Source organism: Aliiroseovarius sp. M344 (assembly GCF_025140835.1).
Lineage (GTDB): Bacteria > Pseudomonadota > Alphaproteobacteria > Rhodobacterales > Rhodobacteraceae > Aliiroseovarius.
The window spans coordinates 112439-169636 of the sequence record NZ_CP081153.1; the positions used below are offsets into that span (position 1 = coordinate 112439).

At 57.0% G+C, this 57198-nt stretch carries 55 protein-coding genes and 1 tRNA gene (2 of these 56 only partly in view); 27 read left to right on the top strand and 29 right to left on the bottom strand.

The window, feature by feature from the left end; translation table 11 throughout:
• Positions 1–883: the 3' portion of a beta-1,6-N-acetylglucosaminyltransferase gene (locus tag K3556_RS00555; RefSeq protein ID WP_260517796.1), read on the top strand. It extends 815 nt beyond the left edge of the window; only the last 883 of its 1698 coding nucleotides appear in the window; its start codon lies off the left edge, out of view; its stop codon occupies positions 881–883.
• 130 nt (positions 884–1013) lie between these two features.
• Positions 1014–2306: a sulfotransferase family 2 domain-containing protein gene (locus K3556_RS00560; protein WP_260517797.1), complete on the top strand. Its 1293-nt coding sequence runs from the start codon at positions 1014–1016 to the stop codon at positions 2304–2306.
• Between the two features lie 7 nt (positions 2307–2313).
• Here K3556_RS00560 and K3556_RS00565 read toward each other — a convergent pair whose 3' ends face one another.
• The 9 genes from K3556_RS00565 to K3556_RS00605 all read right to left on the bottom strand — a co-directional run bounded on the left by K3556_RS00565 (position 2314) and on the right by K3556_RS00605 (position 10729).
• Positions 2314–2778: a PTS sugar transporter subunit IIA gene (locus tag K3556_RS00565; RefSeq protein WP_260517798.1), complete on the bottom strand. Its 465-nt coding sequence runs from the start codon at positions 2776–2778 to the stop codon at positions 2314–2316.
• Between the two features lie 38 nt (positions 2779–2816).
• Positions 2817–3392, bottom strand: a complete 576-nt coding sequence (gene hpf / locus K3556_RS00570) for a ribosome hibernation-promoting factor, HPF/YfiA family (protein ID WP_260517799.1) — start codon at positions 3390–3392, stop codon at positions 2817–2819.
• Between the two features lie 247 nt (positions 3393–3639).
• Positions 3640–4401: an LPS export ABC transporter ATP-binding protein gene (gene lptB, locus K3556_RS00575; RefSeq protein ID WP_260517800.1), complete on the bottom strand. Its 762-nt coding sequence runs from the start codon at positions 4399–4401 to the stop codon at positions 3640–3642.
• Positions 4401–4895: an LptA/OstA family protein gene (locus K3556_RS00580; RefSeq protein WP_260517801.1), complete on the bottom strand. Its 495-nt coding sequence runs from the start codon at positions 4893–4895 to the stop codon at positions 4401–4403. Before K3556_RS00580 ends, lptB begins: the two co-directional genes overlap by 1 nt.
• Entirely contained in the window at positions 4895–5518 is a 624-nt protein-coding gene (gene lptC, locus K3556_RS00585; protein ID WP_260517802.1) for an LPS export ABC transporter periplasmic protein LptC, read from the bottom strand. Before lptC ends, K3556_RS00580 begins: the two co-directional genes overlap by 1 nt.
• 93 nt (positions 5519–5611) lie before the next feature.
• On the bottom strand, positions 5612–6223 hold the full coding sequence (locus tag K3556_RS00590; RefSeq protein ID WP_260517803.1) for a ribonuclease D: 612 nt from the start codon (positions 6221–6223) through the stop codon (positions 5612–5614).
• Between the two features lie 67 nt (positions 6224–6290).
• Positions 6291–7160 carry a dimethyl sulfoxide reductase anchor subunit family protein gene (locus K3556_RS00595; protein ID WP_260517804.1) on the bottom strand — a complete coding sequence of 290 codons (870 nt, stop codon included), beginning with the start codon at positions 7158–7160 and terminating at the stop codon, positions 6291–6293.
• A 12-nt stretch (positions 7161–7172) separates the two neighbouring features.
• A complete protein-coding gene (locus K3556_RS00600) occupies positions 7173–7904 on the bottom strand; it encodes a 4Fe-4S dicluster domain-containing protein (protein WP_260517805.1) in 732 nt (243 codons plus the stop codon).
• Positions 7904–10729 carry a molybdopterin oxidoreductase family protein gene (locus K3556_RS00605; RefSeq protein WP_260517806.1) on the bottom strand — a complete coding sequence of 942 codons (2826 nt, stop codon included), beginning with the start codon at positions 10727–10729 and terminating at the stop codon, positions 7904–7906. The genes K3556_RS00600 and K3556_RS00605 overlap by 1 nt, the downstream gene beginning before the upstream one ends.
• Before the next feature lie 215 nt (positions 10730–10944).
• Between K3556_RS00605 and K3556_RS00610 the strand changes: the two genes are divergently transcribed.
• From K3556_RS00610 to lpxK, 3 genes are all read left to right on the top strand, one after another.
• Positions 10945–11862, top strand: a complete 918-nt coding sequence (locus tag K3556_RS00610; RefSeq protein ID WP_260517807.1) for an alpha/beta hydrolase — start codon at positions 10945–10947, stop codon at positions 11860–11862.
• Positions 11863–11950: 88 nt separating this feature from the next.
• Positions 11951–13225, top strand: coding sequence for a 3-deoxy-D-manno-octulosonic acid transferase (locus K3556_RS00615; protein WP_260517808.1), 1275 nt, complete (start codon positions 11951–11953; stop codon positions 13223–13225).
• Positions 13226–13233: 8 nt separating this feature from the next.
• On the top strand, positions 13234–14229 hold the full coding sequence (lpxK, locus tag K3556_RS00620) for a tetraacyldisaccharide 4'-kinase (protein WP_260517809.1): 996 nt from the start codon (positions 13234–13236) through the stop codon (positions 14227–14229).
• 30 nt (positions 14230–14259) lie between these two features.
• On the opposite strand, the gene K3556_RS00625 is transcribed toward lpxK, so the two are convergent.
• Together K3556_RS00625 and K3556_RS00630 are read right to left on the bottom strand one after the other, a co-directional pair.
• Positions 14260–14919 (bottom strand): DsbA family protein, encoded by a 660-nt coding sequence (locus tag K3556_RS00625; protein ID WP_260517810.1) that lies wholly within the window; start codon positions 14917–14919, stop codon positions 14260–14262.
• Between the two features lie 15 nt (positions 14920–14934).
• Positions 14935–15450, bottom strand: a complete 516-nt coding sequence (locus K3556_RS00630) for a DUF721 domain-containing protein (protein ID WP_260517811.1) — start codon at positions 15448–15450, stop codon at positions 14935–14937.
• 81 nt (positions 15451–15531) lie between these two features.
• On the opposite strand from K3556_RS00630, the gene K3556_RS00635 reads away from it, so the two are divergent.
• Both K3556_RS00635 and K3556_RS00640 read left to right on the top strand, forming a co-directional pair.
• Entirely contained in the window at positions 15532–16572 is a 1041-nt protein-coding gene (locus K3556_RS00635) for an A/G-specific adenine glycosylase (protein WP_260517812.1), read from the top strand.
• A gap of 52 nt (positions 16573–16624) precedes the next feature.
• Positions 16625–17764 carry an alkane 1-monooxygenase gene (locus K3556_RS00640; RefSeq protein ID WP_260517813.1) on the top strand — a complete coding sequence of 380 codons (1140 nt, stop codon included), beginning with the start codon at positions 16625–16627 and terminating at the stop codon, positions 17762–17764.
• On the opposite strand, the gene K3556_RS00645 is transcribed toward K3556_RS00640, so the two are convergent.
• The 4 genes from K3556_RS00645 to K3556_RS00660 all read right to left on the bottom strand — a co-directional run bounded on the left by K3556_RS00645 (position 17745) and on the right by K3556_RS00660 (position 21011).
• Positions 17745–18383, bottom strand: coding sequence for a glutathione S-transferase (locus K3556_RS00645; protein ID WP_260517814.1), 639 nt, complete (start codon positions 18381–18383; stop codon positions 17745–17747). The genes K3556_RS00640 and K3556_RS00645 overlap by 20 nt on opposite strands.
• Before the next feature lie 174 nt (positions 18384–18557).
• Positions 18558–19658: a site-specific DNA-methyltransferase gene (locus K3556_RS00650; protein WP_260517815.1), complete on the bottom strand. Its 1101-nt coding sequence runs from the start codon at positions 19656–19658 to the stop codon at positions 18558–18560.
• Positions 19659–19770: 112 nt separating this feature from the next.
• The gene (locus K3556_RS00655) at positions 19771–20409 is read right to left on the bottom strand and encodes a ribonuclease HII (protein WP_260517816.1); all 639 of its coding nucleotides are present in this window, start codon (positions 20407–20409) and stop codon (positions 19771–19773) included.
• A gap of 116 nt (positions 20410–20525) precedes the next feature.
• The gene (locus tag K3556_RS00660; RefSeq protein WP_260517817.1) at positions 20526–21011 is read right to left on the bottom strand and encodes a hypothetical protein; all 486 of its coding nucleotides are present in this window, start codon (positions 21009–21011) and stop codon (positions 20526–20528) included.
• A gap of 153 nt (positions 21012–21164) precedes the next feature.
• Here K3556_RS00660 and K3556_RS00665 point away from each other — a divergent pair, with 153 nt between their 5' ends.
• From K3556_RS00665 to K3556_RS00675, 3 genes are all read left to right on the top strand, one after another.
• The gene (locus K3556_RS00665; protein ID WP_312847273.1) at positions 21165–21452 is read left to right on the top strand and encodes a hypothetical protein; all 288 of its coding nucleotides are present in this window, start codon (positions 21165–21167) and stop codon (positions 21450–21452) included.
• Positions 21424–22128, top strand: coding sequence for a helix-turn-helix domain-containing protein (locus tag K3556_RS00670; RefSeq protein ID WP_260517818.1), 705 nt, complete (start codon positions 21424–21426; stop codon positions 22126–22128). The genes K3556_RS00665 and K3556_RS00670 overlap by 29 nt, the downstream gene beginning before the upstream one ends.
• Positions 22129–22270: 142 nt before the next feature.
• On the top strand, positions 22271–23104 hold the full coding sequence (locus K3556_RS00675; protein ID WP_260517819.1) for a bifunctional allantoicase/(S)-ureidoglycine aminohydrolase: 834 nt from the start codon (positions 22271–22273) through the stop codon (positions 23102–23104).
• Here the strand turns inward: K3556_RS00675 and bhcR are convergent.
• Positions 23101–23910 (bottom strand): HTH-type transcriptional regulator BhcR, encoded by an 810-nt coding sequence (bhcR, locus tag K3556_RS00680; protein ID WP_260517820.1) that lies wholly within the window; start codon positions 23908–23910, stop codon positions 23101–23103. The genes K3556_RS00675 and bhcR overlap by 4 nt on opposite strands.
• Positions 23911–24110: 200 nt before the next feature.
• Here bhcR and bhcA point away from each other — a divergent pair, with 200 nt between their 5' ends.
• The 5 genes from bhcA to K3556_RS00705 all read left to right on the top strand — a co-directional run bounded on the left by bhcA (position 24111) and on the right by K3556_RS00705 (position 30886).
• Positions 24111–25280: an L-aspartate--glyoxylate aminotransferase BhcA gene (gene bhcA / locus K3556_RS00685; protein ID WP_260517821.1), complete on the top strand. Its 1170-nt coding sequence runs from the start codon at positions 24111–24113 to the stop codon at positions 25278–25280.
• A gap of 20 nt (positions 25281–25300) precedes the next feature.
• On the top strand, positions 25301–26254 hold the full coding sequence (gene bhcB / locus K3556_RS00690; protein WP_260517822.1) for a beta-hydroxyaspartate dehydratase BhcB: 954 nt from the start codon (positions 25301–25303) through the stop codon (positions 26252–26254).
• Positions 26255–26269: 15 nt separating this feature from the next.
• Positions 26270–27433, top strand: a complete 1164-nt coding sequence (gene bhcC / locus K3556_RS00695; RefSeq protein WP_260517823.1) for a 3-hydroxy-D-aspartate aldolase BhcC — start codon at positions 26270–26272, stop codon at positions 27431–27433.
• A 63-nt stretch (positions 27434–27496) separates the two neighbouring features.
• Positions 27497–28462 (top strand): iminosuccinate reductase BhcD, encoded by a 966-nt coding sequence (gene bhcD / locus K3556_RS00700; protein ID WP_260517824.1) that lies wholly within the window; start codon positions 27497–27499, stop codon positions 28460–28462.
• 147 nt (positions 28463–28609) lie between these two features.
• Positions 28610–30886, top strand: coding sequence for an NADP-dependent malic enzyme (locus K3556_RS00705; RefSeq protein ID WP_260517825.1), 2277 nt, complete (start codon positions 28610–28612; stop codon positions 30884–30886).
• 293 nt (positions 30887–31179) lie between these two features.
• Here K3556_RS00705 and K3556_RS00710 read toward each other — a convergent pair whose 3' ends face one another.
• From K3556_RS00710 to puuE, 3 genes are read right to left on the bottom strand one after another with little or no spacing between them, the layout of a single operon-like run.
• Positions 31180–32610 carry a uracil-xanthine permease family protein gene (locus K3556_RS00710; RefSeq protein ID WP_260517826.1) on the bottom strand — a complete coding sequence of 477 codons (1431 nt, stop codon included), beginning with the start codon at positions 32608–32610 and terminating at the stop codon, positions 31180–31182.
• Between the two features lie 48 nt (positions 32611–32658).
• Positions 32659–33159: an ureidoglycolate lyase gene (locus K3556_RS00715; RefSeq protein ID WP_260517827.1), complete on the bottom strand. Its 501-nt coding sequence runs from the start codon at positions 33157–33159 to the stop codon at positions 32659–32661.
• The gene (gene puuE, locus K3556_RS00720; protein WP_260517828.1) at positions 33156–34571 is read right to left on the bottom strand and encodes an allantoinase PuuE; all 1416 of its coding nucleotides are present in this window, start codon (positions 34569–34571) and stop codon (positions 33156–33158) included. The genes K3556_RS00715 and puuE overlap by 4 nt, the downstream gene beginning before the upstream one ends.
• Positions 34572–34716: 145 nt before the next feature.
• Between puuE and uraH the strand changes: the two genes are divergently transcribed.
• Positions 34717–35070 (top strand): hydroxyisourate hydrolase, encoded by a 354-nt coding sequence (uraH, locus tag K3556_RS00725; RefSeq protein WP_260517829.1) that lies wholly within the window; start codon positions 34717–34719, stop codon positions 35068–35070.
• A gap of 10 nt (positions 35071–35080) precedes the next feature.
• On the opposite strand, the gene K3556_RS00730 is transcribed toward uraH, so the two are convergent.
• On the bottom strand, positions 35081–35986 hold the full coding sequence (locus K3556_RS00730) for a LysR family transcriptional regulator (protein WP_260517830.1): 906 nt from the start codon (positions 35984–35986) through the stop codon (positions 35081–35083).
• 102 nt (positions 35987–36088) lie between these two features.
• Between K3556_RS00730 and K3556_RS00735 the strand changes: the two genes are divergently transcribed.
• Complete coding sequence (locus tag K3556_RS00735; RefSeq protein ID WP_260517831.1) at positions 36089–37348, top strand: urate hydroxylase PuuD; 1260 nt, start codon at positions 36089–36091, stop codon at positions 37346–37348.
• 90 nt (positions 37349–37438) lie between these two features.
• On the top strand, positions 37439–38110 hold the full coding sequence (locus tag K3556_RS00740) for an SDR family NAD(P)-dependent oxidoreductase (RefSeq protein ID WP_260517832.1): 672 nt from the start codon (positions 37439–37441) through the stop codon (positions 38108–38110).
• A gap of 25 nt (positions 38111–38135) precedes the next feature.
• Here the strand turns inward: K3556_RS00740 and K3556_RS00745 are convergent, their stop codons facing one another.
• Entirely contained in the window at positions 38136–39071 is a 936-nt protein-coding gene (locus K3556_RS00745) for a LysR family transcriptional regulator (RefSeq protein ID WP_260517833.1), read from the bottom strand.
• Between the two features lie 167 nt (positions 39072–39238).
• On the opposite strand from K3556_RS00745, the gene xdhA reads away from it, so the two are divergent.
• From xdhA to guaD, 5 genes are all read left to right on the top strand, one after another.
• On the top strand, positions 39239–40702 hold the full coding sequence (gene xdhA / locus K3556_RS00750; RefSeq protein ID WP_260517834.1) for a xanthine dehydrogenase small subunit: 1464 nt from the start codon (positions 39239–39241) through the stop codon (positions 40700–40702).
• A 12-nt stretch (positions 40703–40714) separates the two neighbouring features.
• Entirely contained in the window at positions 40715–43033 is a 2319-nt protein-coding gene (xdhB, locus tag K3556_RS00755; RefSeq protein ID WP_260517835.1) for a xanthine dehydrogenase molybdopterin binding subunit, read from the top strand.
• Positions 43034–43036: 3 nt separating this feature from the next.
• Entirely contained in the window at positions 43037–43933 is an 897-nt protein-coding gene (gene xdhC, locus K3556_RS00760; RefSeq protein ID WP_260517836.1) for a xanthine dehydrogenase accessory protein XdhC, read from the top strand.
• A 30-nt stretch (positions 43934–43963) separates the two neighbouring features.
• On the top strand, positions 43964–45547 hold the full coding sequence (locus tag K3556_RS00765) for a xanthine/uracil/vitamin C permease (protein ID WP_260517837.1): 1584 nt from the start codon (positions 43964–43966) through the stop codon (positions 45545–45547).
• Positions 45548–45620: 73 nt separating this feature from the next.
• Entirely contained in the window at positions 45621–46922 is a 1302-nt protein-coding gene (gene guaD / locus K3556_RS00770) for a guanine deaminase (protein WP_260517838.1), read from the top strand.
• 107 nt (positions 46923–47029) lie between these two features.
• Here guaD and K3556_RS00775 read toward each other — a convergent pair.
• From K3556_RS00775 to K3556_RS00790, 4 genes are all read right to left on the bottom strand, one after another.
• A tRNA-Arg gene (locus K3556_RS00775) sits at positions 47030–47106 on the bottom strand.
• A gap of 44 nt (positions 47107–47150) precedes the next feature.
• On the bottom strand, positions 47151–48191 hold the full coding sequence (locus tag K3556_RS00780) for a LacI family DNA-binding transcriptional regulator (RefSeq protein WP_260517839.1): 1041 nt from the start codon (positions 48189–48191) through the stop codon (positions 47151–47153).
• A 95-nt stretch (positions 48192–48286) separates the two neighbouring features.
• Positions 48287–49066 carry an inositol monophosphatase family protein gene (locus K3556_RS00785; protein WP_260517840.1) on the bottom strand — a complete coding sequence of 260 codons (780 nt, stop codon included), beginning with the start codon at positions 49064–49066 and terminating at the stop codon, positions 48287–48289.
• On the bottom strand, positions 49053–50399 hold the full coding sequence (locus tag K3556_RS00790) for a TldD/PmbA family protein (protein ID WP_260517841.1): 1347 nt from the start codon (positions 50397–50399) through the stop codon (positions 49053–49055). The genes K3556_RS00785 and K3556_RS00790 overlap by 14 nt, the downstream gene beginning before the upstream one ends.
• A 116-nt stretch (positions 50400–50515) precedes the next feature.
• Between K3556_RS00790 and K3556_RS00795 the strand changes: the two genes are divergently transcribed.
• From K3556_RS00795 to K3556_RS00810, 4 genes are all read left to right on the top strand, one after another.
• Positions 50516–51271: an SDR family oxidoreductase gene (locus K3556_RS00795; protein WP_260517842.1), complete on the top strand. Its 756-nt coding sequence runs from the start codon at positions 50516–50518 to the stop codon at positions 51269–51271.
• On the top strand, positions 51268–51900 hold the full coding sequence (locus K3556_RS00800) for an enoyl-CoA hydratase/isomerase family protein (RefSeq protein WP_260517843.1): 633 nt from the start codon (positions 51268–51270) through the stop codon (positions 51898–51900). The genes K3556_RS00795 and K3556_RS00800 overlap by 4 nt, the downstream gene beginning before the upstream one ends.
• A 208-nt stretch (positions 51901–52108) precedes the next feature.
• Positions 52109–53440 carry a mechanosensitive ion channel family protein gene (locus K3556_RS00805; protein ID WP_260517844.1) on the top strand — a complete coding sequence of 444 codons (1332 nt, stop codon included), beginning with the start codon at positions 52109–52111 and terminating at the stop codon, positions 53438–53440.
• Positions 53441–53478: 38 nt separating this feature from the next.
• Positions 53479–54633, top strand: coding sequence for a TIGR03862 family flavoprotein (locus K3556_RS00810; protein ID WP_260519278.1), 1155 nt, complete (start codon positions 53479–53481; stop codon positions 54631–54633).
• Here the strand turns inward: K3556_RS00810 and K3556_RS00815 are convergent.
• The 4 genes in view from K3556_RS00815 to leuS are tightly spaced (each overlapping or abutting the next) and all read right to left on the bottom strand, a layout consistent with a single transcriptional unit that may run on beyond the window.
• Positions 54609–55199, bottom strand: a complete 591-nt coding sequence (locus K3556_RS00815; protein ID WP_260517845.1) for a glutathione S-transferase family protein — start codon at positions 55197–55199, stop codon at positions 54609–54611. The two genes, K3556_RS00810 and K3556_RS00815, sit on opposite strands and share 25 nt — an antisense overlap.
• The gene (holA, locus tag K3556_RS00820; RefSeq protein ID WP_260517846.1) at positions 55196–56221 is read right to left on the bottom strand and encodes a DNA polymerase III subunit delta; all 1026 of its coding nucleotides are present in this window, start codon (positions 56219–56221) and stop codon (positions 55196–55198) included. The genes K3556_RS00815 and holA overlap by 4 nt, the downstream gene beginning before the upstream one ends.
• Complete coding sequence (locus K3556_RS00825) at positions 56218–56715, bottom strand: hypothetical protein (RefSeq protein WP_260517847.1); 498 nt, start codon at positions 56713–56715, stop codon at positions 56218–56220. Before K3556_RS00825 ends, holA begins: the two co-directional genes overlap by 4 nt.
• Positions 56702–57198, bottom strand: the end of a protein-coding gene (leuS, locus tag K3556_RS00830) for a leucine--tRNA ligase (protein WP_260517848.1). Its footprint extends 2047 nt past the window's final position; 497 of the gene's 2544 nt are visible here — the last part of the coding sequence; the start codon falls outside the window, past its right edge — the gene reads right to left on this strand; the stop codon is at positions 56702–56704. Before leuS ends, K3556_RS00825 begins: the two co-directional genes overlap by 14 nt.

Sequence of the window (57198 nt, forward strand, 5' to 3'; positions counted from 1 at the left end):
CGACAAGTTGTATGAGAGCTTTCTGTCGGACAAACATGAAGTCTTGACCGGAGCAGAGCCAAACCCCGGCAAAATCGACCGCATTTTCACAAAAGCGATCGAGCGGCGGACCAAGGGCAGATCCGGCCTGTATATGCCAAGCCGGTTCCCGCGGGAAGGTTATGAAGGCAACGTGACAGCGGCTCGTTACACCGTTCTAGAAGGGTTTTCAGAGCTGTTTGATGACTTTGAAAGCTGGCTGTCGGACACGGTCAGCGCCCGCGTTCATGGACATATTTTCGCAGAGGATAAGGTCCATTTTGCAGGCAGCGCGACAAATTTTTTTGGGGCCTTGAGCGATTCAGCTACATTGCGGGATTATAATGCCAAATCTTTTCTGACCAATCTGATCTGGAGCACTCGCGGCGAGCGCCAGTGCTTTCAATTTGGGCCACGTGACAATCAGGACGTGTCTTGGGTTATGGCCAAAGACCCGAACGCGCGCATTTATGTTGTGTCTGGTGCGTGGGCTGTGAAGCTGTTTCACTCCAATGAAGATTTTTCCGATATCCGACGTGAGGCTGCGCGCCTGCAAAAGATCGAGAGCGACCACCTTACCGCGTTGCGATCCAGCTTCGCGCGCGCGCGTACGCATGTCTGGTCACTGGCGGATTTTGTGCTGAACCCGGCCGAACCTTTGCAGGCCGTCGTGGATGATATTGGTCCCCGCACCGCCACCCGCCTGACCAGCCTTCCCAAAATGAAACCCCTTCAAGGCTTTGGGCAGTTTCTGCAGGATCTGAAGAACCAAGGTATGCATCCTTATCTTATGGGTGATTTCCCGGCAGGGCATGACCTTGTCCCCACAACCCGCATTCAGCGCAAACCGTATCTGGTGAAATGAGCACATGACTGGCCCGTTCGATTGTTTCATAATATTTGCTGAGATGCGGACGGGGTCCAATTTTTTGGAAAGCAATCTGGACCTCTTCCCGGGCCTCAAGTGTTATGGCGAGGCGTTTAACCCATATTTCATGGTGACCCCAAAGACGGAAGAGCTGTTTGGCGTCACCGTACCGATGCGCGATGCCGATCCTATGGCACTGCTCGAATGCATGAAGTTAGAAACAGATACTCTGCCCGGCTTTCGGTTTTTCCACGATCACGATCCTCGGGTTTTTGAAGCGCTGATTGATGACCCGCGCTGCGCAAAGATTGTTCTGACACGCAACATGGTAGAAGCTTATGTATCGCGCAGAATTGCGATGGCGACCGATCAATGGCAGCTGAGCGATGTGACCGACGCGCGCAAACGACAAGCGCGTTTTATACCCGATGAGTTCGAGAAACTGTTCTATCGGATCAAGAGCTTTCAGCTGAAAATCAAAGACCGTTTGCAGCGGTCTGGTCAGACGGCGTTCTATATCGACTATGAAGATGCGCAGAAGTTGGGCGTCGTTAATGGGCTGGCAAAGTACCTGGGCGAAACAACCGAAATTACCGAATTTGCCGGCACCTATAAGAAACAGAATCCTGAACCTTTGTCCGACAAGGTCAAGAAGTTCGAGCTTCTGACCTCGACGGTTGGACGCATTGACGTTTTCGATCTGCACAAGCTGCCCAACTTTGAGCCAAGCCGCCCCCCTGCCCTGAAAACCTATCTGGCGTCAGACGCTTTGCAGTTGGTGTTTCTGCCGATTGCAGGCGGCCCGACCCAACAACTGACCGATTGGATGAGCGCCGCGGGTCCGTTGGTTCGGGACTTTTCGCAACGGACACTTCGGCAGTGGAAGCGGCAACACAAAACGCACCGCAGCTTCACGGTGCTTCGCCATCCCGTCGCGAGGTTGCACGCTGCTTTCTGCGATCTTCTGGTTGTTCGAGAGGATGACCCCAATTGGGATCTGAAACACGCGCTCCGCGAAAATTACGGTGTCGCTTTACCAGACGATGCAGAAGCGCCTTGGTCGCTGCTGGCGCACCAGACTGCCTTTCAAAGCTTCACTGGCTTCATTGCCAAGACCCTAAGTGGCCAGACAGGGATTGCTGTCGATCCCAGCTGGGCCTCGCAGGCCGAAACAATAAATGGCTTTGCCGGTTTCGCACTGCCCGACCACATCTTGCGGGAGGATCAATTGCCTGCCGAACTGGATCACCTACTTTCCCAACTCGGCGTCAGTGCGGCACCACAGCTGCCTGACGCGCCGTTAGACGCGCCATTCCCGCTGTCAGAGGTCTATACCGACGACATCGAGGCCACTGTGCGCAAAATCTATCAGCGCGACTATTTAATGTTTGGATTTCGGCCGTGGGGTAAAGAGCAATAGCGAGCGATCAGGCCGCTTTGTTCGACAGGCTATCCGTCAGAAGTGCGTGAAGCGTCGTTGAATCCGTGTTGGCCCGAAGTTTCGTGCAAATTGACGCGTCACGCATCGTACGCGACACCAGCGCCAGCGCCTTCAGGTGGTCCACACCCGATCCCTCGGGTGCGAACAGGGCAAAAACCAAATCAACAGGTTGTTTGTCCACGGCGCTAAAATCAAACGGCTGTTCAACACGGATGAAACAGCCGACAACTTTGTCTAGGCCGGGCAAGCGAGCATGTGGCAAAGCCACCCCGCGGCCCACACCAGTGGGCCCCAGGGTTTCGCGTTGTTGGAGGGCGGCGAACGCGTCGCCGCCGTTGATGCCGTAGCATTCCATCACAATATCCCCAAGGTCCTGAAACAGGCGTTTCTTGGAGGTCACTGTCGATACGACCTTAACGGCCGACGGCAGGAGAATGCTCGAAAGATCCATCGCCAAAAACTTTCCCCACCCACCAGTGGGTGGGAGGTTTACACTGCGTTTTGGGGGTCGATCCAGCCCACATTGCCGTCATCACGGCGGTAGACCACATTCATCCCCTCGGTTTTCTCGTTGCGAAAAACCAAGACGGGCGCATGCGCAAGTTCCATCTGCATTACAGCTTCACCAACCGAGAGCGACGGGATCCGTGTCTCCATTTCGGCGATGATCATGGGCTGCAGTGTTGCGTCGTCCGCTTCGTCCTGACCTTCTTCTGAGGCGAGGATATACGAGGCTCCGCCGAAAACTTCAACAGGGTCGACACGATCCTTATGGTGATCTTTCAGTCGGCGCTTATAGCGACGCAGCTGCTTCTCCATTTTATCAGCGCAATTATCGAATGCCGCATAAATCTCGGTCGCAGTGCCTTTTGCTTGTGCGGTCAACCCAGTGGACAGGTGCACTATTGTTTCACACACATATTCATGTGCGCTTTTTGAAAAAATCACCTGCGCGCTGGTCGGCCGTTCAGCATATTTTTGAACCACCCCACTAAGTTCATCTTTCACATGAACCTGAAGTGCCTCACCAATGTCGATTTGCTTGCCACTGATTTGATATTGCATCCATACCTCCTATGGTATTTGCAGGCCCCAAGACACCTTTCCCAAGCGGGTAAGGTTTGAAATCCCATTATTTTTATCTAGTGTTGTAAGTGACTTACACAACCTTTCCCGCCCAATCTCGCTTGGGCAATCCATCGCATATGCCCCTTGTCTGAGGCGGTCGGAACGAAAGATCAAGTGTTGATGCATTGCCTTCATTTGGCGACGAGTCGCAGGGGATTGTCAACCATATGACAGCGCGATTTCTCTATTTGATCGAGAAATTCTGCCCCAGATAGACCCGGCGGACGTTTTCATCGCGCACAACTTCGTCGGTTGTGCCGCTCATCAAAACATGCCCGTCATGCAGGATATAGGCGCGGTCCACAATCTCGAGCGTTTCGCGCACGTTGTGATCCGTGATCAGCACACCGATGCCACGATCTTTCAAGTCATGCACCAGAGTTCTGATTTCACCAACAGCAATTGGATCCACCCCGGCGAAGGGCTCGTCAAGCAGCAAGTATTTTGGGTCTGACGCCAAAAGACGGGCGATTTCGACTCGGCGACGTTCACCACCCGACAGCGCCAGCGCTGGCGCGCGTCGCAAGTGGCTGATCGAAAACTCGTTCAGCAGCTCTTCCAGCCGTTCGCGACGTTTGTGGCGGTCGGGGGTGGAAATTTCCAGAATGGCCAGAATGTTATCTTCGACTGACATGCCACGGAAAATCGACATTTCCTGCGGCAGATAGCCGATACCGTATTTCGCTCGGCGATACATCGGCAGCAGCGTTACATCGCGCCCATCTATCAAAACCTGCCCAGCTTCCGGGGTGATCAATCCAGCGATGGCGTAGAATGTCGTGGTCTTCCCGCAGCCGTTTGGACCCAGCAGAGCAACAACTTCGCCACGGTGCAGTTCAAGGTTCACTTCGCGGATCACCGGTTTCTTGCGATAGCTTTTGCGCAATCCAATTATGCGTAAGCCGGCATCGCCGTTCTCGACCGTTAGATCAGGTGCATCTGTCATCAGTCTGCGCCCGTCTGGATAATCGACTTCACACGCCCATCCATCGTTCCAGTGCCCGACTGAAGGTTGACGGTCAATTTTTCAGATGACAGCGCGTTCTGTCCCTGTGTCAGGATCACGCCTCCTGTCATCACAATCACACCGCTTGAGATAGTGTAGACCGCTTCGCGCGATTCCGCTGCTTCAGCGCCATTGACCAGCGTTACACCCTCGGATGCCAGCAGGCGCGAAATCTCGCCCGTCGCGCCCGACCCGGTCGAGTATTCGACCCTAACCTTGCCCGCCGACAAGCGCATGCTGCCCTGACCGATCTGAACATTGCCGATAAACGTGGCCGACCCGTCAGCCTGATCAACATTCAGCTGATCGGCTGCGATTTCCACTGGAAGGGTGCTGTCATGTTTCAGACCGCCAAAGGCAACCTGGGCCTGAGCATGTGCCACGATCGGCAGGCTTAGCGCCAGCAAGCAGGCTGCGATACGCGCGCAGTTCATCACTTCTCTTCCCCCTCTGTCTGGGGCTCATATATCAGTTTTACACCTTCTTTGAAAACAAGAAGATAGGTGGTGTTGTCATTCCCCTGCCGCGTCAGTTCTGCCCGCCCCGCGAAGATGTGGCCCATTGGGCCTCTCGCTTCGACGGGGCCGCTGCTTTTGGCAAAGGTTGTGTCCATCGCGGTGGTCAAACCCTTTGTTGCGATCTCATAGTTGGTCGAGGTGACCAGCGTGACCCCGCCGGACAGATCAACAATATTCGACGTCCCGTCTATCAATGCTTTGGCTGCATCAATGTCGACGGCGCCCCCGTCTGGTGTTTCGATCCGGGCGGACAGCACTTCCGCCGTGAAGACATTTGTTTGGTTTGGATCCGGCACAGCACTTTTTGCTGAAAAAGTAATGGCCGCGCCATCTTCGGTCACGCTGGAAAACCGCGGACTGTCGATGCGCTGGTCGCCGGTCAGCTCCTCCAAATTGACACGGGCATAGGTCAATGAGGTGGTTGGATCTACGGACTTCGAAACCAGAAACATCGTGGACAAAAGCGCAAGCGCACTGACAGGCAGAAGAACCTTCAACCATGAGATAAAGCGCGAATAACTGTTGTCTGAGCGGTCCATGCGACCCCTGAAATCACTTCGTTACGTTCGTTACTTAGGCACTGATCCTGCTGATCCAAGCGAAAGAAGCGCGAATTACAGGAGTTGCCTCACTTAGTGGCTGAAAATGTCAATCTCGGGCCAGCCCGCCAGATCAAGCTGGGCGCGCATCGGCAGAAAGTCAAAACAGGCCTGTGCCATTTCGGTTCGGCCCTCCCGATCCAGCCGCTGGTTCAAATCGTCCCGCAGGCGGTGCAGGTAAAGAACGTCAGACGCAGCATAGTCCAACTGCGCAGCGGTCAGCTCTTCTGCGCCCCAATCGCTCATCTGTTGCTGCTTTGAGATGTCGATCTTCAGGAGTTGCTCCAGCAAGTTTTTTAACCCGTGCCGATCAGTGTAAGTGCGGATCAGTTTGGACGCGATTTTGGTGCAATAGACTGGCGCGGTAACGACGCCAAATGCGTTCAGCATTGCAGCGATATCAAAACGTCCGAAGTGAAAAAGCTTCAGCACGTCTGGGTCGGTCAGCAACCGCTCAAGATTGGGCGCGCTGGTTTGACCCTTCTCAACCTGTACAAGATGAGCATTGCCGTCGCCTGACGACAGCTGAACAACGCATAGGCGGTCACGGTGTGGATTTAACCCCATCGTTTCGCAGTCGATTGCTACGATGGGACCAAGGTCCAGCCCATCAGGTAAGTCGCGCTTGTAAAGATGGTTGGCCATATCTGCCCTCATTGTCCGTTTCCCCTCTGATAGGCCCAGAGAGGTCCGGGTTCAATGGAAAGACCGATCAATGTCCGTGATACAGACCAACGACATGTTCAGCCTCAGCGAAAAACAGCCAACGCCCAACGACGACGCCCACAAGGTGAAGCGCCAAAGCGAAGAACGCCGTGACGTGCCCAGGAGAGGTCAGAAGCAGGATGGCAGCAGGCAACGCGCCGGCAAGCACGACTGCGATGATCCTCAGCTTCTCAGCATGTTTGCGCGCGACCCGGTAAACCATCTCGTCCATCACATAATTGCGTGCGGTGTGGCCGCTTTCCAGCATCCGAACATCGCCCAGATGGGCAAGGCCGGTCGCGTCGCCTGTGGTGCCTCGTGAAGCAGCCCGCTGATCACCGATTTTCCACGACGCCAGAAACACAATCGTCAGGGCCAGAAGAAGCCAACCCGCAATCTTGACCTCGCCTGCCAGAAGCGCGCCTCCGCCCAGCGCGTGCAGCAAAAACAAGACTGGCGTGAGCGGTTGGTTCCAGCGACGTATGGTCTTCAACTGGCCATAGATCATCGAGGTTGTGAACACGGTCACCAGAGCAAAGAAAGAGCCTAATGCACCAGAAATCGACATTTCTGCACCAAGGAAAATACGCAGCGCGGCAACAATCGCAAACAGGATCAATGTGACCACCGCAGCAATACCTTCCCGACTTAGCCAGCTGGTACGCCATTGGCTGAACGCATAGATCGCGTTCATTTTGTTCCCAAGGTGAAACGTTGACGCGATCAACCCTGTGCATGACAGCGCATAGGCGATCACAAAGAATGCGAACAAGGTTGATCTGATGACCTCTGGAAAGCCAAGGCCCAGCCAGAAAAACAGCCCGAAACCAAGCCCCGACAGCGTGGTGAAAATAATAACACTGGGTGCAGGATGCATCCGTTTCCTCCGTCAGAGCTTCTCAAGCGCTTTATCGAGCCAACCAAGGAACCCCTTAGCCTCGTCTGCCACCACGTCAAGCGGCTGTGTGTTCAATGTATCTTTGGGGCACGGCGGCAAGTATTTGTTGGTGGGTTTGGTCCCCAGATCAGGCATCAGGTCATACCCGCCGCGTTCGGCGACAAGCTTCGAGACGTCGCTGTCCGGGTCACTGAAGTCACCAAAGTGGCGCGCACCGGACGGACAGGTGCGCACGCAGGCTGGCACGCGGTCCTCTTCCGGCAAGTTTTCGTTGTAAATGCGATCTACGCAAAGAGTGCATTTCTTCATCACGCCGGCGTCGCGGTCCAATTCACGCGCGCCGTAAGGACAAGCCCAGGCGCACAGGCCGCACCCGATACAGCGATCCTCGTTCACCAGAACGATGCCGTCTTCTTCACGCTTATAGCTCGCGCCAGTCGGGCAAACCGTGACGCAAGGCGCGTCATCACAGTGCAGGCAGGACCTTGGCATGTGAACGGTTTGCGCTGCTTTGCCTTCTGCCTGCGCCTCGTACGAGAAGACACGGTTCAGGAACGCGCCGCCCGGATCCGCCCCATAGGGATCGGTGTCAGACAGCGGCGCACCATAGTTCTGCGTGTTCCAGCCCTTACAAGCCGTCACGCAACCTTGGCAGCCGACACAGGTGTCCAGATCAATGACCAGCCCCAGCTTTTTGTTGGTCTTTTCAGGAAGTGCAGTCATCAGATCTTCCTCGCAACAATGCTTGGGCCTTTGCCGACCGGTGACTTAATCGGCGGGTGCGCAGGCTGGCTTTCAGCAGGTTTAGGGTCTGCTTTCTTGATCTTTACGCGCAGATCGAACCATGCGGCCTGCCCCGTGACGGGGTCAGAATTTGCCCATCTGAGCCCGTCGCCCTTTGGTGGTTGAAGTTCGTGAATCAGGTGGTTCAGAAGAAAACCTTCGGTCGCTTCGGGAGCGGCCTCATCCAATGCCCATGCGCCTTTGCGTTTGCCGATCGCGTTCCATGTCCAAACGGTCTTTGGGTTCAGGCTCGCGTGATGGGCGACCGGCACGGTGATTGATCCGTGGGCCGACGTAACTTGTGCATAGTCGCCATCGGCAAAGCCGTGCTTGGTCCAGAGATCGGTGGGCAGATACAGGAAATTTTTGCCCGTAATCTGCCGCAGCCACGCGTTTTGCGATCCCCAGGAATGATACATATGCATTGGACGCTGAGTCAGCGCATGAATTGGATACTCGTCAGGGTCGACATTCGAGTCCTCGAAGGGCGGATACCAGATGGGCAGCGGGTCCATGGTTTGCGCGATCCGGGCGCGCAGATGATCGGGTGGCTGGATATCGCCGTGACCTTCAGCGGCCAGTTGGAATTTCCGCATTGGCTCAACATAGATGTTGAACACATAGGGCGCTTCGGCGTCGAAAATGCCGCGTGCCACGGCCCATTCCTGATAGGCTTTGTTCCAAGGTTTATAGAAACTCGCTTCGGTTGGGATGTGGTCGACCCAGAAGCCGCCGTTTTCAATATACTTGTCTATTTGGGCTGGATTAGGCTCTCCTCGACCTTTCCCGGTTCCGTCTTTACCGCGCCAACCTGCCAGTGGGCCAACACCCGGGCGGCGTTCATGATTCACCAGATAATCGGCGTAGTCTTTGAACTTCGCAGACCCGTCTTCAGTTACGAAACCCGGGAGCCCCAGTTTCGCGCCCAGTTGGATCAACACGGTCTGAAACCCGCGCACATCCCGATCAGGTTCCACCACCGGCCAGCGGATCGCATCTGCCGCGCCGTCGGCCTCGCAGATCGGGCGGTCCAGCAAACTGATACAGTCGTGACGCTCAAGATAGGTTGTGTCCGGCAGTATTAGATCCGCATAGGCAACCATCTCTGAACTGTAAGCATCGGAATAGATGATGTGGGGAATGACATAGTTTCCATCGTCATCCTTGTCGGTCAGCATGCGCATGACTTCGGACGAATTCATCGACGAGTTCCATGCCATGTTCGCCATATACAGAAACAGCGTATCGATCTTGTACGGATCGCCTGCGTGGGCATTCGAAATCACCATATGCATCAGCCCATGCGCCGACATCGGATTTTCCCACGTGAATGCTTTGTCGATGCGCTTGGCGTTGCCGGCATCATCTAGCAGCAGATGCTCAGGCCCCATTGGATAACCCAAATGCGGACCATCGAGCGGCTGTCCGGGCGTAACACCTGCATGTGGCTTCGGATGCGCCTCGGGCGGCTTGGGATAGGGCGGTTTGAACCGGAATCCACCTGGCACCTCGACCGAGCCCAGCAGGATTTGCAGCATATGCAGCGCGCGGCAGGTCTGGAACCCGTTCGAGTGCGCCGAGATGCCCCGCATCGCGTGGAAGCTGACCGGGCGCCCAATCATTTTATCGTGCTTCTGGCCCTTCCAATCGGTCCACGGCTGGTCGAGCACGATCTCTTCCTCGAACGCCACGCGCGCCAACTCCGCCGCGATCGAACGGATGCGTTCTGCCGAAACACCTGTCTGTTCTGCCACTGCATCAGGCGCATAGTCCCCTGACATATAGCGCTCAGCCAGCAGTTGGAACACCGGGCGATGGCTTACGCCGCCGTGCCGGTAGCTGCCCGCCAAATCGGGTAAAACGCCCGGCGCGTCATAATCCGCAAGCTTCCCGGTCACGCGGCAGATAACCTGTGGCTTGCCGTTCTTCCCACGCAGGAAAAGGCCATTTTCAGGCGAATTAGGCTCTTCTATGACAATGAAGCCTGCATTGGTGTAGCGCGACAAGTAGGCCAAATCGACCTTGCCCGCGCGCAACAACTCGTGGATCAAAGCCAGAATGAACAAGCCGTCGGTGCCCGGCGTGATCCCAACCCACTCATCCGCAATGGCGTTATAGCCGGATCGGATCGGGTTCACGCCAATGATCTTCGCGCCACGCTCTTTCAACTTGCCCAAACCGATCTTGATGGGGTTGCTGTCGTGGTCTTCGGCGACACCGAACAGCATGAACATCTTGGTGCGATCCCAGTCGGGCTGCCCAAACTCCCAAAACGCGCCGCCCATCGTATAGATGCCGGCGGCGGCCATGTTCACCGAACAAAAGCCGCCATGCGCCGCGTAATTCGGTGTGCCATAGGCCTGCGCGAACCATGATGTGAAGCTTTGGCTTTGGTCCCGCCCGGTGAAAAACGCCATGCGTTTTGGGTCGGTTTCTCGCAAAGGCCCAAGCCAGTCAGCGGCAAGGCCCAGCGCCTCGTCCCAGCTGATTTCCTCGAACTCTCCTGACCCGCGTGGACCGACTCGTTTCAGGGGTGCACGCAGCCGCGACGGAGCGTAATGCTGCATGATCCCGGCAGACCCTTTGCCGCACAGCACCCCCTTGTTCACAGGATGATCACGGTTGCCTTCGATATAGGCCACCTGCCCGTCCTTCATGTGCACATTAATCCCGCAACGGCAGGCACACATATAGCACGTCGTCTTGCGCACCTCGTCCGACACGGAAGGCGAGGTATCAATCTGGATGTTTTCCGGCTTGGTCATTTACCTGAGGGCCCTGTCGCGAGGTCTTTTTACAAAGACAAATTATCGTGGTGGAACGAGATGTTTACCACATTTTTCTGGTTCCAAGACCCAAACAGCCAGCCCTTGCATGCGGTAGGTCCAGTTAGCGATGGGTTTAGGGCCAGAAAGGACAGAATTCCGGCAAGCAGCCAGTATCTTGCCAAGGCACACCCGGCACATTAGCGTTTCCGGCCATGGATTATGACACGTTAATTGACGCCGAGACCTGGGCTTTTATTCGCAAAACCGAAAGCTGCTACCCGCCGGATGCGGTGTCGGCAGACATCCCCGCTCAGCGGGCCGTGTATGATGAAATGTGCCGGTCCTTTCATGCCGGGTATCCGGACAGCGTGACCGCCCGTGATGATCGCGCTGGAACTGTGCCTGTTCGAATCTACGAAAGCGGATCACCTAAAATCACGGTCATTTACTATCACGGTGGTGGGTTCGTCGTTGGCGGGCTGGAAAGCCACGATGATGTCTGTGCCGAATTGTGCGACCGAACCGGCGCGCGGGTGGTGAGTGTCGATTATCGATTGAGTCCCGAATTTTCTCATCCGGCAGCTTTCGAAGATGCGATGGAGGCGGCGTCATATGTGGCTCTAACTTGGCCCAACTCCTGTATCTTGGCGGGGGACAGCGCCGGCGGAAACCTTGCAGCAGCTGTTGCGCAAGCCAGTCGAGGAACGATGAAATTCAAAGGGCAAGTGCTGATCTATCCTGGCCTTGGCGGCGATATGACACGTGGATCATACAGCGATCATGCACACGCACCGATGCTGACTTTGGAAGACCTGGAATTTTATGAACAGGTCAGATTTGGTGGCGCGGCGCCGAAACAGGATCCGACTGCTGCGCCGTTGGTGGACGCCGATTTCTCAAACCTTCCTCCAACCGTCATTATTACCGCTGAGTGTGACCCGCTTGCGGATGATGGGCGCGACTATCGCGACGCAATCCAAGCTGCCGGTGGCAAAGCGCATTGGCATAGCGAGCCGGGATTGGTGCACGGATATTTGCGGGCCCGCCACAGCGTTCAGCGTGCGCGTGACAGTTTTGATCGTATCGTCGCCGCAACAAAGATGCTTGCTGCTGACGAATGGTTCGACTGACCCTTTCCACAAATCAAAACTTGCCATATTCTGGTTCTATAAAAATGCGAGCGGCCAACGCATCGCGGAATGAGGAAGTGCAGCAACAATGCCGCCTATCGGAATCTCACTGTTCCGGGGCCTGCAAAACATGCAGGGCGCCGCGGGGCTGGAACGTCGTTTGCGACGCGGCGTCGAGGATGGCACAGAGCACCCAACGCGCGGAAACGAGAGATTGGGGCGGGATCTGGCCCAGCGGCCTGCAGGGCAACTGGTGTGGATACATCTGCAAAGGTTGGATGCGTTAGAGAAGGTTCTGGGCCTTGTTCAATACATTCAGAATGATCATGAAGACTTGAACGTCCTCATATCGACCACCCATTATGACGGTGCACCACCACAAGGCCCCAATTTTATCCATCAATATTCGCCTTACTCCGCGCCGGCTCCAGTCGCCGCTTTTCTGGAGCATTGGCAGCCCGATGTGCTGCTTTGGATGGATGATAAGCTTGATGTTACCCTTCTGCCTGCAGTGTTTGAGCGGAAAATTCCGGCGCATTGGGTCAATGCTCATGTGCCGAAAGAGGCGCAGAGCCAATGGCGCTGGCTGCCCGGATCGATCAAATCTATCCTGACAGGATTTGACACTATTCTGGCTGAAAACGATGAAGCTGCACGTGAACTGCGCAAGTTCGGTGCGGCCGCAAGTCAAGTCGTGACCTCTGGCCCACTTCAAATACAAGTGGTTCCACCAAATTGTAACATGGCTGAACGGGACGCTGTTGCCGCAAAACTGGCTGCGCGACCCGTTTGGCTTGCCTCAGGTGTTTGTGAGGTCGAGGAACAGGCGCTACTTTCCGCCCATAAGCAATTGGTACGTAGATCGCATCGACTGCTTTTGATCATTGAGCCCCGCGATGTGAGTCGCGGTGTGGTCCTGGCACAGGAACTGGAAGCAGAAGGTTGGGGGGTCGCCTGTCGGTCACGGGATGAAGACCCCACGCCGGACATTCAGATATTTATTGCCGATCAAGAGGGCGAATCTGGTTTGTGGATGCATCTCGCTCCGATCACCTATGCAGGCGGAAGCATGGGAGTCGGAACCGAGCTGAACCCGCTTGAACCTGCGGCGCTTGGATCGGTCGTGTTGTTCGGGCCAAACGTGAATGGATATTACGAATCCTATCGGAGGCTCGAAGCCTCGGGCGCGGCGACCAAAATTAGCGATGAGGCAAGCCTGACCAAAGCGGTTGAGCACCTGTTGTCGCCAGAAGAAGCCGCCAAAATGGCAATGGCAGCTTGGGATGTGACGACCAGCGGTGCCGAGGTAAGCGATCTGCTGCGTCAGAAATTGACGGAAGCGCTGTCGAAGAGCGCGGAATAGGGGGGTCGATGAAAACACCCCAGTTTTGGTTTACCCCACCCGCGCATCCCAACTGGCGCGCTCGTGTCTTAGCGCCTTTGGGCTGGGCCTATGGCGCGGCGACGGCAAGGCGCGTTGCCAGGGACCACGCATACCGGGCAAAAGTACCTGTAATCTGTGTTGGGAATATCAACGCGGGTGGCACGGGCAAGACCCCGACCACGATCGCACTTGCGCAACGCTTGTTAGCGCAGGGCCACGACGTGCATATCGTGTCACGCGGGCACAAGGGCGCAATGGACGGGCCAGCACAGGTTAACGAGCGAGCCCACAAAGCGAGCGATGTTGGCGATGAGCCTTTGTTGATGGCTGCTTTCACCAAGGTTTGGGTCGCACGCGATCGGGCTGAGGGTGTGAAAGCCGCTGAAGCCGCCGGTGCCGACGTAATCTTGATGGATGACGGGTTTCAAAATCCGGCAGTTCAGAAAACCTTGTCGATTGTTGTGGTCGATGCGGTCAAAGGGTTTGGCAATGCGCGGTGTATTCCGGCCGGGCCATTGCGTGAACCCGTCGCGACGGGGTTAAGACGGGCTGACCTGTTGCTGTCCATCGGACCCGATGCTGCGCAGGCGCGATTTGCCAAGGAGTGGTCAGCAACGATTACCGTCCCGCACGCGACCGGTCGTCTTGTGCCGCTTCAGACAGGCATGGATTGGCAGGGTATGAATGTCTTAGCTTTTGCCGGAATCGGCTTGCCCGAGAAGTTCTTTGCCACGGTAAGAAGTTTGGGAGCCAATGTTCTTCGGGCTGAAGCGTTGGCCGACCACCAACCGCTGACTGACGCACTTATGAAACGGTTAGAAACGGAAGCAGCAACGTTGAACGCGCAACTTGTTACCACCGAAAAAGACGCAGTCCGGCTGCCCGACGCATTCAAACGGAATGTGCTGGCTGTTCCAGTTCGGCTAGAGTTGTCGGATTGGTCTCTGTTAGACGCAGAACTGGCGCGGATTGGGCTGGGCTAGAGCCTGTCTAACAAGCTCCAGCCCAAGGTGTTAGCTACCCAGTTTTTCGTCAATCAGCTTAGCAAATTCGTCATATGACATGTTCGAATAAGTCTCGCCATCGATGACAAAGGATGGGGTTGCGTTGATCCCGTCTTCGGTCGCGTTGTGCTGGTAAGCCGCCACCATGCTTTGGGCCATCCCTTCGTCCTGCAAGCAGGCGTCCATCTGATCATCTGCCATGCCGGCAGTGCGGCCGATTTTGCGCAAGTTGTCCAGGATGAGCGACGGGTCGCCATCGCCGATCCATTCTTTCTGACCGTCGTAAATCATGCCCGTCAGACCAAAATATCGCGTGTCGCCACCGCATCGCGCGATCAGCCCGGCCCACAGACCAAAGCGGTCAAAGTAAACTTCGCGATGAACGAACTTCACTTTACCCGTATCGATGTAATTCTTTTTCAGGTCTTTAAAGACAGTGCTGTGGAAGTTGGCACAATGCGGACACGTGAACGAGGCATATTCTATAACCGTCAAAGGCGCGTTTTCGTCACCTAGAACCATGTCGGGGGCAAACTCAACATCAGCATTGGAGTCTTGTGCCTCTGCGACCGAAATACCGGGCACCGAGCCATTGTTCTGGCTCATGTAATAGGCGCCGCCGCCGATCAAAAGCACAGCGGCAAGCAGAATGGGAAGGATACGGGTCATGATATGTCTCAGCCTCTATCGTTTTTGTTTCATCAGCACGTTCTGCGCCAGTTTCTCAAGTGCGTCGCGCAGGCCTTGGTCGGCAACATCTGCGGTAGCCTCAACCGCGCGCGCGCAGGTTTTCTCGTCTACTACGGGTATGTGCTTCGGGGCGGGCGTGAACTGTGCCTGCCCTTCGGCAAAGCCTGTTGGCGCGGTTTGGGTGATCTTTACGCGTGCAATCGCGTTATATCCATAGGCGGCGTTCACCTTTTCGCGCAGCTGATCTTTCTGCATCTCAAGCATTGGGGCCTGTGCGCCTGTGGTCAGCACGGTTAAGGTCGCCCCCATGCCGCCACGGGCATAAGAAACCTCGACCGGCTTGGCGATGGCTGCTGTGGCGTCACCCACAATCTCGGCCCAATGGGTCAGCACGCGGGTCACAGCAAATCCACGCGTTTCACCCGTCTTGCGGATGCGTGTGGACAGTAGGCTTGATGTCCTCTCAAACCCCTTCCTTCGGCGCTGAACTTTTTTATCTGGCTGACTCACGTCTGGCACATCCCGAATTTGCACCTATTCTATGCGGTTGAGAATGCTATGCCAGTGCAAAGCGGTGATAGGAGATAACACTTGTGTGACGCGCCAAAACCCGCCGATCTGTTGGCTTGGTATGATGCCTACGCCCGTGATCTTCCCTGGCGCACCAGCCCAGCTGATCGTGCGGTTGGCGTGATCCCGGATCCCTATGCCGTCTGGCTGTCCGAGATCATGCTGCAACAGACCACTGTTGCCGCGGTGAGAGACTATTTCACCAGATTTATGACCCTGTGGCCGAGTGTTGAGGCGTTAGCGGCCGCACCAGATGATCGTGTCATGGGGGAATGGGCCGGGCTTGGCTATTATGCCCGCGCGCGCAATTTGCTGAAATGCGCTCGCACTGTGGCTGACAGGGGCAGGTTCCCTGATACCCGCGCCGGGCTTGAAGACCTGCCGGGCATTGGGCCTTACACATCCGCCGCGATCGCTGCGATTGCGTATGATTTGCCCGAAACCGTCGTCGACGGAAATGTCGAACGCGTCATGGCACGGGTATTTCAGATCGAAATACCTTTGCCAGATGCCAAGCCCGACCTAAAGCGCGCGGCCGCCACCCTGACGCCGGATGTACGACCGGGCGATTATGCGCAGGCGGTGATGGATTTGGGGGCGACGATCTGCACGCCAAAATCCCCTAACTGTGGCATCTGCCCTTGGAAGACGAACTGTAAGGCACGGAGCGTTGGTGTTCAGGCAACGCTCCCCGTGCGCAAACCGAAGACTGCCAAACCAACGCGTTATGGGATCGCTTATCTGGCGCGCCGAGAAGACGGATTGTGGCTTGCCGAAAGGCGACCGGACACCGGATTGCTTGGGGGAATGCTGGGATGGCCCGGCGCAGAGTGGGGCGAAGCCGCGACAGATGCGCCGCCGATCGCGGCTGACTGGCGTGACCCGGGGGTCGAGGTGCGGCACACGTTTACCCACTTCCACCTGAGGCTTTCCTTGCGTGTCGCGTCAGTGCCAAAAGGCGCAACGACACCCATTGGGTCTTTTCAGAAAATCCACCGAACAGACCTTCCGACGGTCATGCGCAAGGCATTTGACGCAGCGACAAGCGTCCTGCCGGATTGAGCCGTTTGGCAGAGCGGGCTATATCTTTGACGGGGACAGAAAGGATACCGTTATGGTTCCAGCATCACAAATCTCGCGCTTCGCAAACGCTGCTCCATTCGGTGTGTCGATCCTGTTGCCCATCTTGGTCAGCATTGCCGCAATGAATGGCGGTTGGTATGTGCTTCTTCCACCTTTGGGAACGTGGTGGCTATATGCGTTGCTGGACGCGGCAATCGGGCGATATCCCGAAAATGCAGACCCTAACACACCTGAAAATGACCTGTTCTGGTATCGGCTGATCACGCTGATTTGGTTTCCCATTCAGTTTGTGATGATCTTCGGGATGATCTGGTATGTTACTGGCGCTGACCATCTGTCCACGGTCGAGAAGTTTCTGGTGTTCTTCGGTGTTGGCGTGCTGTCGGGATCAGTCGGTATCGTTTATGCGCATGAGCTGATGCACCAATCCAGCCGTTTGGAGAGGTGGTTGGGTGATCTGCTGCTGGCCACGGTCTTGTATAGCCATTTCCGTACTGAACATCTTTTGGTTCACCATCCTTATGTCGGAACAACCCGCGATGCGGTGACGGCGAAATACAACGAGGGGTTTCACCGGTATTTCTTTCGGGTGCTGCGCGAGTCTCCCGGGTCTGCGTGGAGTGCTGAGAAATCGATGCTGGCGCGCCGCGGTTTGTCTGCGTTCGATGGATCTAACCCGTTCTGGCGATATGGCGCCTTGCAGCTTCTTGCGATGATTCTCGCGGTGATAATTGGCGGTTGGTTGGGGCTGGCTTTGTTCCTTTTTCAGGCGTTTGTCGCAATTTGGCAGTTGGAACTGACCAATTATGTCGAGCATTACGGCCTGACCCGAAAACACCTTGGCGACGGCAAATATGAACGGGTCATGCCGCATCACAGCTGGAACGCTGATCACAAGGCGTCGAACTGGCTATTGATCAATTTGCAGCGACATTCGGACCACCATTATAAACCCGCGCGACGCTTTCCTTTGTTGCAGACCTATCCTGACAACGAAGCACCGCAGCTGCCTTTTGGCTATCCCGTGATGACAGTTGCCGCGTTGATCCCCCCTGTATGGCGTCGGGTGATGAATCCACGCGTCCGCGCGTGGCGCAAACTGCACTATCCCGAGATCACGGATTGGAGCGCGTATAAGGCCGGATCCCTACCTAAGCCGGGGATGCGTTAGGGAAAACCACCGTTGCGTCGCCGTCCCGCCAAGGTGCGTGTTTCTTCATCACGTTTGCCAGCCGCTCACCGGCAAGAAAAGTGTCTAGCCAAGCAGAAATACGCGGAGTGGCCTCGGCATCGAACCGCGCCTTGTCGATCATTGCGAACTGCCGAACGAAGGGGAGGGTGGCGAGATCGGCAAGCGATGGGCGGCTGCCATATAACCACCCATCGCGCAGCTGTTCGTCGAGCCCGGCCAAAATGCGCATTGCGTCTGCGCGTGTCGCCTCGGGGTCGCTGCCTGGGTGGCGCACGGCGTATTTCGTCAGATCAAGCGCGGTTTTGAAGGGGCCATCAAAAGTCTCTATCAACGCAAAACCGCCCGCTGGCATGTTGCAAAGACCCTCGGGATCTTTCTGCGCCAATGCCCAGCGCATGATGTCGAGACTTTCATCCAGCACGCCATCCTGCGTCACAAGACAGGGCACGGTTGCGGAAGGCGAGACATCCAGAAACGCCTGCGGTTTGTCGCGTAAAAGGATTTCGCGCAGTTCGACCTGAACACCGCTGCTGTCCAGAGCAAGGCGGGCACGGATCGCGTATGGGCAGCGTCGGAAGGAATAGAAGATGGGCAACATAGTCTACTCCTGCCCGAAACTGTGCTGGTACTGCAAGTGGGGAACCAATTTGATCGAAAAAACCCCACCCTTTGCAGGGTGGGGCAAGTTGAAAGTGCCATGGAACAGACCACAGGCACCGGCGGTACACCGTATTGCGGGCACTTGTGCGTGCGCCCTGCAAAAACTTGGAATCTAGTTCATCTCTGCGCGGATTTGTTGCCGCAGCAAGTCAATCGGGACTTTCTTGCCGTCCTGCTTGAAGTACCAATAGGTCCACCCGTTGCAGCTGGGCGCGCTTTCCAATGCTGCGCCAACTTGGTGGATTGACCCGCGGGCCTCTCCTGAAATCAACGTGCCATCGGCGCGGACTTTTGCGGTTTTGCCGCGCGGACTGGTCAGAACCTCGCCCGGACGCAGCATGCCACGTTCGACCAGCTGGCCAAATGGCACACGCGGTTCGGCGCGTTTCGAAGGCGTGGTGGTCAGCGCCTCTTTGTCAAACTTGCGAACCTTCGAGATGCGCTTTTCGGCCACCTTGCGATACGCTTCTTCGCGTTCAATGCCGATAAAATCGCGACCCAGCATTTTCGCAACAGCACCCGTGGTGCCTGTTCCGAAGAAGGGATCAAGGATCACATCGCCCGGACTGGTCGACCCGACCAATACGCGATGCAAAAGCGATTCGGGTTTTTGCGTTGGGTGCGCTTTGTCGCCATTATCGTCTTTCAGACGCTCGTGCCCGGTGCAGATTGGCAAAACCCAATCCGACCGCATCTGAATACCTTCGTTCAGCGCTTTCAGGGCTTCGTAGTTGAACGTGTATTTCGCACCCTCGGATTTCGAGGCCCAGATCATCGTTTCATGGGCGTTGGTAAAGCGCTTGCCACGGAAATTTGGCATTGGATTGGACTTACGCCAAACAACATCGTTCAGGATCCAATAGCCTTGATTCTGAAGCTCGGCACCCATGCGAAAGACGTTGTGATAAGACCCAATAACCCAGATCGCGCCATCAGGCTTTAGAATACGTCGCGCGGCTTTCAGCCATGCGCGGGTGAACTGGTCATAGGCTTTGAAGCTGTCGAACTGGTCCCAATGGTCGTCAACGGCGTCCACCTTGGAATTGTCGGGGCGATGCAGGTCGCCTTTTAACTGCAGGTTATAAGGCGGATCGGCGAAAATCAGATCGACCGAGTTTTCTGGCAGACCGTTCATCACATCGATGCAGTCACCATCAATAATCTGGTTCAGCGGCAGGTCTACAGCCGCTTTTGTTTTGGTTTTCGTTGTCATTTCTGCCTCATGTACCCTGCGCTAATTGCGCATATCAGTGGCGCATTGTTGCGCTCGTTTTGATGAGGTCAGCATGAGTCAAAGGCGAATCGCCGTCAAATTCTTTTTTGAATCAGTCACTTACATTTTCTTGTTGATACAAGATATTGTGCACCGGCTTGAACGAACGTCTATGGTGTGGGGTCACACCAAGATTTTGAAGTGCCAACCTGTGGCTTTTTGACGGGTATCCTGCGTTCGTCTCCCACCCATAGCCGGGAAACTGTTGCGCCAAATCCACCATGATCCGGTCGCGGGTGATTTTGGCGATAATCGAGGCTGCGGAAATCGACACAGATCGCGCATCGCCTTTGATGATTGTCTCTGACGAACAGGTCAGCCCGCGCGGCGTCATATTGCCGTCGATCAGCAGGTGGTCAGGCGGGTTCGTAAGCCCCGCAACCGCACGCTCCATCGCCAGATGGCTTGCCCGTAGGATGTTCAGCTCGTCAATCTCTTCGACGCTGGCATGGGCGATTGAAATGTCAGCACAATTCAGAATGACCTCATAGAGGGCCTCGCGCTTCCTGGCAGTCAAAGCCTTGGAATCGTTCAGCCCGCTCGGAATGTTGCCAACAGTCAAAACAACTGCCGCTGCAGTCACTGGCCCCGCGAGGGGCCCGCGCCCGACCTCGTCGACGCCCGCGACACGCAGAAATCCGCGGTCATGCGCGGAGGCTTCAAAACTAAAATCGGGAACTAGCTTGGTCATGTCCTTGCGTCGCCGATCACACGCCCGCCCGCAAGTAAAAAAGGCGGGAGCCGAAGCTCCCGCAAGTTTAGCGGTGTGAGGGGTTAGGGGACGCCACACCGCTGCTCGATGTTGGGTTAATAAAATTTTTGCATGCGATAGCCGCGGTTCGTCAGGCAATGGGGACGGAAGATTTTGCGCGTGACATAGGTGCCTTGCTTGTTGCGCGCGACCACCTTGGTTTTACAGGCGCGCGGCAGATTGTCGTAATATGCAAAGTTACGTTTCAAGCAGCGATTGCTGAACAGCGTCCGGTTGCCTTGTTGTGTACGGTAGTTGCGCACGCAGTTTTTCGGCAGGATCAATTGCTTGGGCACGCGATCCCGATGCACCCGTTTGGGCGGATGTTTCGGCTTCTCTTTGTAAGACTCCCAATCATTCTTGCTGGAAAGAATGGCACCGATGGTAGCCAATCCCAGTATTATGCCAATGACCGTGGTGGCATCCTGACTATCAGACCGGGAATTGTTGTTACCCGCCGAAACGGGCGCGACCGACAAGGCCAGCGCCAGCGTTGCACAAAGTGCGAGTTTGATAGGTGAAGTTGTTGAATGGCGTTTCATTAGGTGTCCTTTCAGCAATGCATCCCTAAGGACGCGTGGAAGATGCACCAAACTTGGGCCAGCGCGTAAAAGTCAGGCAATAACGCCCGGCTGTTATCGTCTAACAACGGCTTTGATATTGAATATCTGGCGAGCGGGCCGCATGGTTTGGGCATGATGAAACATATTCTCTTTGCCCTCGCGTTCGTCGCATATGCCCTACCTGCTCAGGCGGGTTGCTATGTTGACTACAAAGCCAAACGGGACAACCCGCTCAAACTGCATTACGGCGTGATGGAGCTGCCGGACGCTGCTTGCAACGACCGTCAGGTTGCGACCCGCCAGGTGCAGCAACGGTTGGAAAACCAGGGGTGGTTCCTGTTGAAGATTCAGTCCATTTTCGACGATAGAGGTCTTACCGAAAGGAAAGAGAGTGCCGGAGAATTCTTCCTTCGCTTCTGACGCGCGTAGAGTTTCAAACCGGGTGGTCGTCGCAGGCATCGCAACGATCATCGGGATTTTGCTGATCGCTGCCGTTGTTCTGTTTATGACTTTGCCCGACGCAAATGCGTTCAACGCGCGGGTCGAGCAGATATTTGTCGAGAATGATGGCCTGACCTCTGGCGCCGAAATCAAGTTGCTGGAGATTCTTGCGCAATCTGGAACTGCTTTTGCTGATACTCTGACCAGCTATCGCATGGTCATCTTTGTGCTTTTGATTTTTGCGACCGCGCTTCTGATCGCTGCCTTGGTGTTCCTGATCACCATCATCGGCCTGAACCGGCGGATGGGCGAGATCGAGCGCGCAGGCATTCAAGTCAATTCCCTTTTGATCAGCCGGGAAGAGCGTACGGTTTATCTGAACAATATGGAGTTTTCGCTGACCGAAGCAGCCATCGAAACCTTGTCAGCCCTTGCCGAAGCTCGGATGGATGAAGAGGTCTTGTCGGGGTCCGAGTTGGAGGGGCTGATTTCCGGCCGTGATCCATCCGACTGCGATGAAGCGGCCGGCGCCACCCGTATCAAACGGCTGCGCGACGCGCTGGGCAATCAGATGATGAGCGAGCTTTTGGTCAAAACCATCGCGCGACGTGGCTATATGCTGTCGATCGACAAAGACGTCATTCGCATGATCTAGGGTCGCATGGTGACAGGCGCCTTGCTTGGTAACTTTCAAAGAAATTTTGATGATCCTTCATGGACATTAGGAAAGATTAATCCTCCAAATGGCTTCATCATAGACGACATAAGATACGAAACCCTCGGCAGAAGGTCCTAGCATGACGAAATCGAGCTATTATGCACCGCACGGAGGGTTGCCCCCTCAGACGCAGCTTCTGACCGATCGGGCAATGTTTACCGAGGCTTATGCGGTGATCCCGAAAGGGACTTATAGCGATATTGTCACAAGTCTTTTGCCGTTCTGGGAGGATGCGCGCTTCTGGGTATTGTCGCGACCGCTGTCAGGATTTGCCGAGACTTTCTCGCAATATATTGCCGAGGTGCTGCCGGGCGGCGGCAGCGACCGGCCTGAAACAGAAACCGGCGCCGAAGCCGTGTTGTTTGTCGTTGAAGGCGGCATGACGCTGACCATTGATGGTAAAGCGCATGAATTGTCGGAAGGCGGGTATGCCTTTCTTCCCCCACATGCCGCGTGGACCCTGCGCAACAACGGGTCCGCGCCCGTGCGCTTCCATTGGATCCGAAAACGCTATCAAGCCGTCGAGGGGCTGGACGCACCAGAAGCCTTTGTCACCAGTGATCGCGACGTCACGCCGACCCCGATGCCCGACACGGACGGGGCTTGGGCAACCAGCCGTTTTGTTGACCCCACTGATCTGCGCCATGACATGCATGTGACCATTGTCACCTTCCAGCCGGGCGGCGTCATTCCCTTCGCGGAAACCCATGTAATGGAACATGGGCTTTACGTGCTGGAGGGCAAAGCTGTCTATCGTCTGAACCAAGATTGGGTCGAGGTCGAGGCCGGTGATTACATGTGGCTGCGCGCCTTCTGCCCGCAGGCATGTTATGCAGGTGGGCCGGGGCCGTTCCGATATCTACTTTATAAAGACGTCAATCGGCATATGACGCTGGGGTCGGTCGGGGTCTAGGGCGAGCCAAGCCCGCGCGATACGCGTGCCGCAGCATCCGCAACCAGCGCGCCGATCTTTTCAATGGTGCTTTCCGGCATCCGATGTGTCGGGCCAGAGATGGATATGCCGGCGACGGCCTCGCCATAGATGTCACGGATCGGTGCCGCGATACAGCGCATGCCCTCGGCTTTCTCCTCGTCGTCGAAAGACCAACCTCTGTCCCGAATACCAGCTAGCTCGTCGCGCAGTGCATCGGGTCGGGTGATTGTCTTTTGGGTAAACCCTGTCAGACGAGCTGTGCGGAAATACTGATCCGCGTGGCGGTCCGAATAACAGCTTAGCAACGCCTTCCCGATCCCGGATGCGTGCATGGGCGACAAGGTGCCGGGTGGAAAGAAAGCCCGGATGGATTCGTTGGTTTCGACCTGACTGATGAACATGATCTCGCCATTCCGTTCGATCCCAAGGTTCGAAGTTTCGCCGGTGGCCTCCATCAGTTCGCGCATGATTGGGCGGCTACGTTCAACAATGCTGCTTCTGCGCAAAAAGGCCGAACCCATGCGAAAAGCAGCTGAGCCGATGTGCCAGGCCTGAGTTTTCGGGTCCATCTCAACAACGCCTCTGGCATGAAGGGTGGCAAGCACCCGGTGCATGGTGGCCGGTGATTGGTCCAGATGCGTCGCAAGCTCGGACAACGTCATCCCATTTGCATGGGACAAGGCGTCCAGAACATCTAGCGCCCGATCCAGTGCCAGAATGGTGGTCGGTTTTTCGTTTTGCTGGAATTTCTTGGGGCGACCCATTCGCCGTTTCATCGGCTCCATTTTCTTTCCTTTCGACCGAAAAAGTAAGACTTTAATTACACTGTTGAAAATGACTTTGACAGAGTGAAAAAAAGCAAGCCATTGTTAATTATCATTATTACCTTCAAAAGCCCATTTTTGAAATACTTTTTCAAAAAAATATACAACCGGTATGCCACCCCGCTAATGTGATCCAGAACCGCTAATAGGAGGGTACGCCAATGAGCTTCCAGAACCCTGTATTCATACCAGGACCGACAAACATGCCCGAGCATCTGCGCAAGGCTGTGGATATGCCGACGCTGGATCACCGCTCGCCGTTGTTTGGGCAAATTTTGCATCCGGCGCTTGCTGGGGTGAAGAAGATACTGAAAAGCGAAACAGCGAATGTTTTTATCTTCCCCTCGACCGGAACCGGGGGGTGGGAAACTGCTCTGACCAACACGCTTAGTGCTGGTGACAAGGTTTTGGCAGCCCGCAACGGCATGTTCAGCCACCGTTGGATCGACATGTGCCAACGTCATGGACTGGACGTTCAGATTGTTGAAACCCGCTGGGGTGCTGGTCTGCCTGCCGCCAAATACGCCGACATCCTGAAGGCCGACACGGGTCACGAGATCAAGGTGGTTCTGGCCACGCATAACGAAACGGCCACCGGCGTTCGGTCGGACATTGCCGCCGTGCGCAAGGCGCTTGATGCGGCCAACCACCCGGCGATGTTGTTCGTGGATGGTGTCAGCTCGATCGCGTCGATGGACTTCCGCATGGACGAATGGGGCGTGGATATTGCCGTAACTGGATCACAAAAGGGCTTCATGCTACCCGCTGGTTTGGCAATCGTCGGCTTTTCGCCCAAGGCCATGGCCGCACTGGAAACCGCGACCCTGCCGCGCACCTTCTTTGACGTGCGGGACATGGGCAACGGCTATGCCAACAATGCCTATCCTTATACACCCGCCGTCGGTCTGTTGAACGGGTTGAACGAAGCGTGCAAGATGATCCTTGATGAAGGGCTTGAGAACGTCTTTGTCCGTCACCATCGGATCGCGGAAGGCGTGCGTCAGGCGGTCAACGCATGGGGCCTTGAGCTTTGCGCAGTTTCCAAAGACGTGCAATCGGACACGGTCAGCGCGATCAGAACGCCTGAAGGTTTCAACGCAACTGATATCGTCACACATGCGGCCAACAGATACGGCGTCGCCTTCGGTGTAGGTCTGGGCGAGGTCGCCGGCAAGGTGTTCCGCATCGGCCACCTAGGCAGCCTGACCGATGTTATGACCCTGTCGGGTCTGGCAACCGCTGAGATGTGCATGGTCGATCTGGGCCTCGATATCAAACTGGGGTCGGGTGTGGCTGCGGCGCAAGAATACTATCGCAACAACGCTGTTTAATCGGAAAGGATACCACGACGATGTATATCCCTACGCTTGCTGACATGCTTGTCGCGCATGAGCGCATCAAGCCGCATATCCAGCGCACTCCGGTTCGCACGTCGGATTATCTGGACGAACTGACCGGCGCCAAATTGTTCTTCAAATGCGAGAACTTCCAGACGCCGGGCGCGTTCAAAGTGCGCGGTGCCTCGAACGCGGTGTTCGGGCTGGATGACGAACAGGCTAAGAAGGGTGTAGCAACGCATTCCAGCGGCAACCATGCGTCCTGCCTCAGCTATGCAGCCATGTTGCGCGGAATCCCGTGCAACGTGGTCATGCCGCACACAGCGCCGCAGGCCAAAAAAGATACCGTGCGCCGGTATGGTGGCAAGATCACTGAATGCGAGCCCTCCACCACGTCGCGCGAAGAGACCTTTGCCAAGGTGCAGGCCGAAACCGGTGGTGACTTCGTACATCCCTATAACGATCCGCGCGTGATTGCGGGGCAGGGGACCTGCGCGAAAGAGATGATTGAGCAAGTGGACGGTCTGGATTTTGTGGCCGCGCCAATCGGCGGCGGTGGCATGATCTCCGGCACCTGCCTGACCCTGTCAAACCTAGCGCCTGAAACCAAGATCATCGCAGCCGAGCCGGAGCAAGCCGACGATGCCTATCGCAGCTTCAAGGCAGGGCACATCATCGCTGATGACGCGCCGAAAACCATCGCTGATGGTTTGCTGGTGCCCTTGAAGGATCTAACATGGCATTTCGTGTCGAACCACGTGTCCGACATCTATACTGCCTCAGACCCTGAGATCATCGAGGCGATGAAACTTACCTGGAAACACTTGCGGGTGGTGATGGAGCCCTCCTCCGCCGTGCCTCTGGCGACAATCCTGAAAAACCCCGACACGTTCAAAGGCAAACGTGTTGGCATCATCATCACTGGCGGCAATGTCGATCTGGACAAACTGCCGTGGCTGAAAACCTGATTGGGAGACTGAAAAATGAATGCACCGACTGATTTTTCGAAGTTCGATGTGGGCTTTGACATACCCGCCAAGCCCGGCATGGACGAAGCCGAAATCCAAACGCCCTGCCTCGTGTTGGATCTGGGTGCGCTGGAGCGTAACGTCAAGAAAATGGGCGACTATGCGAAGGCGCACGGGATGCGTCACCGCGCCCATGGGAAGATGCACAAGTCCGTGGATGTTTTGAAGTTGCAGCAAGACCTTGGCGCGGCCTGTGGCGTATGCTGCCAGAAAGTGTCCGAGGCCGAGGTGTTCGCCCGTGGTGGTATCAAGGACGTTATGGTGTCGAACCAAGTCACGGAACCGGCCAAGATCAAGCGTTTGGCCGAGATGCCAAAACTGGGTGCACGGGTTCTGGTCTGTGTCGATGACCCCGAGAATGTCAAAGCGTTGTCCGATGCTGCCGTTGCGGCGGGAACAGAGCTGGAAGCGCTGGTCGAGATAGACTGCGGCGCTGGGCGTTGCGGCGTGAGCACAACGCAGGACGTCGTGAACATCGCAAAACTGATCGATGCGGCCCCGAACCTAAAATTTGCCGGCATTCAAGCCTATCAGGGCGCGATGCAGCACATGGACCTGTACACCGACCGCAAAGAAAAGCTGGACGCGGCCGTTGCGCAGGTTGCCGACGCTGTACAGGGTTTGAAAAGCAACGGTCTGGAGTGTGACATTGTTGGCGGTGGCGGGACGGGCTCGTATTACTTCGAGAGCGCATCGAACGTGTATAACGAGCTGCAATGCGGATCCTACGCGTTCATGGACGCCGATTATGGCCGCATCCTCGACAAAGACGGCAAGCGCATTGATGACGGCGAGTGGGAGAACGCGTTGTTCATCCTGACCACGGTGATGAGCCATTCAAAAGCCGACAAAGCCATCGTCGATGCAGGTCTGAAAGCCCAATCCGTCGATAGCGGTTTGCCTTTTGTCTATGGCCGCGACGATGTCGAATACCTGAAATGTTCGGACGAACATGGCGTGGTGGCCGATCCGAATGGCGCGCTGAAGGTGAACGACAAGCTGCGCCTTGTGCCGGGTCACTGCGACCCGACCTGTAACGTGCATGATTGGTATGTGGGCGTGCGGAATGGCAAGGTTGAAACCGTTTGGCCGGTGTCAGCACGCGGCAAAGCCTATTAATTCTCATCCTGAACTGGTGGGGCTGTCATACGGCCCCACCTTTCTTGAATAGGATCTACCAACATGTTTATCGTCCCCGAAAAAGAAATCGCCGCCCTTGTGACCCGCAAAGATAACTTCGACGCGGTGGAACAGGTGTTCGCCTCTATGTCAGGCGGGTCAGCCTATAATTTCCCGGTGATCCGCGAGGCGATCGGTCATGCTGATGCGCTTTACGGGTTCAAATCTGGGTTTGACCGGGCCGCCCTGAACCTTGGCCTGAAATCCGGCGGGTATTGGCCCGGCAATGCTGACAAGGGTCTGACCAATCACCAGTCGACGGTCTTCCTGTTTGACGCAGACACAGGCAAATGCCGCGCCGTGGTTGGGGGCAATCTTTTGACGGCCTTGCGGACCGCCGCGGCGGCTGCCGTATCTGTCGCGCATTTGGCGCGCAAGGACAGCAAGGTTTTGGGCATGATCGGGGCAGGGCATCAAGCCACATTCCAACTGCAAGCCGTGGCCGAGCAGCGAAAATTTGAGAAGGTCGTCGCGTGGAATCGTACGCCGGAAAAACTTGCCTCGCTCGAGAAAGTGGCGGGCGAACTGGGCCTGCCGTTTGAAAGCGTCAGCCTTGATGACCTGGGTGCGCAGGCGGACGTGATCGTGACGATCGTATCAAGCCAAGCGGCGATCCTGAAGGATGCGCAGGTCAAGCCCGGCACGCACATCGCCTGCATGGGCACTGACACCAAAGGCAAGCAAGAGGTCGAAGCCGCGCTTGTGGCCCGCGCCACCGTGTTCACAGACGAAATCGCCCAGTCGATCAGCATCGGCGAGGCGCAGCACGCCATTTCTGCCGGGACGTTGAAGCAGGCGGATATCGCAGAAATTGGTGCAGTCATCAATGGCGACCATCCCGGGCGCACGTCCGATGATCAGGTGACGTTGTTCGATGGCACAGGTGTTGGGCTTCAGGATCTGGCCGTCGCCTCTAAGGTTGTGGATCTTGCTGTCGAAAAGGGCATCGCGATCGAGGTCGACTTCTAAAGCGACCTCGGCCCACAAGTCGCAAAGACCCGGTCAGCGTTGCCAGAACAGGCGACTTGGCAATTGTCATGACAAAGCGCGCGAATACGCCCTAGCATGCAAAGGATAGCGTGCCTGTTGGCGCGTCTCTTGGAGGAGTTACAGAACATGGCATTGGACAACAAAAGCGCTGATAAACGTCAGGAAGCACTGGATTATCACGAGTTTCCGAAACCCGGAAAACTGGAAATCCGCGCCACGAAACCGATGGCCACAGGGCGCGATCTGTCGAATGCCTATAGTCCCGGAGTGGCCGAGGCATGCCTTGAGATCGAAAAGAACCCCGGAGATGCCGCACGCTATACGTCGAAGGGCAACCTTGTCGCCGTGATCTCAAACGGCACGGCGGTTCTGGGCTTGGGCAATATTGGTGCACAAGCCTCAAAACCGGTGATGGAAGGCAAGGCGGTTCTGTTTAAGAAATTCGCGGGCATTGATTGCTTTGACATTGAGGTGAACGAAACCGATCCCGAAAAACTGGCCGAAATCGTTGCCAAGTTGGAACCCACGTTCGGGGCTGTGAACCTTGAAGATATCAAGGCGCCTGACTGCTTTCTGGTCGAGGAACTGTGCAAGCAAAAGATGAACATTCCGGTGTTCCACGACGATCAACACGGCACGGCGATTGTTGCCTCGGCGGCCGCGTTTAACGCGCTGATCGTGGCCGAAAAGAAAGTCGAAGATGTAAAGGTCGTCGCGCTTGGCGCAGGGGCTGCGGGCATTGCGTGTCTGAAAATGCTGATGGTGATGGGTGTTAAGAAAGAGCACATCACGATGCTGGATAGCAAAGGTGTGGTTCACACACTCCGCAATGATCTGAACCCGCAAAAGCAGGAATTCGCCCGCGACACCGATATGCGCACGACCGATGACGCGATGGTTGGGGCGGACCTGTTTCTTGGCGTGTCTGGACCCGGTCTGCTGACCAAAGAAATGGTCGCTAAGATGGCGGATGATCCGATCATCTTCGCGCTGGCAAACCCGACGCCGGAAATTATGCCCGAAGACGCGCGCGAGGTTGCTCCTCGGGCGCTGATCGCTACCGGCCGGTCTGATTACCCCAATCAGGTCAACAACGTGCTGTGTTTCCCGTTCATCTTCCGGGGCGCGCTGGACAGCGGCGCGACCGAGATCAATGACGAGATGAAACTGGCTTGTGTCGAGGCCATCGCCCGATTGGCACGCGAGACAACCTCGGCCGAAGTGGGTGTCGCCTACCGGGGCGAGCGTCTGACCTTTGGGCCGGACTACCTGATCCCGAAACCGTTTGATCCGCGTTTGTTGCCGACGATTGCGACAGCGGTGGCGCGGGCGGCCATCGATTCTGGTGTTGCGACGCGTGAACTTGATTTGGACGAGTACAAAACCACACTTCAAGGCGAGGTTTTCCGGTCCTATTCGATCATGCGGCGGGTGTTCGATGCCGCCCGTGCAGCCAAACGACGGATCGTCTTTGCCGAAGGCGAGGATGAACGCATATTGCGCGCGGCTCAGTCCATGGTCGAAGAAGGGGTTGATACCCCGATCCTGATCGGTCGACCCGAAGTGGTTGAGGCACGGCTTGAACGCGAAGGGCTAAAGATACGTCCGGGGAAGGATTTCGAGCTTGTGAACCCGGAAAACGATCCGCGCTATCGCGACTATTGGGAAACCTATCACAGCGTCTTGGCGCGCAAAGGCGTCACGCCCGATCTGGCGCGTGCCATCCTGCGTACCAACACCACGGCAATCGCCGGTGTTATGGTGCGGCGTGGTGAAGCTGACAGCATGATTTGTGGCACATTTGGCGAGTTTCGCTGGCATCTGAACTATGCCACCAGCCTGCTGGCAGAAGGCGAGCTTCACCCGATCGGTGCGCTGTCTTTGATGATCTTGGATCAGGGGCCGCTGTTCGTAGCGGATACTCATGTGAACATCACGCCAGATGCGCAGCAATTGTCTGAAATCGTCGTTGCGGCTGCACGCCATGTGCGCCGCTTCGGGATCGAACCACGCGTCGCGCTGTGTTCGGGATCCCAGTTCGGCAACCTGGACAGCGCCTCGGGCCGGGCCATGCGCGGTGCGTTGGACATTCTGGATACCCTGCCACTGAATTTCGAGTACGAGGGCGAGATGCACACCGATGCGGCCCTTGATCCCGATCTGCGCGAACGGCTGTTCCCCGGCGGAAGGTTGACCGGCAAGGCGAATGTGCTGGTCTATGCCAATTCGGATGCGGCCGGTGCCACGCGCAACATCCTGAAATCCGTCGCGGGTGGACTTGAGGTTGGACCGATACTGATGGGAATGGGCAATCGGGTGCACATCGTTACCCCTTCAATCACCGTGCGCGGATTGCTGAACACCGCGGCATTGGCCGGATCGGCGGTGTCCAGCTATGGCTGATCAGCCGGTTTTCAAGCCGCACTAAAAGAAAAGGGCGCGCCGAGATGGGCGCGCCTTTTTTGCTTGCCCCGTCAAGCGTCGGATCACTTGCGCCGTTTGCGTGGCGGGATCAGGTCGGTGATCGTGCGGCATCTGCCCACATGGTTTGTGTTCAATTCGTGAGAGGAGGGCGAAACGGAAGCATACGTCCCCATCAGGGGCAGCAGTTTGCAGCGGTTTCAGTCCGTGATTGCGGTCATCTTTGGTGGCCCGGACGCCCCCCTAAGGGGACGACCGAAAATCATTTCTTAACCCTAGTCGTCGCGTGACAGTGACCCGCGACCATGTCCGGCCATACCGCCCGAGACTTCCTCGGTCGATTCCCCGGCCAGTTCTTCTGGCAGGATCAAGTTCAAGACGATGGCGATCAACGCGGCAGGCAACAGGCCCGACGTCAGAAGAATGCGCGCGGTGTCGGGCATGTGCTGAAGCGCACCCGGCTCCAGTTGCAGACCCAGACCGATCGACAGGGCAATCGCGAAGATCACCATGTTGCGACGGTTCCAGTCCACGTCTGACAGCATCGAGATACCGGCGGCCACAACCATACCGAACATAACGATCACGCCGCCGCCCAGCACCTCGATGGGCACTGTGCGGATGACACCGCCGACTTTCGGGACAAGACCACAAATGATCAGGAAGATTGCGCCGCAAGTCACAACGTGGCGGCTCATCACGCCGGTCATGGCGATCAGGCCGACGTTCTGGCTGAACGAGGTGTTCGGGAACGCGCCAAACATACCAGCAACAGCAGTGCCAATACCATCGGCATAGGTCGCACCCTGAATTTCCTCGTCTGTCGCTTCGCGGCCTGCACCACCTTTGGTGATCCCGGACACGTCGCCAACAGTCTCAATCGCCGAAATGAATGCCATCAGGCAGAAGCCGATGATGGCCGCTGCCGACAGTTCGAACCCATACTTGAAGGGCATCGGCAGGGCGAAGGCGCTGGCGCGGCTCCACGAGGTGGCGATGGCCTCAATCGACAACATGCCAACCATGATCGAATAGATGTAACCAACAACCAGACCAATCAGCACGGCCGAGATCGACAACATGCCTTTGGTGAAAAATTTCAAACCCAGTGTCACGAAGATCACCACCAGTGCAGCCGACCAGTTCAGTAGCGAGCCATATTCAGGGGTGCCAATCGCTGGAACGCCACCGGCAGCGTACTGAATGCCAACCTTCACCAGCGCCAGACCGATCATGGTCACGACCAGCCCGGTCACAAGCGGCGGCAAGGCGAAGCGTATCTTGCCGATGAATGTGCCAAGGAAGGCGTGGAACAGGCCACCAATGATCACACCGGTAAACAGCGCGGCCAGCGCGTCAACGCCTTTGCCCGCCACAAGCGGGATCATGATGGGCAGGAACGCGAAGGACGTCCCTTGCACGATAGGCAGTGCCGCGCCAACTGGGCCAAGCGTGATGGTTTGCAGCAAGGTTGCAACCCCGGCAAACAGCATCGACATCTGGATCAGATACAAGAGCTCAGGAAAGTCCGGGCTGTTCGATCCGAAGCCGAAACCGGCGGCACCTGCGACGATGATCGCGGGCGTGACGTTCGAGACGAACATCGCCAGGACATGCTGGATACCCAGCGGGATGCCTTTGGCAAGCCCCGGAAAATAGTTTGGATCCCGCAGTTGTTCTGCGGTTCCTATTGAGTTGTCAGCCATGTGGTTTCCTCCCATTTAGACTGTTCGCGCTAGGCCCCTGTTTCTTTGTCAGGGTGCCTTAGTTACTGTTTCGACAACAAAAGGGTCGTCGAACCAATGTTCTTGCAGGTTGGGTCCGTCGCCTATGCGGTCAATGACGATGAACCGTCCTGGTTTTTCGACGGGGGCGAGCACACCGTGCCAAACGCCCCGTAAAAGATTGACGGATTGGCCGGGCTGCGACACGAAGGCCTTCAGGTTCACCGGCGATCCATCCTGATCCTCGGCGACGATAACCAGCATCGGCACGCCGGACACGGGAATGAACGCCTGACTTCCGTCGGGGTGACGTTCGACCATGTCGACCACATGCGGAAACTGCCGCGCCTTGGCGTCAAACAGACTTATCCCGGCGCGCCCGTCGGTAAAATCTAGACGCGCCAGATCGTGATGACGCCCGCACATGCCTTGATTGATCAGCTTGTCCGGCACGCCTGAGACCTCGATCACATCACCGAACGGGGCAAAAGCGGCAGCAGTCAGGGGCTGCGAGGACAACACACGGCTCATGGCAGCAGGTCCTTCAAACGGAACTGGGCGATCCGCTCGACTTGTCGGCAGGCCTCGGCAAATTCGGTGTCGCGGTCATTGTCGATACGCTGTTGGAAATTCGCAACGATCGAAGCCTTGTCATGATCGCGCACCGCAATGATGAAGGGAAACCCGTGCTTGCCCACATAGGTGGTGTTGAGCTTGGTAAAGGTCTTGCGCTCTTCATCCGTGAGGTAATCCAACCCGGCACCAGCCTGCTCGGATGTGCTTTCCGCCGTCAGCTCGCCCGCGGCAGCCAGCTTCCCCGCCAGATCGGGGTGCGCTGTTAGAACACCAAGGCGCTCTTCTTCGGACGCGGTGCGGAAGATACGGGATAGGGCGTTGTGGACGCCCGCCGCACTGTCATGGGCGGGGCCAAGCTCCAGATCAAAGGCGCGTTCGGCGATCCAGGGGGAATGCTCAAAAATCGAGCCGTAAAGCGACACAAACCGCGCCTTGTCCATCTGGCTCGGGCGCTCGAAGCGCTTGGGCGGATGGGTTATCGCCCAGTGGTCAGCAATGTCGATCCGGCGTGGACACCAGACGCTGTCATGGGCCTGAATGTGGTCGATAAATCGCTTCAATCCGGCGATTTTGCCCGGGCGACCCACAAGCCGACAGTGCAGTCCGATGGTCATCATCGCAGGACGTCCGGCTTCACCTTCGGCATAGAGCGTATCGAATGCGTCAGTCAGATAGCGGCCAAAATCGTCACCTGTCACCCAACCCGGAGCGGTGGCGAACCGCATGTCGTTGGCTTCCAGCGTATAGGGAATGATCAGTTGATCACGGTCGCCGACCTTTAGCCAATAGGGCAGGTCATCGTCATAGGTGTCAGACACATAAGCAAAGCCACCTTCTTCGGCAGCCAGTCGCACAGTGTTTTCCGAACAGCGCCCGGTATACCAGCCGCGCGGACGTTCGCCCACAACCTCGGTGTGCAAACGGACAGCTTCGGCAATGGCGGCACGCTCAGCGTCTTCGGGCATGTCTTTATGTTCGATCCATTTCAAGCCGTGGCTGGCAATCTCCCAGCCCGCGTCTTTCATGGCCTGTACCTGCTCTGGGCTGCGCGACAGGGCACGCGCAACGCCATAAATGGTCAGCGGAATATCCGCGCCTGTGAACAGGCGGTGCAAACGCCAGAAGCCGGCGCGCGCGCCGTATTCATACATGCTTTCCATGTTCCAGTGACGTTTGCCGGGCCATGGGGCAGCGCCGGGAATGTCGGACAAAAAAGCCTCGGATGCGTCGTCGCCGTGAAGTACGCAATTCTCTGCGCCTTCTTCGTAGTTCAGCACAAACTGCACCGCGACTTTGGCATCGCCCGGCCACTGCGGATGGGGCGGGGTTGGGCCGTGGCCGCGCATATCACGAGTGTAGCGTGTCAACTCGGGGTCTCCTCATTTTCTTTCTTATACCTCAGAACAATTCTGGCGACTTTCTCATTATTTTTGAAAGAGCTTTTTGTCACTTCTCTATGTATTGATTACAAAGCGCAGGACATTAATGGGATATCGCACAAGGAGACGCCGCATGACCGGATATTTGACGACACATGTTCTGGACACCGCCCGGGGTTGCCCGGCGGAAGGGCTTGAGATCGACCTGTATCGCATCGATGGCGACAAGCGCGTTCATTTGCGCAGCCTCAAGACCAATGATGATGGGCGGACCGATGAGCAAATTCTGCCAGCCAGCGAATTTGCCCTTGGGACGTATGAACTGGTGTTCCATGCGGGCGCGTATCTGGATGCCACCGGAACCGCGCCAGAAGAACCGCGGTTCCTTGATGTGGTTCCGCTGCGCTTTGGGATGTCGCAAGAGGCGCATTACCACGTGCCGCTTCTGCTGTCGCCCTTTGGCTATTCGACTTATCGCGGCAGCTAGGCGGGCGTGACTAGTCGGGCATTGCCGCTTGAATGTGATCTACCATGAAGTCGATGAACAGGCGGGCCTTCGGGTCCTGTCTGCGCCGGTGCATATAAAGGCACGCCAACTGAATGGGCAGCGGCGGTTCATCGACCAGCACCGGCACCAGTCGCCCTTTGGCCAGATGATCCGAAATCTCAAACACCGCCTTCAGCACAATCCCCTGACCATCCAGCGCCCAACGGGTCAGTATCTCACCATGGTCGGATTCGAACGGGCCCGAAACGGTGACGCGCTTGACGCCATCCGGGGTTTGAAGTGGCCATTGGAACTCGGGCGCGCCCGGATAGCGCAGGTTCAGACAATCATGTTTATCGGTGCGCAACTCGTCGCTGGATGTCGGCATCCCGTGGGTTTTGATATAGTCCGGCGAGGCACACAACACCCGCGGGCAATCCGTGATTTTGCGAATGCGCAGATTGCTGTCTTCGGGCACACCCAAGAAGAAAGCGGCATCCAATCCTTCGGCTGCCAGATCAAGCTTTCGGTCAGAAGACCGTAAGCGGATGTTGATAAGTGGATAGGCTTCTTTGAATTTAGGCACGGCAGGCGCGATGAACCGTTGGGCGATGCCAATAGGTGCCGCCACGTGCAGCGTGCCGCGCGGCGATTGCGTGATATCGCTGATATCAGCCTCGGCCGCCTCGACGGCCTCAAGAATTTTGCAGGCGCCTTTGTAAAACGTGTTGCCCTGTTCGGTTGGGTTAAGAAGCCGCGTCGTTCGTTGAAACAGCCGTATTCCCAGATGCCCTTCAAGTTGCGATATGCGCGACGAAGCCACGGCCGCTGAGATGCGTAGATCGCGCGCGGCAGCTGACATGCTGCCCAATTCATAGACCCGCACAAAGGTTCTGATATTGTCCAGATAGGCCATAATTTTATTCTTCGATTTTTTTTGAAGCAGCTAGATACTTTTTCCTAATATACGATAATCAGGCAGTGAGCTACCTTTTGTAAAAGCTCGGAGGAACACCCTATGCAAGATCTTGCAATCATGTGGGACTGGCTGGCCTTTGCGGTCCGTTGGTTGCACGTCATCACAGCGATGGCCTGGATTGGCTCGTCCTTTTACTTTGTCGCGCTTGACCTTGGGTTGCGCAAAGCGCCGGACCTGCCCGTGGGTGCCCACGGCGAAGAATGGCAAGTGCATGGGGGCGGGTTTTACCACATCCGCAAGTTTCTTGTGGCCCCGGAAAACATGCCCGAGCATCTGATCTGGTTCAAATGGGAAAGCTATACAACATGGTTGTCTGGTGCGGCGCTGTTGATGATCGTCTATTGGGTCGGGGGCGAGCTTTACCTGATCGATGCCGCAAAGGCCGATCTGGCGCTGTGGCAAGGGATCGTGATCTCGGCAGTCTCGCTGTCGATCGGCTGGCTGGTCTATGACTTCTTGTGCAAATCGCAACTGGCCGAAAATCCGACCGTGCTGATGGTGCTGTTGTTCGTGCTGCTGGTGGCAATGGGTTATGGCTATAACCAGATCTTCACCGGCCGCGCGACGATGCTTCACCTTGGGGCTTTCACTGCGACGATTATGACCGCGAACGTGTTCTTCATCATCATGCCCAATCAGCGCATCGTGGTGAAAGATTTGCAGGAAGGCCGCACGCCGGATGCGAAATACGGCAAGATCGCCAAGCTGCGCTCGACCCATAACAACTATCTGACGTTGCCGGTGATCTTCCTGATGCTGTCCAACCACTATCCGCTGGCATTTGCCTCTGAGTACAACTGGATCATTGCTGCATTGGTGTTTCTGATGGGTGTGTCGATCCGCCATTATTTCAACTCGAACCATGCAGGCACAAGCGACCCGAAATGGACATGGCTGGTAACAGCGGTGCTGTTCATCCTGATCATGTGGCTGTCCACAGCGCCTTTGGAAAATGACACACTGGAAGAGGCCGAAGCCCGTCCGTTGACTGCCACTGAGCAAGTCTTTGCAAACGCCGAAGGGTTTGAGGAGGTGCAGGACATCATTCTGGGCCGCTGCTCCATGTGTCATGCGCGCGAGGTGTATTATGACGGCATCCGCCGCGCGCCAAAGGGCATCCATCTGGAAACCACAGGCGATATTACTCGCGCCGCACGTCAGATTTACATTCAGGCAGGTGTGACGGTTGCAATGCCGCCTGCGAATGTTTCGTTCATGGAAGACGAAGAGCGTAAGAAGGTTGTCGCGTGGTACCGCAATGCCGCCAAGGATTTGCCGTTCCATATCGCGTCGAACTGAGACCGTTCCGCCCAAATATCACCTTAGAGCAAGCCTCTGCACGGGCAGGGGCCTTTTGCGTGTCCGGAACCCGGGCCGTATGGTCAGGATATGAAAGAATCAACGAAACGCGCGCTTGTCATTGGATCCTCCGGCGGGGTCGGTCAGGCCTTGAACGTCGCCCTGCAGGGGCGGGGCTTTGACGTCATCGGCCTGTCGCGGGCAGGTGATAGATTGGATATCACCAACGAGGACAGCGTGTCCGCTGCGCTGGGCCAACTTGACGGTTCCTTTGACTTGATCATCGTTGCCACCGGTATTCTGGCCGCGCAGTCCGGCCCCGAGAAATCGATAGGCGCCGTAACCGCCGAGGAACTTGCTGCGGTGTTCGCAGTGAACGCCATAGGACCGGCGCTGATCCTGAAACATGCCAAACACCTGTTGGCGCGTGACAGGCCTGCGGTGTTCGCCGCCTTGTCTGCCCGCGTCGGCTCTATCGGCGACAATCGATTGGGTGGGTGGTATTCCTATCGGGCCTCGAAAGCGGCGCTAAACCAGTTGATCAAAACCGCCTCGATCGAGATGCGTCGGACACACAAACATCTGATATGCGTTGCGCTGCACCCGGGCACTGTGGCTACCCCGTTCACCAAGGACTATCCCCAGCACAAATCGGTGCCACCCGACGCGGCCGCTGAAAACCTGTTGGGCGTCATCGAAAAACTCACCCCGGAAGACAATGGCCGCTTCTTTGATTGGGCCGGTAAACCTGTGCCGTGGTGACGGACGCGATAAACGGCGCGAAGGCTTAGGATTGGGCCTGTTTTGGGAAAATTGGCGCCACGCCCAACAGGGGCTTGCTGTTTTCAATGACGAAATTGACGAACAGGCGGACCTTGGGGTCTTGCAGCTTCTTGTGCGGATAAAGGCAGCCAAAAATTGTTGGGGCGGGCGGGGTTTCGGGAAGCACCTCGACAAGCGTGCCATCGCGAAGGTGCCCCGCCACTTCAAAACGCGGTTTGTTAACGATGCCGCGCCCGTCCAACGCCCAAGCCGTCAGGACATCACCGTCATCGGCGTCATATTTGCCAGCGACCTCCAGTTTCCGCGCCCCTTTGGCGGTTTGCAGCACCCAGAAATATTCGGGCGAGCGCGGATATCTGAGAAGCAGGCAATTCGCGGTGTCTTTCATCAGGTCGTCAGGTGTCTGAGGTGTGCCGTTCTGCGCCAGGTACTCGGGCGAGGCGCACAACACCCGCTCGCAGTCACTGATCTTGCGCAGTTTCAGGTTCGAATCGCTGGGTGTTCCGATAAAAAAGGACACGTCTAATCCGTCGGCCAGAATATCCACTTTGCGGTCAGACAGCCGCATTTGCAGTCGCGTGTCAGGATATTTCTCGACGAACTTTGGCACCAAGGGCGCGATAACTCGGCGTCCGGCCCCCAGCGGCGCGGTCACGCGGATCGTCCCGCGCGGCGCGTGAGAGAAGTTGGCGACCTTCGACTCCGCGATATCAACCGTCTCAAGCACTGCCTTCGCCTCGTCATAGAACAGCTTGCCAACTTCGGTTGGTGACAATGAGCGTGTGGTCCGGTTGAACAGGCGCACACCCAGGTGTTTCTCCAGCTCTTTGATGCGCTTACTGGCAACCGCCGGGGTCAGGCGCAGGTCGCGACCACCTGATGTGATGCTGCCAAGATCAACCACGCGAACAAATACGCGAAGGCTTTCGATATAGGACATGCGCTTCCCACTTGGCTTTGGCGTTAGGGCAGAGCATGACATGGCACAAGTTAATTTTCAACAATCTGTTGAAAGTCTTTACCGACTACGCCTCTATTTGAAAGCAATTGGCCGCTCTATGCTGACTATCGAAAGGTCCCTCTAGACCCAGGTTTTCAGGAGCGCACATGACATATCGCAACAACATCCATTTTCTTCTCAATGGGAAGCCTGTCACCGTTGCGGATGCCGGTGCGGACCAGACGTTGTTGGACTTTCTGCGCCTGACCAAGCGCCTGACAGGCACCAAGGAAGGGTGCGCCGAAGGGGATTGCGGGGCCTGCACCGTGTTGGTGGGGCGGTTGACCGATACCGGTTTGACCTATGAGCCTGTGAATGCCTGCATCCGCTTTCTAGTCTCGTTGGACGGCTGTCATGTCGTCACGGTCGAGCATCTATCCGGCCCCGAAGGCCGCCTGCACCCGGTGCAACAGGCCATGGTCGACCACCACGGAAGCCAATGCGGTTTCTGCACGCCGGGCTTCGTGATGTCGCTTTACGCGCTGTGGATGGCGACGCCAGAGCCGACCGAGGTGCAGGTCGAAACCGCGCTGCAAGGCAACCTGTGCCGCTGCACGGGGTATGAGCCGATCATTCGCGCCGCCGTTGCGGTCAGCCGCTATGGCACGCCGACGGCAGACCACCTGAATACCGAACGCGATCAGGTGATCAGCCAGCTTCGCGCTCTGCGGGATGGCCAGCGCGTTGTTACCGGACCGGCCGACAACCAAGCCATTCTGCCCGCAGATGTCGACGATCTGGCCGAGGTTCTGCTGGCCCACCCAAAAGCGACAATCGTCGCAGGGGCGACCGATGTCGGCCTGTGGGTCACGAAGTTTCTGCGCCCGATCAGCCCTGCCATCTTTATCGGCCATCTGGACGGTTTGAAATCCGTGCGTCAGGACACCGACGGTTTGGTGATCGGCGCCGCCGCCACCTATACCGACTGTCAGAATGCTATCGCCGAGATATTCCCGCATCTGACCCCCTATTGGGACCGGATCGCCGGTTGGCAGGTGCGCAATATGGGCACGGTCGGCGGCAATATTGCAAACGGCTCGCCCATTGGCGACACGCCGCCCGTGCTGATTGCGTTGGGGGCCGAAGTCACGCTGCGCCATGGTGCCACGCGTCGCACCATGCCCTTGCAAGACTTCTTCATTGATTACGGCAAACAAGACCGTAAGCCCGGCGAGTTTGTCGAAAGCATCCGCGTTCCTCGCCCTGCGCCGGGGCAGCGCGACGCGGCCTATAAAATCTCAAAACGCCGCGACGAGGATATTTCCTCAGTTGCCGTTGGGATCAGCGTCACCTTGACCGAGGGTGTGATCAGCAGCTGTTGCATTGCCTTTGGCGGCATGGCGGCCACCCCCAAGCGCGCCGCCGCTGCCGAGGCCGCGCTGCTGGGTCAAAGCTGGTCCGAGCAGGTTTTTGACAAAGCCGCGCAGGCCCTGCCGCAAGACTTTGCGCCGCTGTCCGATTGGCGCGCGTCGGCAGATTACCGAATGCTGTCGGCCCAAAACCTCTTGCGCCGGTTTTTTCTGGACGATGACGACGCGACCACAACCCCTGTTCGACTGACAACCGCATAAGGAAGCTTTGATATGAAAGATAGTGCCTCCATTCGCGGCGCGGCCCACACCGACCGCATTCATGACAGTGCCACCAAACATGTCACCGGGTCAGCGGATTACACCGATGACATCGCCGAGCCCGTGGGGACGCTTCATGCCTATCTGGGCGTGTCGGATGTGGCCCATGCCAAATTAGGGCGCGTTGATCTGTCCGCTGTTCTGGCTGCCCCCGGTGTGGTCGGTGTGCTGACCGCAGACGATATTCCCGGCCATAACGACGTCAGCCCCACTGGCCTGAACGACGAGCCGGTGTTTCCGACCGACACGATCCAGTTTTACGGCCAACCGCTGTTTGCGGTCATTGCCGAAACACGTGATGATGCACGCCGTGCCGCCGAGCTTGCGCAGGTCGATTACGAGGTCCTGCCGCACGCGTTAGACCCTATTGCCGCGCAGGAAGCGGGTTATCCACATGTTACCGCGCCATTGAAGCTGGAGCGTGGCGAGGTTGACCCAGCCATTGCGACAGCGACCAACCGTATTCAAGCCCGGATGACTGTCGGCGGACAAGATCACATGTATCTGGAAGGCCATATTGCCTTTGCCATTCCCGGCGAGGATGATGACGTGATCGTCCACTGTTCCACCCAACATCCAAGTGAGGCGCAGCATATGGTCGCCCATGTGTTGGGTGTGCCGTCCAATGCGGTCACGGTGAATGTGCGCCGCATGGGGGGTGGGTTTGGTGGCAAAGAAAGCCAGATGAACCTGTTCTGTGCCGTCGCCGCCATCGCCGCCAAGAAATGGAACCGTGCGGTGAAAATCCGCCCCGACCGCGATCAGGACATGACCGCGACCGGCAAGCGCCATGACTTCGTGATCGACTATGACGTGGCCTTTGATGATGCAGGCCGGATCGAAGCTGTGGACGGCGTCTTTGCGGCGCGCTGCGGGTTTTCTTCGGACCTGTCTGGGCCTGTGACGGACCGTGCGCTGTTCCACGCCGACAATGCCTATTTCTATCCGAATGTGCGGCTGGTCAGCCATCCGATGAAGACCAACACAGTCTCGAACACAGCGTTTCGAGGCTTCGGCGGGCCACAAGGCGTGATCGTGGCCGAACGCATCATGGAAGAGATCGCCTATGCCACCGGCCAAGACCCGCTGGATGTACGCAAGGCGAATTTCTATGGCGGCGCGGGTCGTGATCTGACGCCCTATCACCAAGAGGTCGAGGACAACATTCTGGATCGGCTGGTGAGCGAGCTAGAGGAAACCGCAGGCTATCGCGCGCGTCGCAAAGCCATCATCGACTTCAACGCAACCTCGCGCGTTCTGAAAAAGGGCATCGCACTGACGCCGGTCAAGTTCGGCATCTCGTTCACCGCAACCTGGTACAATCAGGCGGGCGCGCTGGTCCATGTCTATAACGACGGTTCTATCCATCTGAACCATGGCGGCACCGAGATGGGTCAGGGTCTGAACACCAAAGTGGCGCAAGTCGTCGCCGAGGCGTTTCAGGTGGATTTCGAGCGGATCAAGATCACCAAGACCACGACCGAAAAGGTGCCGAACACGTCCGCGACTGCCGCGTCCTCAGGCACCGACCTGAATGGTATGGCGGCCCTGAATGCGGTCGAGCAGATTAAGGCGCGGTTGGTCGAATTTGCCGCCGGAAAGTGGGAGGTGTCACCTGACGCTGTTTCGTTTGAGCCAAATCAGGTGCGTATCGGTGACGTTGTGCTCTCCTTCGACGCTTTCGTTAAAGAAGCCTATATGGCGCGGGTGCAACTCTCGGCTGCGGGCTTCTATAAGACGCCGAAAATCCATTGGGATCGCGCCGCCGGAAAGGGTCGCCCATTCTTTTACTATGCCTATGGCGCGGCCTGTTCCGAGGTGACGATCGACACATTGACTGGCGAATACCGGGTCGAGCGGACGGATATCCTGCATGATGTGGGCCGCTCGCTGAATCCAGTTCTGGACAAGGGTCAAGTCGAAGGCGCGTTCATTCAGGGCATGGGCTGGCTGACCACCGAAGAATTGTGGTGGGACGACGCGGGTTGCTTGCGTACCCACGCGCCGTCGACTTACAAGATTCCGCTGGCCTCGGACCGCCCGCGTGTGTTCAACGTCAAGCTTGCCGACTGGTCCGAAAACCGCGAGCTGACCATCAAACGGTCAAAAGCCGTGGGTGAGCCGCCCTTCATGCTGGGCATCTCGGTGTTCGAAGCGCTGTCGATGGCGGTTGCCTCGGTCGGGGATTATCGCACCTGCCCGCGTCTTGACGCGCCCGCCACACCCGAGCGCGTTCTCATGGCCGTCGAACACCTGAAAGCGGCTGGTTAAGCGATGAGCCTGGCCGCGCATCAATTTGACGGTTTCCTGTCTCAGAACAGGCGGGTGATCCGTGTCACCCTGACCCGTGTGCGTGGATCATCACCGCGCAACGAAGGCACCGAAATGTTTGTCACGCGTGATTGTCTGTGGGGCACCATTGGTGGCGGTCAGCTGGAATACATCGCCATCGACCGCGCGCGTGAAATGCTGCGCGACGGCGTTCTGAACCTTGATCTGGACGTGCCCCTTGGACCAGAGATCGGCCAATGCTGCGGCGGTCGGGTCGAGCTGTCATTGGCGCGGATGCGCAGGGCCGACAAGCGCGACGCTGTCGCGCGGGCGCAGGACCAGGCCGACCAATTGCCCCATATCTATGTCATGGGCGCGGGTCATGTGGGCCGTGCTTTGGCCGATCTGTTCCAGCACATGCCGGTGCGCTGCATCCTGATCGACACCCGCGAAGACGAGCTGAGCCAATGCCGTGCCGACGTGGAAACGCGGCTGAGCGCGATCCCGGAGGTGGATATCATCAACGCTCCGGCGGGCAGCGCCTTTGTCGTGCTGACCCATGATCACGCGCTGGATTTCCTGCTGACCCTCGCTGCTCTTGAAAAGGGTGACGCGACATATGTCGGCATGATTGGGTCTGCCACCAAGCGGGCCAAATTTCGCAATTGGGTCCGCCTGCATGGCGACGACCACAGCACCGAACAATTGATTTGCCCCATTGGGGCAAGCGGCAGCCGTGACAAACGGCCCAGCGTCATCGCGGCCTTGGTGGCAGCGGAAGTGATTGCTGATTTGACCTCTGAAACTGCCGCACACACCCAGCAATGGGACAAGGGAGCGCCCATCCTGGGCAATCAATCAGACCGAAAGAGCAACCGCGCCAGACTGGCCCGGGACTAACTTCTGGTCACATTGGAGGAGGAGACCGTCATGGACGGTGGAACTTACAACTACAAGCTTTTTGCGCGCAGTGACTTCAGCGCGTTCTGGGCACTGTTTACTGATAACCTGATCAATTTGATCGTGCTGGCAGGTGTCTGTCAGTTCGTCTTCAACATGCCGGCCGCGATTGTCTTTGGTCGCATCCTGCCGGGCGCGGCCGTTGCCATCATGGCCGGTGTTGCCGTCTATACATGGCTGGCCAAGCGCGCCGCGCAAAAGCACGGGCGCGACGTGACCGCCCTGCCATACGGCATCTCGACACCCGTGATGTTTGTCTATCTGTTCGGCGTGATTGGCCCGATTTACTGGTCCACCAATGATGCGATGCTTGCATGGCAAGTGGGTATTGGTGCGGGCTTTATGGGCGGGATCGTTGCGGGCCTTGGGGCGATCGTCGGCCCGTGGCTGAAACGCGTCACGCCGCGCGCAGGTATGCTGGGCACCCTGTGCGGCATCGCGCTGGTGTTCATCGGCACCGTGCCACTGGCCACAGTGTTCGAGGACCCGTTCATCGGATTTGCCTCGATGATCATCATCCTGTGGGGTCTGGTCGGACGTTTCCGCCTTCCCTTCAACATTCCTGCCGGTCTTCTGGCCCTGATCGTCGGCACCGTGGTCGCGCTGGGCATGGGCAAGGCGACGATCAGCTTCGAAGGCGTCGGGTTCTATCCGCCTTTGCCCTATATCGGAGACCTGATTGCAGGAATTCAACACCTGATCGCCAACCCAGAGCTGTTCCTGGTTTTGGTTCCGGTACAGATCTATAACTTCATCGAAACCATGAACAATGTCGAAAGCGCCGAAGCAGCGGGCGACCATTATCCGGTGGCCACCTGTCAGGTGACGGACGGTGTCGGCACGATGATCGGCGCGGTCTTTGGTTCGCCTTTCCCCACCACCGCCTATATCGGCCATCCGGCATATAAACGAATGGGCGCGCATACTGGTTATATCATTGCCGTTGGGTTGGTTATTCCCTTCGCCGCATTCTTCGGATTGCTGGCTTTCCTGAACAACCTGATCCCCGTGGCCGCCGCCGCGCCGGTTCTGGTGTTCGTGGCGCTGAGCCTGATTACCAACACGGCACATTCGGTGAAGACCGAGCATATGGCCGCTGTGACCATCGCGATGATGCCGCATGTGTCATCCTTCCTTGTGACCAAATGGGGTTCGCTGATGGGGGCACTTGGTGCAACGGGGGTTGAAGGACTTCCGCGACTGGGGGACGAAGCCCTGACCGCTGCGTTGCTGCAACAAGGGGCGCATTTCGAAGGCCACCTTGCGCTTAGCCAAGGTGCCATCCTGACCGGCCTGATCTGGGGTGCCATTGTGGCCAGCGTGATCGACGGACGGTTCCGCAACGCGGGTGGGTTTGCCCTTGCGGCTTGTGGCATGTCGTTGGTCGGCATCGTTCATTCGGCCAGCCTGCATTGGCCCAGCCTCAGCGGGGTCAGCATGGGTTATCTAATCGCGGCGGCCTTCCTGTTCATCTATCCGCACTTCCACAAAGAAGGCGAATTGGTGAACGAGAATCTGCCGACGGAAGAACCACAAATCACACCGGGCGAATAATTCCTCCCTTTGCCCGAACTCAGCACAGGGCGCGCCCGCCGCGTCCTGTGCCTTTTCTTGAACGGAATATGCAATGACATCGCCGCAAACCCTTCTGCGTGGCCGCACGCTCAACTTCACCGCCGAACCGAACGGCCCTGACGACACCCAGGCCTATGAGTATTGCGAGGATGGCGCGATCCTGATTCAGGACGGGTTGATTGTCGCTTCGGGCGACTATGTCTCGGTCAGCGCGCAGGCGACCGATGCTGTGGTCATCGACCACCGTCCCCATCTGTTGATGGCCGGTTTCATCGACACGCATATCCATTTTCCGCAGGTGCAGGTCATCGCGTCCTGGGGCGCTCAGCTGCTGGACTGGCTGAACACCTATACTTTCCCCGCCGAGACCCAATATGCCGACCCGGCGCACAGCGCCACGATGGCAGGTAAGTTTTTTGACCAGATCACGGCGCATGGCACCACAACGGCGGTCGCATATTGCTCCGTTCACAAAACCTCGGCCGATGCATTTTTTACCGAGGCCGCGCGTCGCAACATGCGGATGATCGGTGGCAAGGTAATGATGGACCGCAACGCCCCCGACGGTCTGCGCGACACGCCGCAATCCAGCTATGACGATACCAAGGCCTTAATAGAGACTTGGCACGGCAAGGGTCGCGCTACTTACGCGATCACACCACGCTTCGCGATCACGTCAACACCCGCGCAAATGGAGATGGCTCAAGCCTTGGTGCAACAGCATTCCGATTGCTATGTGCAAACGCATCTGTCTGAAAATCACGACGAGATCGCCTATACCGCCGAGCTCTACCCCAATGCCCGCGACTATTTGGATGTCTATCAATCCTACGGTCTGCTTGGCCCGAAGATGCTGCTGGGTCATTCCATCCACCTGAAACCCCGCGAAATCGACGCGCTGGTCGAGACCGGGGCGCATCCCGTTTTTTGCCCAACCTCAAACCTGTTTCTGGGTAGCGGACTGTTTGATGATGCGGGTCTTCGCGGGCGTGGTGTCACCAACGCAATCGCGACCGATGTTGGGGCGGGCACCAGCTATTCGATGCTGCAAACGCTGAACGAAGGTTACAAGGTGCTGCAATTGCAGGGCCAATCCTTACACCCGCTGCGTGCCTTCCACTGGATCACGCGGGGCAATGCGCTGGCGCTTGGATTAGAGAACAAAATCGGCACGCTAGCCCCCGGAAGCGAAGCCGACATCGTGGTCCTGAACGCTGCCGCCACCCACGCTATGGCCCTGCGCTTGGAGCGCGCCACAACTCTGTCAGAAGAACTTTTTATTCTGATGATGATGGGCGACGACCGGGCAGTAGATTGTGTCTATTTAGGCGGAAAAGCGTCCGAAAATACGTAAGCTCAGTAACGCAGATGTCCGAGCTTAGCGCATCCCGTTTTGGCTTTGCCCCTTGGCTACAATAAGTTGTTGAAATCACGATTGGCACAAAACGAAAGCAAATCGAATGGTGACCCCGGCAGGATTCGAACCTGCAACCTGCCCCTTAGGAGGGGGCTGCTCTATCCAGTTGAGCCACGAGGTCGCCTGGTTGGAATAAAGTCAGTGAATTGGCTTGTCCAGCAGGCTTTAGCGCCGTCTTAAGGTGTCGCCGGGTTGGATTTTGGGGGTCAGTTCGATGCGCTCGCCACCGCCGGTGTCACCAGCTTCTGTGCTGCGATCAGCGACGATGCGCGCGGCCGCACGGCCGATTTCCAAACGGCAGGCATCCATCGTGGCAAGTTGTCGGGGCAATCCGTCCAGAAGCTCGACACCATTAAAACCTGCCAATCCGACCTGTCCGGGCACGCTGATCCCTTGATCAAGGCAATAAAGAAGGCCACCAGCTCCGATCATGTCGTTGGAATAATACAGAAAATCGATCTCGGGCGTGCGTTTCAGCATGGCTTCGGTCATCTCGCGCCCTTTTGCCAGCGCTGATCCGCCTTCGTAAAACTCGCGATCTGCGATTTCGATCCCTTCTTTCGCCAAAGCTTCTGTAAAGCCTTCAAAGCGTTTGCGGGCACGATGATCCAGCGGCATTTTGGTGCCGAGGAAACCGATATTCTTATAGCCCGCTTTCATGATCGCTTGGGCCATTTTTCGGCCCGCGCGCCGGTGCGAGATACCTACGCAAGCGTCGATGGCCTGGCCGTCTGTATCCATAATCTCGACCACTGGAATTCCCGCGGCCTTGAGCATCGCTTTTGCGGCGTCCGAATGCTCTAACCCGGCAATAATCACACCGGAGGGACGCCACGACAGCATCTCATAGAGCACTTTCTGTTCGCGTTCGGGATTGTAATTGGTCACGCCCACAACCGGCTGCAAGGGCGTTTCGTCTAGCACCTCGTTGATTCCGGTCAACACCTCTGGAAACACCATGTTGCTGAGCGATGGAATAATGACCGCCACAAGATTTACGCGTTGCGACGCCAGCGCACCGGCGATCTTGTTGGGCACATAGCCAAGTTCCTTTGCGGCCTCCAAGACCCGTTCACGGGTGGCCTGGCTTACATCACCCCTGTTTCGCAACACGCGGCTGACCGTCATTTCACTGACGCCAGATGCTTCTGAGACGTCTCGGAGGGTGAGGGGGCGGCGATTTCGGGCAGGGGGTGTTTCGGTCACGAATGAATCCTTGAACAAAAATTTCTGCCCTCATGTTAGCGATAAAGCCAATCTTGGCAATGACCTCTTTTCGCTAAGTTGTTAGGCTAACAACGTCATGCCAGCCGGGCAATCAAGGCGCTGTGAATAAAGCCGCCCCCCGCTATCATCCCTGAAAGTTTGGGCACGGGATTGTTGAAAAGGGCGGGCTTGTTGGTCCGATCGCTCACGGCCCCGCCTGCTTCTTCAACGATCAGGCTGCCAGCTGCGACGTCCCATTCCCATGTTGGGTGCAATGTCATCATCGCGTCAAACCTTCCTTCACCCACAAGCGACATCCGATAGGCAAGCGACGATCGGAATTTCCGGGTGATCGGCGGCACGTCTGCGTTGATCCAACGCGACGGATCAAAATTGGGTTTTGCTGCCAACACGGTTGCGCCGACCATTTCCTGTTGCTCGCTGACGCTGAGGGGGACATCATTCAAGCTTGCCCCTTTGCCAAGTGAGGCGGCATAGAGCTTGTTGCGCATCGGCAAATAGACCACCGCGGCTTCAACCCGCCCATCTCGTGCGATCGCAAGCGAATGAGCCCAAGTTGTCGAGCCTTCGATAAACGACCGCGTTCCGTCAATCGGATCGACGATGAATACCTGTTCGGCGTGCAGACGATCCGGACCGTCTTCTGTTTCTTCTGACAGCCAGCCATAGTCTGCCCGCGCGGCAGTCAGTTCTTCGCGCAGCATCTTATCCACGGCCAAATCTGCTTCGGTCACAGGACCTTGGCCGCCGGGTTTGTCCCACCGGTTTGCCGAGCCGTGGAAATAGCGCGCGGCGATCTTCCCGGCTTCTAGGGCCGCGTCTTTCAACAGGGCAAGGTCATCAGTCGCCGGCAATGGTCATACCCTCAATCAGCAAGCTGGGAACCATCCGGCTTAGGTGCGGTTCAGCGTCATTGGCTGGGATGATCCGACCCAGCATGTCGCGTAAGTTGCCCGCAATGGTGCATTCGTTGACGGGATAGGCAATCTGCCCGTTCTCGACCCAAAACCCCGACGCGCCGCGTGAATAATCCCCGGTCGTAGGATTGATGGTCGAGCCGATCATCGAGGTGACGATCAACCCTGTCCCCAACTGCGCAATCAAATCGTCACGGGTCGAACTGCCTTGAGTTAGTGTCACATTTGAGATCGAGGGCGACGGTGGCGACGACGTGCCGCGAGACGCGCTGGCGGTGCTGGTCATACCCAGCTTGTTGGCGGTCGCGATGTCCAGCGTCCAACCTGTCAGCATGCCGTTGTCGATGATCTTTCGAGGCAGAGTGGCCAACCCTTCACCGTCAAATGGGCGTGAGCCGGAAATGCGCGGCCGATGTGGGTCCTCGATCAAATCGATGCCGTTGGGTAGAACCTGCTCTCCCAACGCGTCGCGCAACCATGATGAACCGCGGGCAATCGCGGCGCCATTGACAGCGGACAGCAAGTGACCAATCAGCGATGAAGAAATGCGTTCGTCATACAGCACAGGAAAAGCGCCGGTCGGCGGTTTGCGCGCCCCAGCACGTTCGACCGTGCGCTGGCCTGCTTTCGTGCCAATCTCGGCGGCGGACGGTAGGTCAGCCTGAAAGCTGCGCATCTCGCCGGCATAGTCACGCTCCATCGTGGCCCCTGCGCCGGTGATCGCGACGACCGACGTGGCGTGGTGCGTGCGCCCATACCCGCCGGAAAACCCATTGCTGGTGGCGAGGTGGAACTGGTGCCGTCCATAGCCTGCCGAACTGCTTGAGACTTGCGTTACGCCGGAGACGGCCAGCGCGGCAGCTTCGGCCTCTGCGGCATCGCGTTCCAGATCAGCAGGGTTGGGTTCGGCCGAAGGATCCTGAAGCTCTAGTTCGGACAAATCCCATTCGCGGGCAAATGCATCGGCTGTCGCTTGGGCGATATTAGGGTCTTCGGGGGCTTCTTTCGCCATGGCGACGGCGCGTTCTGCCATCGTTTGGATGGTGTGTGCGGATGTATCTGACGCAGAAACGCAGGCCTGCCGATGTCCAATCAACACGCGCAAGCCGATATCGACGCCTTCTGATCGTTCAGCATGCTCAAGCCTACCGCCAAGTACGTCGATCGAAATCGATGTGCCATCTATGGCCAAGGCGTCTGCCCCATCAGCGCCGGCCTTCCGGGCAGCCTCGAGCAATTGCTGTGTCAGACTGTCTAGCGCATTTGTCATATTGGTCCCTTTCGCGGTGGTGCCATTGAGGTAACGCTCAGGACGCGCGGTCGCAAGATGTGACTCTGGTCTAAGAGCTCTCGCTGGGCTAGCAATTAAGCAATGGAGGATCGACAATGACAGACATGACTGGAAAAACCGTGCTGATCACCGGTGCAAGCCGCGGGATAGGCGAGGCTGCCGCGCATATTTTTGCCCAAGCGGGCGCCAATGTTGTGCTGACGGCGCGCGGAAGATCGCAGATCGACGCGATCGCCGCATCCATAGGCGCGCGCGCGCTGGCGGTGCCGGGTGATGTGTCGAAATGGACCGACGTGAAAGTGGTCGTTGATGCGGCCGTTAAGAAATTCGGTACTGTCGATGTTCTGATCAACAACGCGGGTGTGATTGAGCCAATTGGGCCATTAATTGACTCTAATCCAGACGAATGGGGTCATGTAATAGATGTAAATCTGAAGGGCGTGTATTACGGCATGCGGGCCGTCATGCCGATTATGGCCGCGCAAGGTGGTGGGACAGTTCTGACGATCAGTTCAGGCGCGGCGCATAACGCTTTGGAAGGCTGGGCCCATTACTGCGCATCTAAGGCCGGCGTTCACATGATGACCAAGGCGCTTCACAAAGAAGGTGCTGGCCGCGGTATCCGCGCAATAGGGCTTTCACCCGGCACTGTTGCCACCCAGATGCAACGTGAGATCAAGACCTCGGGCATCAACGCCGTGGCACAGCTGGCATGGCGAGATCATGTCCCACCGGAATGGCCCGCCCGCGCGCTTCTTTGGATGTGCAGCGATGACGCAAACGAATTTCTGGGGGAAGAGATATCGCTTAGGGACGAAGCCATTCGTGATCGCGCGAAGGTGCGCGGATGATTGATCTGCAAAAGGACAATGGGGTCTGGATTGTGACCCTAAATAGGCCCGAGAAGGCTAATTCCTTAACCAAGGCGATGTTGGAGGACCTGGCGCAGATCGCCATGAGCGCAGCAGGCGATGCACGTGTGCTTATTTTCACCGGCAAAGGCAATGTGTTTTCTGCAGGGGCCGATTTGGACGAAGCGCGCGCTGGACTTGCCGTCGACGATGTATGGGAACGCTTGTCAAACGCAGTTTCCGCCGCGCCGTGTCTGACGATTGCAGCATTGAACGGCACGTTGGCAGGTGGCGCTTTTGGCATGGCCTTGGCCTGCGACATTCGCATTGCTGTACCCGAGGCGAAATTTTTCTATCCCGTGATGAAGCTGGGGTTCCTGCCACAGCCATCTGATCCGCGCCGAATGGCGGGTCTGATCGGACCAGCGCGCACCAAGATGATTTTGATGTCCGGACAGAGAATATTGTCGGACGAAGCCCTTCGGTGGGGCCTTGTCGACCGGTTGGTAGCTCGGGACGCCTTAGTTGAAACGGCGTTGGAGCTTGCCGATGATGCCAGATCACAAAGCGCCGAACATGTCGCCGAAATGAAGCAGATGATCTCAGAAACACGCTCTATTTCTGCCTGATTGGCGTCGCAGCGGCGCTATCGATTACCAAACTGCAGCCTCATCAACGGTTTGACTTTGCGCCGCGCAAGATCGGCGCAATCGGGTTCTGGTCTCACGGACTCTGTCCACCACGCCGGGCGAAACGGGGCACAGAATGCTTGCCCTTTGGGGCCAAACCGCTATCCATGCAGCATAGTTTTGCATCCATTCATGTTTGGATAAGGGGATGAACGTGGAGACCCGACCGGAAATTCTGGATCAAGCGATCGAGTATTTTAATCAAGCAAGAGAGATCGCTGAAGGTTGGCTTCTTTCGCCTGCCGCGTGGTCGCAGCTTGGTCTATTGGTCGCAGCTTACCTTTTGGCGCGGCTAGCAGATCGAAAGCTGAAACCGTTTTTTGAGCGCCTGTTGACGCCTGCTGGCAAAAAGAAATCGCTCTTATCGAAACTGCGCCTGTTCGTGCTGATGTTCCTACCGCTGATCCTGCCACTATTGGCGTGGGCATTCACAGGTATAGGCGAACAGGTCACCCGATCCCTCTTCGGTTCCGGCGCAGTCATCGCATTCGGCAAACGGATTTTCCTATTTCTGGCCGTTCGTGCCTTTGCACGCAAAATTCTGAAGGATCCTTTCCTGAAACTGTTGGGCAGATATGTCCTGATTCCCATTGCTGCCCTTTACACAATAGGGTTGCTGGATGCGGTCATCACCAAGCTTGACGAAACTATCGTGCCGCTTGGAAACATGAGCTTTTCGATCCTGTTTGCGATCAAGTTTGCGGTGTTGGGAGGAGTTATCTTCTGGCTGGGTCGTTGGTCACACGAACAGACAACGCAAGTGATTAAGCAGCAGAAGGAAATGCCACCGGCGACTCGCGAGCTTGCGGCCAAGGCGGCCGAGATCGGGATTTTCGGTGTCGCGTTCCTTGTGCTGATGAACATTATGGGCATCAATCTGACTTCGCTTGCGGTTCTCGGCGGCGCGATTGGTGTGGGTCTTGGGTTCGGCTTGCAGCAGATCGCCGCGAACTTCATATCGGGTGTGATCCTTCTTCTTGAAGGGCAAGCGACGGTTGGCGACTACGTTGAACTGGATGGGGGCGAAGCAGGGACAATTGTCAGAATGACTGCCCGCGCCGCCATATTAGAGACTTATGACGGTCGCTGGATCGTCGTTCCGAATGAGCATTTTATTACGACACGCGTGATCAATTACTCGGACGCGGGCAGTGCTAAACGGTATGAAGCGCCGTTTTCCGTAAGCTACAACTCTGACATTGAAGCTATCCCGGCGATTATCGAAGACGCGGTGGCAGAACTGGATTTCATCCTGACCGATACAGAAGAGCACAAACCAGATTGCGAGTTGCGTGCTTTTGGCGATAGCGGTGTCGATTTCGCCGTGGAGTTTTGGGTGAATGGCATCGATGACGGGCGCAACAAGTTCACGCCTCGCGTGATGATGCAGGTCTGGAAAACGCTCAAGGCTAACAATATCGAAATTCCATATCCGCATCGTGTGGTCGAGATGAAGACCGCCGATCAGGAAGCCGTGTGAAACAGGCATTGGTAATCGGGGCTGGTCCGGCCGGGCTTATGGCGGCGGGCGAGTTGGCAAAGGCTGGTCTATCTGTGACCATTGCCGAAGCGAAACCATCACCTGCGCGCAAGTTTTTGATGGCGGGCAAGTCCGGGCTGAACCTTACGAAGGCTGAACCGCTTGATACATTTCTTGCAGCGATTGATGGCCCGGATGTGTTGCGTGATATTGTTGCCAACTTCGGACCCACGAATGTACAGGCCTGGGCCAGTGACCTCGGGCAAGCGGTGTTTACCGGCTCATCTGGCCGGGTATTCCCCAAAGCCATGAAAGCATCACCTTTGCTTCGCGCGATGCTGGCTGAACTGGCGACCTTGGGCGTTGTCCTGAAGCGAAACTGGTATTGGACCGGGATGAGCGGTCGCGACATGAGGTTTCAGACCCCTGACGGCGAACAAATGATCACCCCCGATGTGGCCGTATTGGCGCTGGGAGGTGCCAGTTGGTCGCGATTGGGTTCGGACGGTAAATGGGTGTCTATTCTTGCCGAAAACGGTGTTGAGTGTCAGCCATTCAAACCCAGCAATATGGGCTTCACCGTGAATTGGAGCGAGCACATGCGCCGCCATTTCGGAGCGCCGATAAAGGCTGTGCGTTTGTATGCTGGTGATGCTTCGGTGTTGGGCGAATTTGTGATTTCGTTACAGGGCGTCGAAGGGTCCGCGATCTATGCCGTTAGTCGGCAGATGCGCGAGGGTGCTGAACTGCGTCTTGATCTGACCCCAAACCGCAGCGAAAGCGATGTGGCGGATCGATTAAGCCAAGGGCGCGGAAAGTCCAGCCTGACCAACCATCTGCGCAAGGCCCTGAAGCTCGACGCGGCGAAAATCGCCTTGCTGCAAGAATTTGGACGCCCGCTGCCGGCAGATCCAGCAGCGCTTGCGAAGGTTATCAAGTCGCTGCCTCTCCAGCATGACGGACCAAGGCCGATGGATCAGGCGATCTCGACCGCAGGCGGGTTGCCATTTGAGGCCCTCGACGAAGGCTTGATGATCAAAAAATTGCCGGGCCTGTTTGCCTGTGGCGAAATGCTGGATTGGGACGCGCCGACCGGTGGCTATCTCTTGACAACCTGTTTGGCGACAGGGCGGCACGCGGGCCAAGCCGCGGCTAGGTGGGCGCTGGATCAGGCCGCCGATGCTCGCACATAGGCGGGGCGATTGCGCAGAGACTTGGCGTATGCACGGAAGGCCGAGTTTTCCATTGGAAAGCCTGCAGCGACCGCCCAACTTCCACAATGGATGGCCAAAATATCTGGAACAGTCATGCGGTCGCCCGTCAGAAAGGGGGCGTCGCCTTTGCGGCGCATCAGCTCAGTGACGGACTGTTCAAATTCCCATTTTAGGCTCTGTTTCACCTCAGGAATGCGTTTTTCTTTGGGTAGCACAAAAGTGTGGCGTGCAGCGGTCCACAGCGTTGCATCCAATTCGTCCAGAATGAAATGGGTAAATCCATCCTGACGGGCACGGTCAATTGTACCTGCGGGATAGGTCAACGCGCCATGCTTGTCAGCGAGGTACTGTATGATCGCGGTGCTATCTGTCAGGGCGGCGTCGTCTTCCAGCAGAACCGGGACTTTGCCCGCCGGATTGAACTTTCGCAATTCTTCGGTCTGCGGGGCGTGTGTGAAGCGGTCATAGCTCTGACCCAACTCCTCCAGCATCCACAGAACACGGAATGTACGGGTCGTGGTTGGGCCGATCACAGTGTATGTCATCTTTTACCTCCCAGCATGGCCAATCGGATCAATGTGCGCTCCATCAGCGCCATGACAGGTGCCTTTTGTGCGGATCGGAGCGTCAGGTCTGTTTCGACCAACACCTCTAAGGCTTGCTCCAACCGTCGCAGCCCCCATTGCTGGGCCTGCCGCACCATCCGGTCGCGGCTTTTGAAATGTACCGGTGGGCGCAGGCGATTGATCCCTTGGGAGGGTCCGCCCGGATCCGAACTGGCCGCATGCAGCGCGCGGAAATGACGGGTCGCACCGATACAAAGGCCAACAGCCTGAACGCCTTGAGCTTGAAGACGCGCCAAAACAGGCCCTATTTCACCAGAGCGGCCCTCTGCGACTGCGTGCAGAAGCTCGTCCAATTCAGCCTCTGTCGAGGCGGGCGCAACGGCCAGAACGTCATCTGGCGTTACTGGGGTACTGTCGCCAAGCTTGTAAAGCCCAAGCTTTTCGATGGTCTGCCGAAAGTCGCCGGGATCAAGAACACGCGACAATCCGGTCAGATCGTTCATCGCTTCGGGTTGCACATCCGCGACGCCAGCGCGCTTCAGATCGGCTTCGATCTCGTCCCGGGAGGGTGGATCGTCATAGATACCAACGGCAAAGGCATTCGGGTGCGTTTCAAAAAGTTTGCGCAAAGCGCCGCGTGCCTTCAGGTTTCCAGCCGTCACGATGACCTGCGCGTCGCCGTCCTGCCAGTCGTCCAGTGCGATGGTAATAACCTTTACGGCCGTTTCGGTCGCATCTTCGACAAACGCCACACGAGCGCCGGGGAAGAATCCTTGCGACTTTATGGCATCGGAGAGCAAAGCAGGGTCTTTGCGTAGATCACCTGCTGGAATGCGGGTCAGGCGCATTTCTTCTTCGCCTTGCGGGCCAATCAGGTTTGCAATCAGCTCCTGCCGTTTCAGGGCGACGCGCATGGCGTCCGGCCCATAAATCAGAACGCCGGTGCGGCTGGGGTCAGGCTTGGCGAAATATTTTACGGCGTCGCGGGTTGCGAGCTTCATTTGCCCCAACCTGCAAACGTAGCGGTGAATCGCGTGACCATCATATCGGCCAGCGACACCATCAAACGCCGCTTTGCGTCCCGTTCGACCGAGGCAGTCGATACGGTGGACCCCTCCGTCGAATAGGATGTGAAATTCGACAGGCTGCCGCTTTCGACCACGTCGCCCGATGCGACCGACGTCACGGAAAACTCTACGGCACCAAGGATTTGCGTGCGGGTAATCTCTTGCCGCGGGGTGACGCCTACATCGACCGAACGGGTGGTGATGGTATAGTTCAACTCATATGGGGCCGACAGGTTTCGGCCCAACCGTTCTTCCAACCGTTTCACAAGCTCATAGCTGTTGGCGTCGTTTGGGGCCGCAGCGGTCACACCGCCACGCAGACCATCTGCCGATCCGCCAGGGGCATAAACCGGGGTGAACCCACAGGCCCCAAGCGCCGCCATGGCGACCAGTGAGGTCAGGAAAACTCGGCGATCAGACCACGACATTCACAATGCGCCCCGGGACAACGATAACTTTTTTGGGCGTCGATCCATCCAGCGCCCTGATGACAGCATCCTCGGCCAGCGCCAGTTTTTCAACCTCCGCTTTATCCATGTCTTTCGGCACGCTGATTTCCGCACGGCGTTTGCCATTGATCTGGATGGGCAGGGTTACCGTATCCTCGACCAGCATGGCTTCATCTGCCTGCGGCCAAGGGGCCTGTGCAATCAAGCCCTTGCCGCCCAGCATCGACCAAATCTCTTCGGATAGGTGCGGAGTCATGGGCGACATCAACTGTGCGAGCGTACGCATCGCCAGTTTTTGCGCCCTGCCACCCGCTTTCGATTTCGAAATGGTGTTCTGGAAGGCATAGAGCTTGGCGATGGCGGCGTTGAAGCCGAAGCTTTCAATCCCCATGGTCACATCATGTATGGCCTTGTGCATCGCGCGCAACAGGTCTTGGTCGTCCCCGTCCGCCCCCTCCAATT

Bases quoted from the DNA above. Each gene is read 5' to 3' on its own strand.
- K3556_RS00745 (WP_260517833.1), bottom strand. From the start codon at position 39,071: ATGTCCTATATCGAAAGCCTTCGCGTATTTGTTCGCGTGGTTGATCTT.
- K3556_RS00825 (WP_260517847.1), bottom strand. From the start codon at position 56,715: ATGTCGTGGTCTGATCGCCGAGTTTTCCTGACCTCACTGGTCGCCATG.
- hpf (WP_260517799.1), bottom strand. From the start codon at position 3,392: ATGCAATATCAAATCAGTGGCAAGCAAATCGACATTGGTGAGGCACTT.
- uraH (WP_260517829.1), top strand. From the start codon at position 34,717: ATGACCGGATATTTGACGACACATGTTCTGGACACCGCCCGGGGTTGC.
- K3556_RS00565 (WP_260517798.1), bottom strand. From the start codon at position 2,778: ATGGATCTTTCGAGCATTCTCCTGCCGTCGGCCGTTAAGGTCGTATCG.
- K3556_RS00580 (WP_260517801.1), bottom strand. From the start codon at position 4,895: ATGAACTGCGCGCGTATCGCAGCCTGCTTGCTGGCGCTAAGCCTGCCG.
- K3556_RS00815 (WP_260517845.1), bottom strand. From the start codon at position 55,199: ATGACATACACTGTGATCGGCCCAACCACGACCCGTACATTCCGTGTT.
- K3556_RS00655 (WP_260517816.1), bottom strand. From the start codon at position 20,409: ATGACCAAGCTAGTTCCCGATTTTAGTTTTGAAGCCTCCGCGCATGAC.
- lptB (WP_260517800.1), bottom strand. From the start codon at position 4,401: ATGACAGATGCACCTGATCTAACGGTCGAGAACGGCGATGCCGGCTTA.
- xdhB (WP_260517835.1), top strand. From the start codon at position 40,715: ATGAAAGATAGTGCCTCCATTCGCGGCGCGGCCCACACCGACCGCATT.
- K3556_RS00590 (WP_260517803.1), bottom strand. From the start codon at position 6,223: ATGGCCAACCATCTTTACAAGCGCGACTTACCTGATGGGCTGGACCTT.
- K3556_RS00810 (WP_260519278.1), top strand. From the start codon at position 53,479: ATGGCGGCGGGCGAGTTGGCAAAGGCTGGTCTATCTGTGACCATTGCC.
- K3556_RS00740 (WP_260517832.1), top strand. From the start codon at position 37,439: ATGAAAGAATCAACGAAACGCGCGCTTGTCATTGGATCCTCCGGCGGG.
- K3556_RS00625 (WP_260517810.1), bottom strand. From the start codon at position 14,919: ATGACCCGTATCCTTCCCATTCTGCTTGCCGCTGTGCTTTTGATCGGC.
- K3556_RS00730 (WP_260517830.1), bottom strand. From the start codon at position 35,986: ATGGCCTATCTGGACAATATCAGAACCTTTGTGCGGGTCTATGAATTG.
- K3556_RS00640 (WP_260517813.1), top strand. From the start codon at position 16,625: ATGGTTCCAGCATCACAAATCTCGCGCTTCGCAAACGCTGCTCCATTC.
- xdhC (WP_260517836.1), top strand. From the start codon at position 43,037: ATGAGCCTGGCCGCGCATCAATTTGACGGTTTCCTGTCTCAGAACAGG.
- K3556_RS00660 (WP_260517817.1), bottom strand. From the start codon at position 21,011: ATGAAACGCCATTCAACAACTTCACCTATCAAACTCGCACTTTGTGCA.
- holA (WP_260517846.1), bottom strand. From the start codon at position 56,221: ATGAAGCTCGCAACCCGCGACGCCGTAAAATATTTCGCCAAGCCTGAC.
- K3556_RS00645 (WP_260517814.1), bottom strand. From the start codon at position 18,383: ATGTTGCCCATCTTCTATTCCTTCCGACGCTGCCCATACGCGATCCGT.
- bhcA (WP_260517821.1), top strand. From the start codon at position 24,111: ATGAGCTTCCAGAACCCTGTATTCATACCAGGACCGACAAACATGCCC.
- bhcR (WP_260517820.1), bottom strand. From the start codon at position 23,910: ATGGAGCCGATGAAACGGCGAATGGGTCGCCCCAAGAAATTCCAGCAA.
- guaD (WP_260517838.1), top strand. From the start codon at position 45,621: ATGACATCGCCGCAAACCCTTCTGCGTGGCCGCACGCTCAACTTCACC.
- K3556_RS00735 (WP_260517831.1), top strand. From the start codon at position 36,089: ATGCAAGATCTTGCAATCATGTGGGACTGGCTGGCCTTTGCGGTCCGT.
- K3556_RS00795 (WP_260517842.1), top strand. From the start codon at position 50,516: ATGACAGACATGACTGGAAAAACCGTGCTGATCACCGGTGCAAGCCGC.
- K3556_RS00560 (WP_260517797.1), top strand. From the start codon at position 1,014: ATGGTGACCCCAAAGACGGAAGAGCTGTTTGGCGTCACCGTACCGATG.
- lptC (WP_260517802.1), bottom strand. From the start codon at position 5,518: ATGGACCGCTCAGACAACAGTTATTCGCGCTTTATCTCATGGTTGAAG.
- K3556_RS00605 (WP_260517806.1), bottom strand. From the start codon at position 10,729: ATGACCAAGCCGGAAAACATCCAGATTGATACCTCGCCTTCCGTGTCG.
- K3556_RS00790 (WP_260517841.1), bottom strand. From the start codon at position 50,399: ATGACAAATGCGCTAGACAGTCTGACACAGCAATTGCTCGAGGCTGCC.
- K3556_RS00595 (WP_260517804.1), bottom strand. From the start codon at position 7,160: ATGCATCCTGCACCCAGTGTTATTATTTTCACCACGCTGTCGGGGCTT.
- K3556_RS00765 (WP_260517837.1), top strand. From the start codon at position 43,964: ATGGACGGTGGAACTTACAACTACAAGCTTTTTGCGCGCAGTGACTTC.
- K3556_RS00650 (WP_260517815.1), bottom strand. From the start codon at position 19,658: ATGACAACGAAAACCAAAACAAAAGCGGCTGTAGACCTGCCGCTGAAC.
- bhcB (WP_260517822.1), top strand. From the start codon at position 25,301: ATGTATATCCCTACGCTTGCTGACATGCTTGTCGCGCATGAGCGCATC.
- xdhA (WP_260517834.1), top strand. From the start codon at position 39,239: ATGACATATCGCAACAACATCCATTTTCTTCTCAATGGGAAGCCTGTC.
- K3556_RS00665 (WP_312847273.1), top strand. From the start codon at position 21,165: ATGATGAAACATATTCTCTTTGCCCTCGCGTTCGTCGCATATGCCCTA.
- lpxK (WP_260517809.1), top strand. From the start codon at position 13,234: ATGAAAACACCCCAGTTTTGGTTTACCCCACCCGCGCATCCCAACTGG.
- bhcC (WP_260517823.1), top strand. From the start codon at position 26,270: ATGAATGCACCGACTGATTTTTCGAAGTTCGATGTGGGCTTTGACATA.
- K3556_RS00675 (WP_260517819.1), top strand. From the start codon at position 22,271: ATGACGAAATCGAGCTATTATGCACCGCACGGAGGGTTGCCCCCTCAG.
- K3556_RS00715 (WP_260517827.1), bottom strand. From the start codon at position 33,159: ATGAGCCGTGTGTTGTCCTCGCAGCCCCTGACTGCTGCCGCTTTTGCC.
- K3556_RS00610 (WP_260517807.1), top strand. From the start codon at position 10,945: ATGGATTATGACACGTTAATTGACGCCGAGACCTGGGCTTTTATTCGC.
- bhcD (WP_260517824.1), top strand. From the start codon at position 27,497: ATGTTTATCGTCCCCGAAAAAGAAATCGCCGCCCTTGTGACCCGCAAA.
- K3556_RS00805 (WP_260517844.1), top strand. From the start codon at position 52,109: ATGAACGTGGAGACCCGACCGGAAATTCTGGATCAAGCGATCGAGTAT.
- K3556_RS00710 (WP_260517826.1), bottom strand. From the start codon at position 32,610: ATGGCTGACAACTCAATAGGAACCGCAGAACAACTGCGGGATCCAAAC.
- K3556_RS00600 (WP_260517805.1), bottom strand. From the start codon at position 7,904: ATGACTGCACTTCCTGAAAAGACCAACAAAAAGCTGGGGCTGGTCATT.
- K3556_RS00705 (WP_260517825.1), top strand. From the start codon at position 28,610: ATGGCATTGGACAACAAAAGCGCTGATAAACGTCAGGAAGCACTGGAT.
- K3556_RS00615 (WP_260517808.1), top strand. From the start codon at position 11,951: ATGCCGCCTATCGGAATCTCACTGTTCCGGGGCCTGCAAAACATGCAG.
- K3556_RS00800 (WP_260517843.1), top strand. From the start codon at position 51,268: ATGATTGATCTGCAAAAGGACAATGGGGTCTGGATTGTGACCCTAAAT.